This is a genomic window from Hassallia byssoidea VB512170 (assembly GCF_000817785.2).
GTDB classification, from domain to species: Bacteria; Cyanobacteriota; Cyanobacteriia; order Cyanobacteriales; family Nostocaceae; genus Hassallia; species Hassallia carrinoi.
Map to the genome: position 1 here is coordinate 1 of NZ_JTCM02000033.1, position 57,671 is coordinate 57,671.

Genomic DNA, 57,671 nt, shown 5'->3' on the forward strand with positions numbered 1-57,671 from the left:
AAAAATGGCACTCATAGTTCGTTTACTAGATCCTCAACACCCCACGACATTTTACAGATGTTGGCTGTCAATGAGTGAAAGAGTGTTTGTGAAACCCTACGAATGACTATTCTGAAACAGGCTTAACATCTTCGTGCAGTACAGCAAACTCGTTCCACAAATCAGGACGCTGCTTGACCTTGATATAACGCGTAGCCAAAATGGTGCAGCCATTGATAGAAGCCATTGTATGAAAGGTGCCTGGTGAGCGAAGTATTAATGATCCGGGCTTGAACGTGACACCATTCTCAATATAATCCCCGGTTAACACTAGTACCATTTCATACCCTATATGTTCATGCAAGGCAACAAATGCACCAGCCTCATATTTAAGAATTGCAGCATCGGGACCTTGCGGGTCTTGGTCTACCAAACTAAAGATTGTGTGAATCTCAACACCTTTTCTCACCTCTGGATGATAGGGCACGAACTCAAGATCAGTAGGCAAGGAAACATTTTCCATACCCAAGAACTTAAATTCCCTGTCGTTGATGGAATTGTATGGGAATGGGTCGAATTTTACTTGACCATTGCTCATCAATTGGCTATTTCTTGGAATAGGACCCTCACCTTTATTTGTGCCGTTGTATCCCAATGGGGGTTCCAAAAAATCAGACAAAACCGGACAGCCTTCTTCTGAAATAGTCGTGGAGTTTTGAGGATCTTTAATACAAGGCTGTCCGGTTTTGTCCAGTTTTAGTGTAGGGGGTCTTTTTGACATTTGGTCGTTCTGTGACATTTGCTTGCTCTTTATTTAGGTTGATTGAATTTTTCTTTGTTCCTGGCTAAGACCGTTGTAACCCCAGCTTTTTCCATCTATTTCCTGAATCGAAATATAGTTGGGGTGGATAGCACTGCCAAGAGCCTCTGTAACGAGTTTCCAGGCTTGTGCTATCCAAAGAGCTTTTTCTTCGTCGGTATTTGTTCCTTTTGTGACAATAATACTCAACTCAAAAATTGCTTCATCATCACTTTTAACAGCACCGCCTACATACCATTGCGCTTGGCGATCGGCGGCTTCAAAACAAACAACAATTAATTTTTTATTTTTGCGAAGAGTTTTCTCAGTTATCAGAGATAAACTTTCAGCAAGCTTACCTCTGATATTCTCAGAAAATATCTTATTAGCCTTTAGTGTTATGAGCGGCATAGCTTGTATTCCTTTTCGCGATTGTTGGTACTGCCACCAATGCTTAAGCCGTAACCGCAATCTACTTGCACTTCGGCTTTAAGCATTTCAAACACCACGTAAGGCGTTTAGGCGGCAAAGAGTATGATTGTCGGCTTGGTTGCGGCTTGACAAAATGCCCTTAAGAATACCGTCATAAACTCCGGCTCTGGCTTCGAGCATCCGCATCGCAGCAGAGAACACCTTTTGCAAGTCTTCACAAGTGTGCATGTAAGGCATTCCCGCAGCGAACCATCCCTCCCCGTGGTCTTCATCAAGTTCGCAGTGAACGACAAAGAATTTCACCATGTCTTCACTCAAACCACGACGACGCAGATGTGCCAAAACTCGGCGCTGTTGCAGGGGAATTGCTAATTCCAAAGCTCCCATCCCACCAATACCGTAATGAAGTCCATCGGCAAACCAGCAGAGGTTAATTTTGGTATTGAGTAGATTACAAGTTTCTGGGTTAATATCCTCTTCCCGCGCTCCACCGAAGTAATCCATTAAGGGTTCAAATAAATTGGGATGAGCCTCAGCGAAATTCCCCTGACCAAACTCGTCATAGAGATTGTGATAAAGTTCTTCGCGCATCTCAAAGGGCACAATCAGGCTGAAGGCGGCAACGTGCAGGTGAAAGCGTTGCATGTTAACTCGGTAATTGGCAAGGAAGTAGCGGACTTCTTCATCGCTCAAATTATCGCTATCAAACAGTTTAAATAATGGATGATGGTTGACACGATGCTGGCTAATCCGCTCTTTCAGCCACGGCATGAAAACTTCAACGCTCGTGACTTCAGGAGGAAGTTGCTCTTGGGGTAAGTATTGCTGCTCAAGCTGCTCAATCAGGTGGCGAAGTTCCCATTCTCTGAAGAAGCGGGGAGTTCCTAACCCAAACCCCTCTCGCATTAAGCGCAAGTTCATGTCAAATAAAAGGAACTGAATTTTTTGCCAAGCAGAACCTCTTTTATTTTGAAAAGCTTCATGTGCCAAATTTTCGACTTGCTCGACGGGGTATACATACTCCTTAAAATACTGCTTAAGTACTTCCCAGGAATTAATCTGTGAATCGTCAGATTTCATGGATACTCTTTCAGAGGAATTTAATTTCAACATTGTCTTTCTTCCTTGGTAAAACTAATTAGAACCTACGCATTAACAAAAAGGTGAAAAAGTTACTCGTTAGCTGTTAGCTATTAAGCTTTTAGCTCAACTGTTTTAACTTTAGAGATAAATCGAGAAGAACTAGGGAAGGTTTGACTTCTCCATTGAGTAGAGTTTTACATCGCCCGTGAGTATTAGTAAAAAGCACTGGCTTGTTAAACTACTGTTTGGTAATCTCTCAGATTTGATGTTCTCTCTGCCTTTCATGTTTTGAACTTTAGATAGCAATCGAGAAGAACTAGGGAGTAAAATGCAATTTGTGAAAATATTTTTTTGCTGAAAAAAGAAGATCCCCGACTTTTTGGATAAGTCGGGGATCTAAAAATTAAAATAATTATTCTAAATGATTCGCTGAAATCTGCTAAATTAATTCACTCAATTAACCACTTGCAAACTAACTTACCATTTTCAATCTCCCATTTTCCACTTAAACGACTTTTTTTGAAAGAATCTATGGACGAGTTGAGATAGTTGTTTGTTATCTGCTCAATTACAGATGAAGATTGAATCTCTTTTGTGGATAAAGAATTAGCTTTGAAGAATAATTTTTGTTTGTTGAGTAGCATAGTTGAGTATTTCCTTGTTTGAATGTTTACTAGTTTTTACATCGAGAATAGGAGAGTAGGATTTCTTCAATAAGTAGATTATTAAGAAGCACTGACTCGTTGAGTGGCTTGCTGTGTGGTAATCTCGCTCTTGTTTGATGCCGTCTCTGCCTTCGATACTTTTAACTTTAGAGAGGGATCGAGAAGAACTAGAGAAGAGCGATCGCCATTTTTAAAAAAACTTTGAGAAGTTCTGTCAGCCATATTATTTTGCCGAGCAAAGATAAAGCCCATACCTAGAACTTTCCAGGCATGGGCTGAATTTTATGTCTACTACCAATAATTAGTTAACGGAATAATCGCTCTAAAAGTGATGCTTAACAGACATAAGTTTTGCTCCGTAAACATAAATTAACTAAGTTGAATTGCTATTTGATGGGAATAACTGCTAAATTTTGTACTATCGTTGGCGAAGATAAATTCGCTGTAGTTTGCCAGGTCATCGAGTCCAACCAAATTTAGGATGACTTCAGTTATTAGCCAAAATGCGAGGTCGAATAACACCTTTTTGTAATGAACTTGCATATGGTTTCATCTCCTTGATAAGAAGAAAATTTGCACCTAAAGCTACATACCTGCTTAGTCTCTCAAGTCTTGAGTTAGACTCAATCGTTCTATATTTTTAAATTTAGAGAGTGATCGAGAAGAACTAGGGAAGAGCAAATCTTTTTTTTGAAACACGGGAGCGATCGCACATCTTATGAGAAGATTGTCAAAGGTAAGTACGCATAAATGCCATGCGAATTTTGTTGATTGAAGATGACGAAGTTTTGCTTGAGGTGCTGTTGCAATCTCTTACCAGTCAGCACTATATCGTCGATGCAGTTCAGGATGGTCAAAGCGGTTGGGAATATGCCCAAAGTGCAAACTATGACCTAATTCTCACGGATGTGGGACTCCCCATACTCGATGGCATTAAGTTATGCCAGCGATTACGCGCTGAGGGTTCCTCCATCCCGATTTTACTGATCACTGCCAAAGATGCCAGTAGCGATCGCATTCGTGGACTAGATGCAGGTGCAGACGACTATCTAATCAAACCTCTAGATTTAGCAGAACTTCACGCACGCTTACGAGTATTGCTGCGACGTGGTGAAGTTTCCCCCACAACCGTCCTACAAGTAGGGAATTTACGTTTAGATCCTCGTAGTTGCGATGTAACTTACAAAGAAAAACCTGTAGCATTAACCCCCAAAGAATATACTCTGTTGGAAATATTTCTGCGAAACCCCTCACGGGTATTCAGTCGCGGACAATTAGTTGAGCATCTGTGGACATTTGACGATCCACCTTTAGAAGAAAGCGTTAAAGCACATATTAAAGGATTGCGGCAGAAGTTGAAAAAAGCCGGCGCCGTAGATTGGATTGAGAACGTCTACGGTTTAGGATATCGGCTGAAGGAAGGAGTAGGAGAGAAGGAGGCAGGGGGCAGGGGGCAGGGGGCAGGGGGACTCCTTGGAGACAAGGAGACAAGGGGACAAGGGGACAATTCTTTCTCCCCCTCTCCCCATCCCCCCCTCTCCCCATCTCCATCCCAATCGCTCGAACAGCAGTTCAACCAAGGAATGAGTAAGCTGTGGCAGCAATATCAAGGGTTGATGATTCAACGCTTAAAGGCTCTGCAAACAGCAGCAACGGCAATACAGACCAAAACGCTTACCCCAGAGTTACGCGAGGATGCAAGGCAAGCAGCGCACAAGCTAGCAGGTGTATTGGGGATGTTTGACCGGGAAGCCGGAACTGTGTTGGCACGAGAAATTGAGGAAATTTTGTTGGAGGATGAAAATTTAGGGCAGAGGAGGGGACAAGGAGACAAGGAGACAAGGGGACAAGGGGGACAAGGAGGACAAGGGGGACTAGGGGGACTAGGGGGACAAGGACTTTCGGTGTGGGAATGTAAGCTGGTGTCTTTGGTGTCAGAATTAACTGATTTGCTGAATTTGGGTGAGCCAGAATTTTCTACCGATGCAGAAACATCTCGACTGTTGTTAATTGATTCTGACGCAAATTTATACCGAGATTTACAGGAATTAGCGCATTCGGTGGATTTAACTTGGAAACAAATAGCAAACTTAGAGTTAGCAAAAACCTGGCTTCAGTCTCATTCACCAGATTTAGTAGTGCTGGCAGTGGATGCAGAGGAAAAGCAAGAAGATAGTTTGGCGCTGCTCTCGCAATTAGCAGTTAGGACACCATTTATACCAACAATAGTACTTGCTTCTGCTGATAAGCTGTTGAATCGAGTTACAATAGCTCGTCTTGGAGGACACGGATTTTTAGTTAGACCTGTGACTGCTGCTCAAATTTGGGATATGGCAACGCAATTATTGCAGCGTACTCAGTCCTTAGCTGTAAATATATTAGCAGTCGATGACGATCCGGTATTTCTGGCAGCACTGCGCCCGATGTTGTCACCTTGGGGTATACGGATGACGGGATTGGATGACCCCTTACGTTTTTGGGAAGTGCTGCGGTCTACTGTTCCGGATTTGCTGATTTTAGATATAGATATGCCGCAAGTTAGTGGGATTGAACTTTGTCAAGCAGTTCGTGCTGACCCTCAATGGCAAGGATTGCCGATTTTGTTTCTGACGGCTTCGAGCGATCGCTTTTACATCCAGCAGATATTTACCATTGGTGCAGACGACTACCTCAACAAGCCAGTTGTACCAGCAGAACTACTAACCCGAATCACCAATCGTCTAGAACGTTCTCGCTTACTGCGAAACCTCTCCACCAAAGACGCTTTAACCAAACTGGCGAATCAAGCTCAATCGAGCCGTGACTTAGAACTTCTCATCAAAAGTATAAAGGATGAAGATGCAAATGTTCCTAATTCTTTCTGTTTGGCAATATTCGCTTTAACTGAATTGCCACAAATTAATCTCCAATACGGTCACACTACAGGCAATAATATTTTACAGCGGTGGGGTCATCTGTTCTGTGCAGCTTTTCGGGAAGCAGAAGTGTTGGGATACTGGGGTAACGGCGAGTTTGTCGTAGCGATGCCGATTTTCACCAAACAACCAGCAGACATCGACGCAGAAAAGCTTGCTGTCAAACATCGCTTTTGGGAATTTATGACTACTTTACGGCAGCAAGTCTTCACCGCACCAGATAGCAGCCGTTTTCAAGTTAACTTTGATTTTGGTTTAGCTGAGTATCCGACTGACGGAGTAACTCTACAATCTCTATATCAAGTTGCCAATCAGCTCAAGAAAAATCAAACGCTTTAATTGACATGAGCATCCAAAATGTGCAAAATACCCCACAGGCTATAAGCCGCTGGCTCTAAAAACAAAGCCTGCGGAGGCAGGCTATGAAGATTTGAGCCTGCCTCCGCAGGCTTTGTACATGTAGCCACACCCTTCTAGGGTGTTGGGCACTTAGAGTTAAACTTTTGCTAGTTCTGGCGAAGGACGCTTACTGTTGCGAATAGCTTTAATAGCCTCAGCATAATCAGGAGCGTTAAACACAGCTGAACCAGCAACGATCGCATTTGCACCAGCTTCCAAAACCTGCCAAGTATTATTAGCTTTCAGTCCCCCATCCACTTCAATCCACGGGTCTAAACCGCGTTCATCGCACATTGAGCGCAGCTTGCGGATTTTGGGTACGACTCCAGGAATGAAGCTTTGACCGCCAAAGCCTGGGTTAACACTCATAATTAACACTAAATCGCACAATTCCAAGCAATATTCAATTAACTCTAAAGGGCTACCTGGGTTGAGTACAACACCAGCTTTCTTACCAACCTCTTTGATTTGCCCTAAAGTACGGTGCAGGTGAGGGGAAGCATTATGTTCTGCATGAACGTAAATATGATCTGCCCCTGCTTTGGCAAAGTCTTCAACATACTTTTCTGGTTCCACAATCATCAAGTGGACATCCAGAGGCTTTGTCGTCACCGGACGAATCGCCTCCACAACCAGAGGACCTATCGTAATATTAGGTACAAAACGACCGTCCATTACATCAACATGAATCCAATCTGCTCCAGCCGCGTCTACGGCGCGAATTTCGTCTCCTAGACGACTAAAATCGGCTGATAAGATAGATGGGGCAATTACAATCGGCTTTTTAGATAGGTTTTGGGTCATGGCTAGTGGCAAATTTAAGCGTCCTCGTCTTGTGAGCATTGTAACAAAATCTTGACCCAGCGCTCATCGATTTGATGGGGGAGTGGGGAGTGGGGAGTGGGGAGTGGGGGAGTGGGGGGAGTGGGGGACAAGGAGACAAGGGGAGCCAGCGCGTTGCGGTGAGACCAGCGCTGCGGGAGGGTTTCCCTCCGCAGGCGACTGGCGAACCCGAAGGGAGGTTCCCTCCGTTGTAGCGACTGGCGTGGACAAGGGGAAAAAATGCCCCATGCCCCATGCCCAATGCCCCATGCCCAATGACGGCAGGTGCTTCAAGTCTGGCGACCGAACGCACTGCCTCCCCAATGCCCAATGCCCCATTCCCATCAACTAACAAATAACAACTAACAATTGACAATGGTCAAAAAATTTACCTGGATAATTTGGGGATTGAGTGCTTCTTGTTTCGGTGCGCCGGCACTCGCTGCTATAGTTACTTCTATCGGCACTAACGGTATTGATGCTCTTAGGTTACAAAAAGCTCCATATAACTTAACTGGTCGCAAGATTGCGATTGGTCAAGTTGAAATTGGGCGTCCGGGAAAGTTTGGCTGGGATAAAGCGGTGTCTAAAAATACAGCAGTATCGTTAGCAGGAGTATTTTTACGCAATAGACCGGCTAAATCAAATAGTGGTGTTGACCCCCACGCTTACAATGTGGCTGGTGTGATGGTCAGTCGAGACAAAGCTTTACCGGGTATAGCTCCAGGAGCGCGGCTCTATTCATCTGCGGTAGGTTCGACGAAAAACATGGGTCAGCCAGAAGAGTGTTTATCAGCGCAGCACATCGCGATGCAAAATGGTGGTGATGTCCGCGCGATTAACTTCAGTTTTGGTGAACCTCTCACCCGCGATCCGCGACCGGAAGCGACTTTAGATGGTAACGCTTTACTAACATTATGTATTGACTGGTCGAGCCGGGTTCATGATGTTGTGTATGCGATCGCTGGCAACCAAGGTAAAGGGGGCATCCCCATCCCTACAGACAATTTTAATGCAATCAACGTCGCTTTCTCTTCTCGCAAAGGAAACATTTTTAATAAAGTTGATGTTTCCAATTTGGCTGCTGCTAACGAAGGAGTGGCAACTAGGCTAGCAGGAAAGGAGTTTAATCTTGATGGGCGTCCTTCTATTAGCTTAGTTGCTCCTGGGAGTAACATTCCTTTGGTTAATCCAGATGGCAAAGTCAACAAAGTCACGGGTACAAGTTTTGCAGCGCCTCACGTAGCGGGTACTATTGCTTTGTTGCAGGAATTTGGCGACAAACAATTGCGGACAAAACAACCTAACTGGAGCATAGCCTCTCGCCGTCATGAAGTGATGAAAGCTGTATTGCTAAATTCCGCAGACAAAATTCAAGATACTGGTAATGGCTTGCGGTTGGGAATGAGCCGGACGCTAATTGATAAACAAAATCGCGACTGGCTGACATCATTAGCTTATAGCAATCCAAAAATTCCCCTCGATCCGCAAATGGGAGCCGGTCATTTAAATGCATTTCGTGCCTACCAGCAATTTAGTCTTGGTCAATCAAGTCCATCCGCTGCCGTACCTGCAATTGGTTGGGATTATCGGACATTGGATGCTGGGGCATCTGTGGATTATACCATAGCAAAGCCGTTAGTGCAAGGAAGTTTTGTTGCTGTCACTCTCGCCTGGGATCGGTTGGTAGAGCTAGAGGATAAAAATCAAAACAAGTTATTTGATGTCGGTGAGGATTTTCGCGATCGCGGTTTGAACAATCTCGACTTGTATCTAGTCAAAGCCGATGCTAAAGACAATATCGCAGGTGCAGTTTGCTCCTCCATCAGCCCAGTTGATAGCGTAGAACACATCTTCTGCCCTGTTCCGGCTACCGGCAATTACAAAATCCGCGTCCAGTTTCGCCAAAAAGTAAACCAATCTGTTCAGCCTTTCGCTTTAGCTTGGTGGGGTGTATCTGGTAAATAGGGCATTGGGCATTGGGCAATGGGCAATGGGCATAGGGCAATGGGCAATGAACATAGGGCAAAATTTTTCTCCCCCTTGTCCCCCTTGTCCCCCAGCAAGAACTGCCCCCAGCAAGAACTGCCCCCTGCTTTATTTATTACCACTAACAAAAAAACTAGTTTTGTTTTGTCATTTCGTATTTTAAAATACAATTTATAAAAAAGCAGAAAATCGAGAAAAATAAAGCTGATTGAGCATAAATCTGCATTATCGCTTTTATCAGCAATTAACAATTAGCATAACTTACAAGTTGTATTTAATTCCTATTACTTACTTAGCTGTTGCAAAAACTGTAACCGCTCTATATTTTTCTTGTTTTTAATGCGATAGTTAACAATTGACACATAAATAATGGTCAATCTTGACTGACAGCTTACAAAAAATATTTGGCGAGTGAGGTAGAAAAATGCATCGACAAAAATTTAATAGTGTCAAGGAAAATTTCCTCCAAAGACGCTACGGTGTGCGCTTGGGTAGGCGTTATGTTCTGGCAGCAGCAGGAGTTATGCTTATGGGTGTATTAGGATGTTCTCAGGTCAACGACAGTACAAGTGCGCTGGCGAAATCTCCTTTACCGACAGAATCACCATCAACTAAAAAAACAGTCACACCTGATACAAAAGTCGTTGCGGCTAATACAAAATTTAGTTTCAAACTGTTTTCAGAAGTTTTGAAAAAGGATAGCAAAGATAACATTTTTATTTCTCCTTCTAGTGTAGCGATCGCTCTTGCCATGACTTACAATGGTGCGAGTGGTTCTACCCAGCAAGCAATGGCGAAAGCGTTAGAGTTACAAGGCATAAGTTTAGAAGAAATAAACTCCTCTAACGCGGCTTTAAAAATCCTTTTAGAAAATCCTGACCCAAAAGTGCAGCTAACAATTGCTAACTCGCTTTGGGCAAACAAAGATACTAGCTTTAAATCCGAATTTATCCAGAGAAACAAAGATTTTTACAAAGCTAAAGTCACAAATTTGGACTTTAAAGACTCGCGTTCATCAGGTGTAATCAATACTTGGGTAAATGAGAATACACGCGGCAAAATCAACAAAATAGTCGAAACAATTGAACCAGAGCAAGTATTATTTCTAATTAATGCCATCTACTTCAAAGGCAACTGGAGTAACGAATTTGATAAAAACCAAACCGCTGAATATCCTTTTTACATAGCATCTGACAAACAAAAACAACACCTGATGATGTCGCGAACGGGTGACTACAGATATTTAGAAAATGAACAATTTCAAGCAGTGAGTTTACCTTACGGCAAAGATGGTAAAATTAGCTTATATGTTTTCTTGCCGAAAGAGAATAACTCAAAAGCCTTTTATGAAAACTTGAATTCTGACAACTGGGAAAAATGGATGGCTCAATTCAGCAAACAAGAAGGATTTGTTCGCTTGCCCCGTTTTAAAATCAATTATGACATTACTCTCAACGATGCCCTTACCGATTTAGGCATGGGAGAAGCTTTCAGCCGGAGAGCGAATTTTTCGGCTATGGGTAAAAATCTCGCCATCAGCCAAGTTAAACATAAAACCTTTGTTGAGGTAAATGAAGAAGGTACAGAAGCGGCAGCAGCGACTTCTGTGGAGATAGTACCAACATCAGCCGTCGAGAAACCAAAGCCATTTCGGATGATTGTTGACCGTCCGTTTTTCTGTGCGGTAAGGGATAATCAAACAGGTAGCGTTTTATTTATGGGTTCAATTGTCGAGCCACGGTAAAACGATTCACGCATTACTTCTGTCATGCTTGTTCGCCGCAAGGCGTTCGGTGCAGGGTAGATTACCTATTAACGAACCGCAAAGACACGTTCGCGTTCGCCCTTGGCGTTGCCGCAGGCTAGCGTCTCCGTTCGCGTAGCGTCTTTGATAGGAGAAGGAGAAGGACACAAACGAAGAAAAGAAAGAAGAATATAGGTAATTTTGTCGCTCTAAGGGAGTAAGAAAAGAATTTTGAATGACGCTGACTACCTTAAGGCAATGTGGCTTTAGAAACGCTTAGATTTTTTGATTCAGTTTTTGAGCTTTCTTCAGTACCAGCAAGTGCATTTACCTCTTCTGTAGAAGCAACCGTTTCACTATCGCTACCAAGACCAGGACGCAGAGCGCTTAAAGCCGTTTTAATTACAACTGCACTTGGGACTGCTAAAATTACACCTAGCAATCCGCCAACTCTCGCACCGGTCAAAACCGAAACCAGCAGCCAAACCGGATTTAAACCAGTAAAACTCCCCAAAATTCGCGGAGCAATCAAGTTTTCCAGAATTTGTTGTACAATTACGGCTGCAATCAATACTCTTACCCCCATCGAGAAATCTTGTAAAGCTACAAGTAAGGTAGTTAAGGCGATACCCACAGAACCGCCATAGGGAATGAGAGCCATAATGCCAATAGTTAAGCCAAACAGCAAACCAAATGGAACTTTCAGCCACAAAAAAGTCGGTATGAGGGCTGAAGCCATACAAGTCGAGATAATCAACTGAGTGATAAAGAAATTTTGAAAGCTCAGACGTACTGTATCAGAAAAAGGCTCTCGGAATTTGGTAGGCAACCAATCTACCAAACTTTGCCAGAGTTCATCGCCATGCTGCAACAGATAGAAAGTTAAAACCATTGTTAAGAGAAAGTCTAGCAGGCTAGTGAGGGTAACTACAGCTAGATTCAGAACTTGTGAAGCGATCGCCTGTAATTGTCCTTTGACGCGATCGTTGATTTGTGATACCAAAGCTTCCAGATTAATTGGGAAACCAAGAGAATCTGCTTTCTCATTCAATAGCATTAACTGAGAGCGTCCAGAGTCAATTAACTCCGGTATACGCGCAACTAGTTGCTGCGCTTGCGTCAAAGCTAGCGGTATCAGCGTCACACCCAACGCCAACAAAATCGATAAAGCAAGTAAAAAGACTAAAATAGCAACTTGCTCGCGTCTGCCACCTTGACGCTCTATCCAACTCACAGGATAGTTAAGCAGAAAGGCTAAAACTGAGGCTCCGACTAAAATAACTATCAACGAGTGAAAGTAATCAAAAATTGCCGAAATCGCCCAACCATTAAGCACGAGTAGCGGAGCGAACAGCGCGATCGCACCGATTCGCGCTATTGGTGTTAGTGTTTGCCACCAGTTAAGAAGCTTGCGTGTCTGCATATGACAGCCGATTGCGGATAAAACTAAATTAAATCATTCCTTAAAGCTTATTATCTCTGACTGCACGACCGACATACATCTCTCTAGTTTAGGATTGCACTCACCCAAATGAATAATTTACAACCAAATGACTCATCATCTGTGCCAGAAAGCCAAGAAAAATCAGCCTTATTTTTCATCCCCAGTGAGGATGCCAACGTTTCTTCCTTGCCGTTAATTTTATATTTAGTTCCCGTCATCGGATTTTTCCCCTCCTTGTGGACTCTTTATCGTCGTCGAGGCAGTCGGGAACAACTTAATGTTAGTCGTCTGTCAATTACTCTGGCGCTTACCTGGCTTTTGGGGTATATCTTATTAGGAGCCGGAGCGGTTACCGGAGAATTTTTCAGCTTGCGTCTACTGCTCCTCAATAGCTTTCTCACCTCTGGTTACTTTTTGGTTAGCGCCTGGTTAATTGTTCGTACAGTTCAAGGCAAATCTAATCGTATAGCAGGGTTTAGTCGTTTTGCCAACCGAGTTACTAATAAATATTTGTCTTAATTTAGGATGAAAGGCGGTACTCCGTATTTACACGTATCTTTTTCCCAACTACACATTATTTACCAACAGGTCTAGTCAAATCTGGTTTAATCAAGCATACTTCAAGAAAACGTCTCCGGATTTGCCGAAAAGAAGGAGAAATACTGCTATAAGTGTTTTGGTTAACACTAAAGATCGAAAAGTTAGCACTGATAATTAAGGGTTAGCTATTATGGGTTGATTTGTCGGCTTTTAAGTAACAAATTTACCGAGTTTTATCAGTAAGTGTGAGGAAGTCCGTGACCATTCAAACAACTTCGGCGCAAGAAGACCATACAAACCCCCCTAACAATAATTCTAAAAATTCCAAATCAGGACGTTGGCTGTGGTTTTGGGTGGGGATGAGCGGTATTGCGATGGTGTCAGCCACTGCCGGGGCGCTATTGGCTGTGTCTTTAACGAGTACGCCATTGATGCAAGCAGAATTAAGTCCCCAAGAAGCGGCAGTTTTTGATAGCGATCGCATCTCCGGACAAGGACTGCGATTCTCTCAATTAACTCGCCCCGTCAATATATTAGTTATGGGAATGAGCGTACTCCCGCCAGATACTCAAAACGCTCCCGCCGAAACTAAAAATCTCAGGTACTTGCCTCAGGTAAATTCCTTTGATGGTCTTGCGGATGTGATGCTCTTGATCAAATTCGATCCGGAGAAAAAAAAATTAGTTATGCTTTCTGTTCCTAGAGATACCCGTACAGAGATAGAGGGGCATGGTATTAAAAAAATTAATTCGGCAAATACTCATGGCGGTCCAGCTTTAACTGCGAAAACCGTTAGTAATCTCTTGGACGGTGTGGGAATTGATCGCTATATCCGAATTAACGTTTTGGGAGTTGGTAAGCTGATCGATGCCTTAGGAGGCGTTACGGTTTACGTCCCCAAAGATATGAAGTACCAAGATGATTCTCAGCATTTGTACATCAACTTGAAAGCTGGTAAGCAGCATTTAAATGGCGATCAAGCTTTGCAACTGTTGCGCTATCGCCATGATGAAAATGGCGATATAGGTCGGATTCAGCGCCAGCAAATGGTGATGCGGGCATTGATGGATCAAAGCCTCAACCCAACTACACTAGCTCAATTGCCGCAAGTTCTCGACGTAGTTAAAGAGCATATTGACACCAACTTAAGCGTTGAAGAGTTGTTAGCACTAGTAGGTTATGGAGCGCGAACAAATCGCTCGAATATGCAAATGTTGATGGTACCCGGTCGCTTTAGCGATAAGAATGAATACGAGGCTAGCTATTGGTTGCCAAACGGCGATCGCATTGCGGCTATGATGGCTGAAAATTTTGATGTGGATGCCCCACATGAGCAACGATCAACTGACCCAGGTTCATTGCGAATTGCAATTCAGGATAGCACAGGTGGCGATCGCTCAAACCTACGACCTTTAATTAGAAGCCTCGAAAAAGCTGGCTATCGCAACGTTTATGTGTCTAAACCTTGGGGTGAACCTCTAGAAGTGACACACATCGTCGCCCAACAAGGAGACGGTAACAGCGCCGAATCGATTCGCAACTCTTTAGGATTTGGAGAAGTGCGAGTAGAAAGTACTGGTAATCTCGGCTCTGATGTCACTATACAGCTAGGTAAGGATTGGTTGCAACAAACTCCTCCTGTGGAAGTGTCTCCTCAACGTTAAACAAGAAGTCAGAAGTCAGAAAAACTGAATTCACAACCGTATATTAACATCTTGTACCAGGCGATAAAATTCACTTCGCGTTGCAGCTTGGTGCAAGATGTTAATCCAAAATCCTAAATTGGAAATCTCAAATTGCTTGACCAAAAAAGGATGTTCAAAGCAGCGTCTCCAAAGAGAAGGATAAAGGTCTTCAGGATGAAATAGTACGGTTGATAGATGGATACAAAAAAGGAAAAAGGATGAAAAAGGAAAAAAATTGAATTTTTTACTTTCTTACTTTCATACTTCATACTTCATACTTCATACTTCATCCTTAAATTGACATTTTCCCAATCCAATCCTGTATAATCGGATTCACTATCTCCGGTGCTTCATCTTGGGGACAATGCCCAACACCTTCTAAAGGTATAAACTTTAGCACTTGTGGGAAATTAGCTAACTCTTTACTTAACTCAAACGGTTCCCAAGGGTCAGCTGTTCCCCACAAAATAATTGCCGGACAAGGTAGCAGAGGTAAAAGGTCTTCAGGTAGGGGACCTGTAGAATAAGCTGTAAAGGCAAGAAACACAGCTACAGCACCCGGATCGCTTACTGGTGCCATCAAGATATCTACTAACTCGTCTGTCACCGTCTCAGAATTGGCATAAGCTTTGAGGAGAATTGAGCGCACCGTTTTCGGCTGGGCAATTTGATTAAAAAAGAACTTGCCAACAGGTTTGATAGATAGCAGGCGTTGCAGCAAGGGCGCTCCGGCGCTACGATACCAAGGTAGTGTCGCTCGTTTGCGATCGTGTAACAGCCGTAAGGAGCAGTTCAGCAAAGCAACTCCTAATGCCATATCCGGGTTATCCACCGCTGCTTGCATGACCACAATACAGCCTACAGAATTTCCCACAAAAAAAGCGGGTCCTCCCACTACTTCCCGGCAAAAATCAGCGATTTGCTGTCCCCAAGTTTCAAATGTGTAGGCAATTTCTTCACCTGGCTTGGGTTTAGCCGAAGCGCCAAAGCCAATCAAATCAATAGCATAGACACGGCAATTTTCCGCCAGTACAGGGATATTTTTCCGCCAATGCCACCAAGAGGCACCAAAGCCATGTACCAAGACCACAGCAGGTCCAGCGGTTCCTTGGGTTTGATAGCAAATGGGAAAACCTTGCCAAGTCCAGGTTTTTGTTGCTGGCAGTTTGGTTGTCGATTGGATCATAGAAAATTTAAAAGCATAACATATGGACGCAAAACGAAAAGCTGCAAGCGTCATTGTTTTTTATTTTTTAACAAAATATAAAACCTTAAAATAAATAGCGATTCGCATCAGTGCCAAGCTCACAGTTTAATTCAGCATAGGATAGCTCTTACTTTTTGATAGAGATAGTGCATTCATTAGTTAGATTATGTCAGTATTAGGAGTCACGTATTATCTAAACTGAGGAAACTTTTTATCATGTTGGCACAAACTTCTACTTCTGTAATGCCATTTCTTGGCAGTGACGTTGCTGCTAATTATGATACATCTCAAGTAGTAATATTGCCCATTGCTTACGAAGCAACAACCACTTATCGCCGGGGCTGTGAAAATGGTCCAGATTCTATACTGGAAGCTTCTCATCAGGTGGAATATTACGATGAAGAACTGGATAGAGAAACTGGTTGCGAAGTCGGAATTTACACTCATGAAACAATTGCGGACACGCGCTCTGGTGATATTAGCGCCGAGGAAATGCTAAAAGTTACCGAAGAAACGGTTTCTAAGTTAATTGGCGATCGCAAATTCGTGATTGCTTTGGGTGGCGAACACAGTATTACTGCGGCAATTGTCGAAGCATATCGCAAATATTATACAGAACCATTTACGGTAGTGCAAATTGATGCTCACGGTGACTTACGCCACAGTTATGAAGGCTCAATTCACAATCATGCTTGTGTAATGCGGCGAATTGTCGATATGGATTTACCTACCGTGCAAATTGGCATTCGGGCGATTTGTAAAGAAGAAGCCGACTTAATCAAAGAAAAACAGCTAACTGTGTTTCGAGCGCGGGAAATTGCTAACCAGCCAGATTGGATGGAACGAGCAATTTCCGCGATTCAGACAGATAAAGTTTTTCTCACCATTGATTTAGATGGCATCGATCCTACCTTAATTCCTGGCGTTGGTACTCCAGAACCGGGCGGTTTAAATTGGTATGCTTTGATGACGTTCTTGCGGCGCGTTTGTGAAAAACATAATGTCATCGGCTGTGATGTGATGGAATTAGCACCGATAGTAGATTCAGTAGTTTCACAATTTACGGCAGCCAAACTGGTCTATAAAATTATTGGGTATCAAGCATTAGCTAAGGGTTGGTTTGAAGCTGGAACATAACGCTGAATATGACTATATTTTTTGTTTTTAGTTTCTTGGCGCTAAAAGAAGATGAATATACTAGAAACAATTGACACTCCTGTAGGAAGCTACGCACCAGATTTTGAATTGCCAGGAATTGACAAACAAGTACACCATCTTCGGCGTTATCTTGAAAAGTTCCGTGCTGTCGGCGTCATTTCCATGTGCAACCAATGTCCTTATGTCAGGTTGTATATAGATAGGCTAAAAGAAATTCAAGCGGAATTTGCTCAACAAGGTTTTTCGCTGATTGGCATGAATGGCAGTGATGGCAATGAAAATCCGACGGAAAGCTTTGACAATATGCAAGCTTTTGCGCTCATGCATGAGTTGAACTTTCCCTATCTATGGGACTCTACTCAAGATACAAGCCGCAGCTTTGGAGCGCTGGTTACACCAATGGCTTTTTTAATAGATAAAGATGGTGTAGTCCGCTACAAAGGGCAAATTGATAATAACCCGCAAGATCCCCGGTCTGTGAAAGAGCAATATCTAAAAAACGCGCTCGCCTCTTTATTTCAAGGTCAAGAAGTTTACATTACGCAAACTCCACCTGTTGGTACTCGCCTAATCTGGCGGAATTAGAGACAGAAAGTCACGCCCACTGCTATCTTAAATTGGAGGCAATTGCAACTTTTTGATAAAGCGTAACTTCATGGGAACGAATTACCGACGGGTTTTACTTAAACTGAGCGGTGAAGCCTTGATGGGCAACATGGGCTATGGAATTGATCCAGAAGTGGTGAAAGAAATAGCACAAGAGGTAGCAGAGGTGATAGCCACAGGCGTTCAGATCGCCATTGTTGTGGGCGGCGGTAATATTTTTCGTGGTGTGAAAGCGGCATCGGCGGGTATGGACCGGGCAAACGCTGACTACATCGGTATGATTGCCACGGTAATGAATGCCATGACACTGCAAGACTCGCTGGAACGAATAGGGGTACAGACGCGGGTACAAACTGCGATCGCTATGCAAGAAGTAGCCGAACCGTATATTCGTCGTCGTGCCATCCGTCATCTTGAAAAAGGACGGGTGGTAATTTTTGGCGCTGGTTCTGGAAATCCTTTCTTTACCACTGATACAACTGCCGCATTAAGAGCCGCAGAAATTGATGCTGAAGTGATTTTTAAAGCCACCAAGGTAGACGGAGTGTACGATGCTGACCCCCATATCTATCCTGATGCCAAACGCTATCAAAGCCTTACTTACGCGCACGTTTTGGCTCAAGATTTGCGGGTAATGGATAGTACCGCGATTGCTATGTGTAAAGAAAATAACATTCCCATACTTGTATTTGATTTATCGGTGCGAGGTAACATTCAACGAGCAATTATGGGAGAATCTATCGGCACCCTTGTGGGAGGTTCTTGTGAAATTAGATGAAGCTGAGAGTACGATGCAAAAGACCGTTGAGTCAACTCAACGAGCTTTTAACACGATTCGCACTGGTCGCGCCAATGCGAGTTTACTAGATAAGGTGATGGTGGACTACTACGGTTCTCCCACATCGATGAAATCACTGGCAAACATTAGCACGCCGGATTCGACAACGATCGCGATTCAGCCCTACGATCGCAATACCATGAACTTGATCGAAAAGGCAATTTCGATGTCGGATGTGGGTTTAACCCCCAGTAACGACGGTTCGACAATTAGGCTGAATATTCCGCCTTTGACAAGCGATCGGCGTAAAGAATTTGTCAAACTCGCCGCCAAATATGCTGAAGAAGGGCGCGTTGCCATTCGCAACATCCGCCGCGATGCCCTAGACTCAATTCGCAAGCAGGAGAAAGCCTCGGAAATCTCTGAGGATGAAGCCAAAGACCAGCAAGACAAATTGCAAAAACTAACCGACAAGTACACCGCCAAAATCGGCGACTTGTTGGTAGAAAAAGAAAAAGACATCACCACTGTCTAAAGTGTGAAGTATAAAGTATGAAGGCTGAAGGATAATCGATGAATTTTTCAACCTTCATACTTTCTCACATGTTTATTAAAACTTTATGAAATATCGTAGAGCCTTGGCTAAAAATTTGTCATCAGTAGAACTAATGAATTGTAATTTAGTAGCGGTTACACTCATTAAATAATTTAGATGACATCAAAAAAACATTTAAATTGTTTAAAGTTATCAGTGGAATTATCAGAAAAAAAGTATGGTATTGCACTGACAAGCAACCGGAATTAATCAACAGAGAAAATTTATATCCAAATATTTACGGATGAGCATAGTAGCTCTAGAAGAAAGATTTAGATCGGTTACACTGAAGGCTGTGAAAAATTTAGCAGCTAACCCCAAAATCAGTTAAAGTCTGGTCATATCTACTCGTAAAGTACAAATAAAAACGCAAAAATCAACGTTCTTCAGGAGCAAAAATTCAGCCATATGTATGATTGCATCATCGTCGGCGCCGGACCTGCTGGTGGAACAGCCGCTTACCATTTAGCCAAGCAGGGACGTTCAGTATTAGTTTTAGAAAAAGAATCTTTGCCAAGATACAAACCCTGTGGTGGAGGGGTATCGCCTGCGATCGCCCAATGGTTTGACTTTGATTTTAGCCCCGCAATTTCTCTGAAAGTGGACGAACTCCGCTTTACCTGGAAAATGGGCGACCCTGTAGAAACTAAAATAGCCACTATCGAGCCAGTCTGGATGGTGCGACGCGACGTTTTTGACCATTTCTTAATTCAGCAAGCGCAAAAGCAAGGTGCTGAATTAAAAGACTCTACGGAAGTAACTGGAATTGAATTCAAGAGCGACCATTGGCAAGTTAATACAGCTAACGGTCCGGTTACAGGTCGCTATTTAATCGCTGCTGACGGTGCCAAGGGACCGATGGCGAAATGGTTAGGTTTCAAAGAACGCAAACGCCGTTTAGCAGGCGCTTTAGAGGCAGAAGTACCGGCAACTGTGGAGAATAAATCTACAATCCACTTTGAGTTTGGTATGGTCAAAAACGGCTATATCTGGAACTTTCCCAAAGCTGATGGTTATTCGATTGGTGTCGGTACTTTCATCGGTGGCGAACCTCAAGATTTTAAGAAAATTTTGGATGAGTACGGAAAAAGTTTTGGTCTAGATGTTAAAACTAGCAAGCAATACGGTCATCCTATTTGTTTATGGGATGGCAATCAAAAACTGCATACCCAAAATGCGGTTTTGGCAGGAGAAGCTGCTTGTGTCGTCGATCCGATGACAGCAGAAGGTATTCGCCCTTCTATTTTTAGTGGTTTGTTAGCAGCTGGAGCGATTCATCAAGCGCTTTCTGGTGATGCGAACGCTTTAGAAAATTATTCGGAAGCGATCGGCGAACAATGGGGTGCTGATATGGCTTGGGCGCAAAAGTTAGCCGGCGCATTTTACCGCTTTCCCGGCGTTGGTTACAAGGTGGGTGTCAAGCGTCCTTCTGGTAGCCAAATTATGGGTAGAATTTTGTGTGGTGAATTGCGTTATGGCGACGTTGTGAATCGTGCGCTGAAGCGTTTGGTTCCCATTCCTGGTTTTGGCGGGTAATTGAGAGTTAGGAGTTAGGAGTTAGGAGTGATGAGTTATTTACTTTTAACTCCTAACTTCTATTGACTAAGCTGGTGGAATTAAGCTTTTTACTCTAAAGTATTAATTTAATTTGCTTTATTGTGTGGGTTTCTTGCTTTGAGCACTGGAATTAAAGATGCGGAAATGCCTCCTAGGGCAATATCCACACAACCAAATTCATAAGCATCTTCATAGGATCTATCAGCACCAAGGGCATCATAAAACGCCACGGCAAATTCAATCGCCGCCCGATCGCCTATTGCTCGATTCATACCAATCACATAATCAACGTGTTGGGCGATAGCTTCAGCTTGCGCCTCATTATAGCAAGCATTTAACAAGACACATTCTATACTGTCAAATAACTCAAATAGCCCCGCCAGTGCCTTACTTTTGACTAGCTGGATTTGTCCTGAGTTATTCTCCAAAGCTAAACCTTGACTCCCCGCTCCATGTCCGCTAAAATGCACAATCTCAGGTTTGTAATCCAACAAAGCACGCCGCAAATCGTTAGAACGCACTGCCCATTTGCTGATGATTTGAAATCGATCTCGGCTTCTGGAGCGTTCCAACGCTGCCTCAATTTCTCGTACTTCCTCATCCAGACGCAGCTGATTTGTATTCGTGGGGTTTGCTGATAGAATTAGGATTTTTTTGAGACGAGGACTTTGAACTTGGGCTTCTTCCTCAGGTACAGAGTCAAATTTCAGAACAGGAATAGGTTTTTTATAAATAACTGGTTGAAGATGTTCTGGAATACCCTGTAGTTGAATTTCTACACAGCCAAACTTATAAGCGTCTTCAATAGAACGATTTGCCGCTAAAGCCTTATAAAAACCAACTGCAAAAGCGATCGCTGCTTTATCGCCGATAGCGTCATTCATCCCAATTACAAAGGGGATGTGTTGGGCAATTGCTTTTGCCTGTATTTCAGAATAGCAGGCATTCAACACTACACAATTAACTTGCAATGAGAATAACTTGAACATTGCAGCTAAAGCATCAGGTTTAACAGGCTGAACTTTGCCTATTTCATTTTCAAAACATAGTTCACCAGTACTCTTACCATGTCCAGAAAAGTGTAGAATCTGCGGTTGAATATCAAATATCGCCTGTGTGATATCCCCGACGCGGACTGACTATTGCTGCTCTAATTGATACTTATCTGATTTGGCTATTTGCAGCCTTGCTTTGATATCGCGCAACTCTTGAAATAAACGCAACCGAGCTTCGTCACTCGGATCGGCTGCTAAAAACAGGATTTTTATTGGCAAAGAAACTGGAACTTTGGCTGGTTCCTCAAGTACAGAGTCAAATCCCAAGCGATCGCCAAAATCTTGAGTTGATTCGGAATTTTCCTCTATTTGTCTAATTAGCGATTCCGGAATTGATAAGTTGAGTCCCGAAACTTCTAGCTTGTCTCCCGCTTTTGCAACTTGACTTAACTCAGTTACCGCTTTTGTCGTCTTGCCACGAACAAAACTTGCCATACCACGAGTATAAATCAACAGTGGCTCAAACCCAGCCAATGGTTCTGCAAAAGTCTCTACAACAGATGCCATGCGAACCCACTCTGCTTTTTCCTTCAATTTCAACTTGGCAAGAGTAGATGCAATTTCCCGTGCGGCTTCACCAGGTCTTGTATACGCTAAAGCTGTCCAAGTCTGAACTTGAGCAAAATCACGCATATCTGGATCGTGACTCTCAAGCTGTTGTTTTACATAGACAAGCAAAAAATCAGACAATTCATGAATTCGCTTTTCGCCAAAGCGGGGATTAACTTTCAATTCCCTCAGCAGTGCATTTCGCACCTCTGTTTCCATCTCATAGAGTTCATATCCCACTTCATCACAAAGGCTGGAAAGTAACAAATCTGCCACGGCAAGCCAGGGAATTTTCAGTGCTTCACCGTGAATATCGCGTTGAAAATTCGCCCACAAGCGATAAAGCAAATCGGGTGTCAGCGCTAAGGGAAAAGCAGCATGATAAGCGAAATGAAGATGCGCTTCACCAAAGCGTTGGTGAAAAGCTTCTATTCTACGAGTGACGACTTCTGGCTTCATCTGCTTCTCTAAACTAAAGTTTTCGATAAAGAACCCTCAAAGGGTTGCAATAAAATTCCGAGAATCTTATCAACCGCATTAATGTAATATTCGATCGCGTCGATGTACAATATATTTTGTTCTAAAGTCAAAAACTTCCAGCTAGTTCCAGTTGTAACTGCTCCATAAATTACTTTAATATCACTTCCTGTTTGATTAAATATTTGAGCAGCAACCATTGTGGCAGCGCATTGTCCAAGCCCTGCGATTATGTTTTCATTTTTCGCCTCAATCACTGTAACCACTGGAGCGCTGATAAAATATTGCTCATTAGATGCGCTGAGGATAAAGTCACAAAAACCTGATAGTCCTTGAGCGGGATCAACATTAAATTCTGTCCCAGAAAATAACCCAATCCGATAATTCAACTGTCGCCTAACCTCAGATAAAATCGGAGCAATGAGAAACTCAGAACGGGCTTTTTCGCTGTTAATAGCAGTTGCCAAAGTTAGATTTTCAGCCAGCACCCGTTGTAGTAAATCAGATGGCTGTACCCCCGCGACATTCCCAAACAAATTTCGAGTCTCGTCCAGAGTTAAGCCAAATGCATTTCTTGCTTTAACGAGAGTAAAATCACTGTATGCCATAAAAAGAGCGTAGAAGCTTTGCTTCTTGTCGCTAGACATCGCGTTCTATTTTAATTGTGTAGCATCGCTTGCCGTCCTCGCAAAACATCGATCGCACTATCCAACCCCTGACGACTCAATTCAAACATCGGCACTAAACGCGCAATTTCACCCGCTGTTGTCCCAAACCATCGCTCTGTCGCCATCGGATTGACCCATGCTATATAACGAACTCGTTGTTTTAGTTGGTATAAAAACTTTTCTGTCAACTCTAGCCTTTCTAAGCTATAACCACCCCGCGCTGCCCCCGCATCACTAAAAATCAACACAGTCGAGCATTCTGGACGCAACTGAGCCAGAAAATCTGATACGGGTTCAGCTTTTTGGCGGGCAGTGTCTCTGTAAATATACTTTGTTGGGCAGTTGTGAAAGTAATAAATACCAGCTTTTCCCAAACGTCCTCCCCGCACCGCAGTTTCCGCTAACCGCTGCGATAAAGCGTGAAAAGGCACCATTGAGCCTTTTTGGTCAATCAGTAACTGTAATTCTGTGCGATTTACTCGACTGGGAACCATTACAGGTTCTAGCAAAACTCCCTGTTGTCCAATCCGCTCAATTGTTGCTTCTACATCTAATGTGGGCAACCCTTCCCGCACGAAACGCCGTAAATGTCGCCAGCTTTGCTTCATCTGGCGTCGGGTTACGGGAAAATACTCATCATTTTGGGTGAAGCGATTCTCGGCAATTTCATCATAACTGCTAGTAGTAATTTGTACGGCTTCAGCTACTTGCATTTCATCTTCTACTTCGATTAATTCTGATGAAACGGGTACGGAAGCTGCTGTATTTTCGGCTTGTTCGAGTTTGGGTTGAGAACTGGGCTTAATAGTTTTTGTGTCCGAACTGTCGGGTTTTTCCGGTGAGGTGGGAGTAAAAGCGCTGTTGGTGGATACGCTGATTACTTGTTGAAAGTGATAGTTAAACAGGTGTTCTTCGTCCTTCGATTTCACCCACAAAGTACGGCAAAGTTCCGCTAATGCGTCTTGGTTAGTTGTGCCAAAGCCTTTTTGTAAAGCTTCTAGAATCAGGCGATACTCATCAATGCCCAGTGGTAAACCTGCCTCTCGCAGCCGCGTGAAGAGGTCAAGTAGGGGTAATTCTTCTTGGGTAGTGGTAGCTAATTGCACTTGGGCTGCTTCCATTTGTATCGGGTGACAATCGCATTGCATCGGGTGACAATCGCATTGCATCGGGTGACAATCGCATTGCATCGGGATGCAATCGCATTGCATCGGGTGACAATCGCATTGCATCGGGTGACAATCGCATTGCATCGAGTGACAATCGCATTGCATCGGGATGCAATCGCATTGCATCGGGTGACAATCGCATTGCATCGAGTGACAATCGCATTGCATCGAGTGACAATCGCATTGCACTCTTGAGTGCAAAATTTAATTTGCTACGAATTAATGAAATGCTGTACTAAGAATAACTTGCATTTTCTCGTTCCCAGCCTCAAGGCTGGGAACGAGAAATAACACGGTACACACATTAATATAATATTCATTGCGATCGCTCTTCACTATAACGTCGGTAATCATCCCAACTTTTCAGCAACACCCCAGGATACAAAAGTTCTGTTTTCAACTTGCTGAGAATTTCGTCGTCGGAATTGTGCTTGAGTAGCATGTCGATCCAGTCCATCAACTCGCTGGTACTCACCTTTTTGCCTGCGTCTCCTTTGTCTTGTTGCATCTGGTTGCGAAGATTGATGAAGCGATCAATAATTGCATCCAGTAATGCTAAACGCGGATCGGGGAAAGAAAAGCGAGCTTTAATTATCTTTATCAAATCCTCTCGCTGCGGAAATTTGACGTAGTGGAACAAACACCGACGCAAAAAAGCATCGGGCAAGTCTTTCTCGTCGTTACTTGTAATAAAAACTATCGGTGTCACTTTCGCTTGAACTTTCTTGATGGGGCTAGTTTGTTTAACCTCTATTACCTCAAACCGTTTCTCATCAAGCTCTAACAGCAAATCATTGGGAAAGTCGATATCAGCTTTATCAATTTCATCAATCAGTACAACTGTGCGGCGCTCGTTGCGAAAAGCACGTCCTAGCGGTCCCCATTCAACGTAAGCATCAGCATTTTTCGCTTGTTCTGCGGCGTCTTTATCTATCCCAGAAGCAGCAAGTTGTGCATCTCGCAACCTGCCAACTGCATCATAAGTATACAGCCCATCCCGCGCTCGACTGGTAGATTTGACGTACCAAGCTTCATAAGGTAAACCCAACTCGTAAGCGACAGCACGCGCTAACTTTGTTTTGCCAGAACCGGGTTCACCTTTTAATAATAAAGGACGTTCGAGAGCGATCGCTAAATTCACTGCCTCTACCAATTTCTCACCGGGCAAATATGGATACAAAAGTTGCCCCGTCAGCTTATCTTGCTCTTTTGGTTTCGGCTGTTTATCCTTGTCACCAGTGTATTTCAGTCGCTCGTCTACAGCTTTAACCACCTATCCTCTCCTTGTTCCCAACTATAACCACACAAACCAAAAATTTCGGCAAACACCCGTTCCGGAACACCTTCACTGTTCTCTAGAATTACCTGAACTGTGCAGTCAATTTTTTTAGTCACTTTTGTGGGTAGTGCATCAATTGCATTTTCCATCCAGTTAACTAACACTTGGTCAGAAAGACGGTCAATAATCGGCAGTCTTATAGGAGTACAAGGTTCCCAAAATGTTTCAAATTCATCTGCAAACGCGATATTCCAGGTGTTAACACAACCATCCTGGTCAACTAAAAACATCAATAAAAAAAACTCGTTGCTTGAATAAATCGTCTGTTGAGTTGAGTTTACCAGGGGAAGCCAAAATTCGCGGATTAATTCCTCCAAATAGTCTTCCTCAATGCAATCCATATCGTGAAAAACCAGGATGACGTGCTGATTTTTCAACTGAGACATCACATTTCTAGCAATTTCAGACAATGAAAAGTCTTGTACTCCTATCTGACGCCCTAGTTCGCGCCATAATGCTTTAATGTCAGTTCTAAATGCTTTGCGGGAGAGGTGAAATTGAATTGGCGGAGTTACGCAACCATCAGGTATTGCCTGTAACAAACGTCTCAAAAGAAATATTTGCCCGTGTTCTGGCAAACCATGAACCAAAAAAGCCCCGATACGCTTTTCTTCAATAAATTCTCGGAATAAACGCACCTGCTTTACATAATTCAGGCGAAACAGTTCAATGTGTATTCGCTCACTTTCTAGATTATCAATTTGGTTGGCGAGGCGATCGCGTTGTGCTTCAAAACGCTCAATTTCCTTATTTAGCTGAAAAGCTACTAAAGTACCTGCCTCAATTGCCGAATCATTCCGCAAGCGTTTTATCTTCTCGCTCAGTAGATCGTACTGTTGTTGAAGTTCTTCGCGTTTGTGCTGTAAGTGTTGAACTGAGGACATCTCTAAGCTTCTCTTTCCATTCAGAAATTGCCATTATTGAAGTTGGTTTTCTAGCTTCTCAATCTTTTGAGTAAGTTGTTCTATTTCAGCTTCAGTTTGTTCAATGTCCTTTTCCAACTGAAACCGTACAGCAGTACCAGCTTGAATTGCTAAATCCATCTTTAGGCGCTTGAGTTTCTCGCTTAACAGATCGTATTCTTCTTGAAGGTCTTCTAGTTGTTGTAAAGTTCGCCGTCGTTGTCCGGGGGTTAAAGTCGCTACTTTCTCCTTAGATATCACCTGTTGGACAGGAATATTTTTTTTATAAATAACTGGTTTAAGATGTTCTGGAATACCTTGTAGTCGAATTTCTACACAACCAAACTCATAAGCATCTTCAATAGAACGATTTGCCGCTAAAGCCTTATAAAAACCAACTGCAAAAGCGATCGCTGCCTTATCTCCAATCGCATCATTCATCCCAATCACAAACGGGATATGTTGAGCGATCGCTTTAGCCTGAATCTCAGAATAGCAGGCATTCATTACCACACAATTTATGCTTTGTGCAAATAACTTAAACATTGCTGCTAAAGCATCAGGTTTAACAGACTGAACTTTGCCGACTTCATTCTCAAAGCACAATTCACCCGTACTTTTACCATGTCCGGAAAAATGCACAATCTGCGGTTCAACATCAAATATAGCGTCTGTGATATCCCCCACGCGCACTGACTCACGCTGTTCTAGTTGAAACCTTCCTGGTTTACCCAGCCTTGCTTTAATATCGCGCAACTCTTGCCCTAAGCGTAACCGAGATTCGTCACTAGGATCGGCTGTGAGAAATAGAATTTTTATTTTACTATCATTCATTAGATTAGCAACTTAATTAATACGTAACTCTCTCAAACTCTCTCAAACTCTCCCAAACTCTGTGTACTCTGCGTCCTCTGCGGTAGCCTCCGGCAACGCCAAGGGCGAACGTTTTTTTCATATCTACAACGAAAAAAAGCCTCTTTCCCGACTGGGGATGAGCGGTAAACCGCTCACTACGATAAAAAGTAGAGAATTAACCCTGTTAGTAGTAGACAAACAATTCCCGCAGCACCGGCTAGGGGTTTTTTATTTTTACCAGTCAACCACTCAGGGACTTTACCAGTGTAAGTAATTAACTCTGCTGTATCTAGGCAAGCGATCGCCCATACCCATCCCGCGTGCAATCCAATCGCTAAACCTAAATTATTGCGATCGCTAAATCGTGCCAATACTAGCACCATTCCCATTAACCACAGTCCGGGTAATTGCGGTATAGTTTCCCGTCGTTCCCAAACTAAATGTAGTAAAGCAAAAATCAAGCTAGAAATAACTGCTGCTACCCAAACTGAATAATCCCGCGTCAGTTGAGTAAACAAAAAACCGCGAAAAATCAACTCCTCTACACCACCAACAAACAAAGCTACCAAAAAAATAGGTAGCAAGATAGATTGCAATTGCTTTGTCTGGGACTCTTGCCAGCTGCACCACGAAAGCCAAAATTGCCCACCAAATACAACAGCTAAACTCAATACTCCCAAAACAAAACCCAGTCCCAAAGAACCGAGAAGGGAAATATTCACTCTTAAGCCATAATCTGAAAAAGATGTATTAGTGAGCCAATTTATACCCCAGAGAATAAAAGGTGCTAATAAATAAAGCGAAACTAATAAAGGTAATTTTTGTTCTGGCTGCAAAGGTTTGCCCAGTTGCAAATTCAGTGCTAGTGCCGATACTATTGCTACTGGGAACCAGCATACTATCCAGCCAATGAAAAAAGCCATCACTACCACTACCGCTGGTGCATTTTCAAGAAATGACACTAAGGTGTTGATTGATGGCTCAAATGATGCTATAGAAACAGACAAAAACAAATACGACATACTTCTTGCAAACATAGATTTCTTGTTTTTTAATCAAGCTTCTACCAAAATTGGCAATCTCTACAAGATGTCTAATCGTATTTTTTTGACTTGACACAATTGTTAAACAAAAGATGTTAATTTTTCTTACATAGAGAACAAGTTATCAAGCATTTAGCTTGAAATGCCTCCAGATCGAAAAATTTACTCTTCGTCTTCGTCTTCGTCTTCTTCATCTTCGTCTAATTCTAAATCTTCATCTGCCTCGGTCAATTTTTTATCACCTTCACCAACTTGAATCAGGTGAATATGCTTATATCCCAGTTTAATTTCAAACTCATCACCTGACTTTAAGCCCATTGCTTTGGTGTAGGTGGCTCCAATCACAATCTGACCATTTTGATGTACGCTAACACGATAGGTCGGTTCACGCCCACGTCCATCTTTTGGTGCTTCTGGACTGAGAGGAATTCCCCTAGCTGATAGCAAAGCATCGTAGAAATCGGTCAGGTTTACTCGTACCTGACCACCTTTAGTAGTTGTGTAATAGCCACATTGCTTGGCTCTTTCTCGTCGTGGTAAAGTAGAAAGTTCTTTTACCTTAGCAAGCAGTGCTTTTCCAGTTAATGGCGCGGTTGCGGTTTCAGTCATTACGCTCAAATTATCCTTAGTCTCTCCAAACTGATAAACGATATTGTCTCATGCCAGTATTTGGCTTTTTGACACCTGCCCAAACCTACTCAAGACCCTAGGATAAGAGGTGAATTCCTGCTTATAAAAGCCATAAGATCCGAGGGAAAAAGTAGTGTAGATTCTCCCTTTGAGTTTGCGGTGTAGATGTTCTTCACACTCAACTCTTGTTTTCACCATCAACAGACGAACAGCTTGCATCTGCCGTTGGGAGTTATTTCTTTATTGCCGTTCTATTTTGAAGGCACACAATAGATTAGAGGTTATGGTTGTCACAGGCATTAATTTCGGTGAGTGTACGGCATTGTTAAGCATTCTTTGCCATCGAGAGGTGAAATAATTTTCTCTTTTGACGCTAATATGGCGGTGTAATCTTAAGCCACCTTTACAAATTGTGTCGGTTCTACTACTAGAAACAAGTCGCAGACCAATCGAAAATGCAGGCTTTTCAGTTTCAGCGTTAGCCTTTGTTGCTCTTGAGTCGTAAGGTTTTCCTCTTCCTCATCTGAGCGTTTTTTAGAACAGCATAGTATTTGTATACGGTTCTTGTGCATACACCCTTTTATCCTGCCAGTAGAGACGATAAATTTCACCTCTCTACATTACAAAGAAACAAAACTATAATAATAGCCGCAGATCGGACGGCTATTTATACTGGTTTTGTTGCCTCGTAATTTTATATTAAATACTAGCATGGACTAATAATAGCAAAATTGTTGTTTATTTTTGAATTAAAGTTGCGAAGTTACTTTTATTTAAATCCCTCCCCTTGGTCAGCAAAAAACGGTGAGGATTTTCAGGAGCGCTTTATTACCGTCGGGTAAAAATGCTCTTGTTTTTGAGGAAGTTTGCATTTCGGATTTTCGCTATGAGCAAAACTCCGGTTAATGGTGCTTGATTACCAATCATTCGTTATTACCGCACAGCTTTTAGAAAAATTGATTTAATTTACAGGCGGAGTTTTGACAAGTGACGTAGAGGAGCGCCTGAGTCTTGATTTCGCACTCGGCTTCAGCGCAGTTGTCCTTCTTGTTTGCCGCAGTCTGGAAAAAAATTATGCTCAAATGGAGATGTTTATTACAAGCTTTAACAATTCTATATAACTAAAAAAATATCGTTTAGCCATCTTTAGAGGGATTTTTCGATGTAAGGATTGTCTTTGGTGGACATTAACATATATTTATATCTCAATCAGCGCTCTTTGAGGATAGAGGTTGAGGCGATCGCCCTCTTTGAATTCGGCATTTAGAGAACTAAGATTTTTCTGGTTATCCTTGAACTAGAATCAGTAGCTCTTTTATCATCAGTCAATTAACAGCTGGCTTTGAATTAAGGGCAATATGATTATGGGTCAATGAGTGCAAGGAATATGCATGTACTCATGATTTACTAGTCAGGCGAGATAATTTTAAGACTTTGGTTGGTGGAAATGGAAGTTCTTTTTAAGGTCATTCGGCAAACAGAAAATTCATCCCCAGTGGTACAAACTTACCGTTTAGAGGCAGAACCGGGCAATACAATCCTGGATTGTCTCAATCAAATTAAGTGGGAGCAAGATGGAACTTTAGCGTATCGCAAAAATTGTCGCAATACTATTTGTGGTAGCTGCGCTATGCGAATCAATGGACGTTCGGCTTTAGCATGTAAGGAAAATCTCAGAAGTGAAATTGCCCGGTTAGAAAATATCCCAGCGTCGGGAAGTAAGGCATCTTCTATTCCGGAAATGACGATCGCCCCGTTGGGTAATATGCCGGTGATTAAAGATTTAGTTGTGGATATGAGCAGTTTTTGGGATAACCTAGAGGCAGTTGCTCCTTATGTCAGCACGGCAGGGCGACAAGTTCCAGAAAAAGAATTTTTGCAAACACCACAAGAGCGATCGCTTCTCGATCAAACTGGCAATTGCATTATGTGTGGAGCTTGTTACTCTGAATGCAATGCCCGTGAAGTCAACTCAGATTTTGTCGGTCCCCATGCTCTTGCCAAAGCTTACCGCATGGTCGCAGACTCCCGCGACGACGACACTGAAAATCGATTAGAAAATTACAACGAAGATACTAAAGGTGTTTGGGGTTGCACTCGTTGTTTTTACTGCAATAGTGTTTGTCCGATGGATGTAGAGCCACTCGAACAAATTACTAAAATTAAACAAGAAATTCTCCAACACAAACAAGTAGCCGACAGCCGTTCAATTCGTCACCGCAAGGTATTAGTAGATTTGGTGAAAGAAGGTGGCTGGATTGATGAACGTAAATTTGGCTTACATGTAGTCGGTAATTACTTTAAAGACTTAACAGGATTGCTGAGTATTGTACCCTTGGGGATGCGAATGATCGCTAAAGGTAAATTCCCACTATCATTTGAATCTTCAGAAGGAACTCAACAAGTGCGATCGCTTATCGAAGCTGTTCAACAAGAAGAAGGGAGTAGGGAGTAGGGAGTGGGGAGTGGGGGGACAAGGGAGATGGGGGAGACAAGGGGGACAAGGGAGATGGGGGAGATGGGGAAGACAAGGGAGACAAGGGAGATGGGGAAGACAAGGGAGAAATTTTTCCTTATCCCCCTTGTCCCCCTTGTCCCCCTTGTCCCCCTCCCCCACTCCCCACTCCCCACTCCCCACTCCCCACTCCCATTCTTAAGGTATATTCAAACGCTGTCCAGAACGGTCATAGACAAAAATATCCCACTGTCCATTGAGAGTAGACTCAAAGGAGATTCTACTTGCATCAGCGCTGATTGTCGGGTTGCGGACTTCCGCTTGAAGATTAGCAGTTAAATTGCGCGATTGCCGCGTTTCCCGGTCATAAAGAAATATAGCCGATCGCCCTTGACGAGAAGCTGCAAAGACAATAAAACGACCATTATCGTCAACACTAGGATGAGAAGCGATCGCATCCAAAGAATTTAAACCAGGCAAATCAATTAAATTGCCAGTCACTATATCAAACATATACACATCCTGGCTGCCCCGGCGATCGCTAGTAAAAACAATATACCTACCCGAAATTTGCGGATTTAATTCCGAAGCTGAACTGTTAAAACTTCTACCCCCCGGATCAAAAGGGTAATTTAACAGGCGAGGATAGCCAACACAGCCACTCAACAAGCCTGCTAATGCCAACACAGGTATAAAAATAGAGCGTTTCATATATTAGTCAAGAGTTAGGAATTAGGAGTTAGGAGTTAGGAGTTAGGAATTAGGAGTTAGGAGTTAAGAGTTAGGAGTTAAGAGTTAGGAGTTATTCCCCATCTCCCCCTGCTCCCCCTGCTCCCCCTGCTCCCCCTGCTCCCCCTGCTCCCCCTGCTCCCCCTGCTCCCCCTCTCCCCCTCTCCCCTCAAGGTGCAGGTACAGTTGCACCATTAGGAATATCTAACTCAATATTTGGTCCCCGGTCTAGTACTTCAATATCCCACTGACCGCGACTGGCAGTTTCAAATACAACATAACGTCCGTCTGGGCTGAGATGAGGATTTCTCAGCCAGCCGCGATAGATTGGGGTGAGGATTTGTGATTGTTGCGTAGCGCGATCGTAAAGTGCCACAACTGGTCTACCTTGGTCGCTAGTAATGTAAGCAATATAACGCCCTGTGTAGCTCAGACTTGGACTTTCAGCAATTGTATCTGCTCGATTTAAGCGCGGTGTGGGAATAAACTGTTGCTGTTGCAAGTCATACACCAATAGCTGGTGAACACCATTGCGATTTGAGACAAACGCTAAAAAGCGACCATTTCCACTCAAAGTCGGTTGCTCTTCAGTGTAGCGACTGTTGAGGGAATTGGAAGCAAAAGGGATAACGCCGGAATCACAGGATACAAGTAAGCTTGTTAAGCTATAGATAAAACTCCAATAAAACGGTCTTTGGAGCCAATTTTTAGGTGTAAATTTTGTCACCTCAAATGTTTTTCATCGCAATTTTTGCGACATTCACCTAAGCTTTATTAAATATCATCAAATTTAGTCGAATTATCGGATTCATCTGGCTGTTCCAGAGGTTTGTAATCTACGTATTCAGTTGGTGTTGCATCATCTTCGCGTTCTCTACGCACAGGTGAGTCATTAGGCGTTCGCCTTCTTCTTGCTCTGGGAGTTACATCTTCAGTGCTTTCCGGGCGGGAATTACTATTACCACCACGACGCGCAGGTTTTCTCACCTCGCCAGAATTGTCCCAATCATCCACTTGTTGCCGAGAAGAAGAACCCCATTCATCCTCAGTTCTTTCTGGGGTACGATTCACAGTCCGCCGCGAACTAGGACGACGCGGTTTGTCTGTGGTTTCTGGTCTTTCGCGAGTATTACGGCGTTCTGAACGACGTGGTGCTTCATCACTGTAATAATCATCGTTTCTAGAGCGATCGTCCCTACTACCCCGAATCCGAGCGCGTGGGCGTTCCGGCTCATAATCATCATAAGGCAGTGGTTCTAGCTCTGCATCCACCTCAGCCTTATAGCGCCGATTATAAGAATAGTTATCGCTGACATCTCGACCATCATCGACAATTTTCGTATTCCGCTTGGCTTGCTCAGTCGCAATACCCCGCAAGCGAATACTTTCAACTGCAAAAAACACAGTTGTACCAACCAAAAGTAGCTGACCAAATTGCAAAATCGGGTCTAGACGCCATCCTTGGAAGATAAGAATAAAACCGCACAGCAAGCCCACCGCTGCAAAAAAGATATCTTGGTCTCTTGACAGTTCTGGACGCACAGAGCGGAGAAAATACAGAGCTGCCCCAGCCACAGCCAGGAAAATTCCTAGGAAAGTGGCTGGAGTTGCTCCCACATTTACCTGAGCCAGGAAACTGGCTGAGTTCAGCCCAAAATTTATCATTGGTATTTTCCTAATATCACATCTATGTTAGCGATTAAAATCACTACTCTAATCAGAGACAAAATATTAATATAGAGACGCGATTGGGTCACGTCTCTACATTCAGAATATGTATCTGCTAGCTAAGTATACCTTTGACTAGCATTTAAGGAATCAATGTTCCGATTGCAACCAGGTATTTCGCTAACAAATAATTGCTTGTGAGAGCCAAACCGACTCCTGCAAGTGTTCTTAACGCTGGATTTTATCTTTTTGGCTAATAAAAATCAGACCAACAGTCGCCGGAACAACGACAATTACTGTACCCAAGACAAGACTCCAAAGGAAATTTGCTAAAGAAGGCGTCATAGATTTCAACATGAATTTACACTCTTCATCATAATTCTAATGTTGTATCAGTTCCTTGAAAAGCCTCCAAGCGTTAACTCCTAAACTTAGTGACGAAGTTAACAAATAATTAAATCAACTGCGCTTTGCATGTTCGGTTATCTAACCACGCAGACGAGTCAAGGCTTGTGGTTATGGCGCTTTGCATTTAGATAAAATATCATAAACACGACTAACAGCACGCAATCAACTGAGTATCCATTAGGGCTTTATCATTACAAACTCAGAGTGTTTTAGTATAAATACCTCTCAGTGATTGACATCAAATTATAAACAGTGCTTTACAAAGCTTAAATTTTTTCTTTCTGCACGGAGAGTAGTTCAAACCGATGATTGGTGTTAACCTTATTGATTTGATTCTCAGTCTACTATTGGGACTGATGATATTGTTGTTTATTTTCCGGATAATTCTTACCTGGTATCCCCAAGTAGATTTAAATCGTTTGCCCTTTAATCTGGTTGCTTGGCCCACCGAACCGTTCTTAGTGCCATTGCGTCATATTGTACAACCCATCGGCGGAGTAGACATTACCCCGATCATCTGGGTAGGAATTCTCAGTTTGTTGCGAGAAATTCTTCTAGGTCAGCAAGGGTTGCTGACCATGATGTTTCGTGTATAGTCGAAAATTGGGAATAGGTAATTGGTAATTGGTAATTGGGAATAGGTAATTGGTAATTGGGAATAGGTAATTGGAAACGTGGTAACGCTTTTTTTCCCATTCTCCATTACCCATTACCCATTCTCCATTACCCATTCTCCATTACCCATTACCCATTCCCTAACTATTATTCATCTCCTGGATAAAATTGGTATAAACGTTACCTGACAAAAACTGGGGAGTTTCCATAATTTTTTGATGAAAACCGATAGTTGTAGGTAATCCGGTAATTGCACATTCGCGTAATGCGCGTTTCATGCGGTTAATAGCTGTTTGGCGGTCTGGTCCCCAAACAATTAATTTGCCGATGAGCGAATCGTAGTAGGGAGGAATTTGGTAATCGGTGTAAACGTGGGAATCAATGCGAACACCGGGACCTCCAGGGGGGAGATAGCCGCTGATACGTCCGGGGGCTGGGCGAAAGTCATGGTCGGGGTCTTCGGCGTTGATGCGACATTCGATCGCATGACCTCGCAGAACTACTTGCTCTTGATTAATCTTAAGTCTTTCTCCTTGAGCAATGCGAATTTGTTCGCAAACCAAGTCCATGCCGGTAATCATCTCCGTAACCGGATGTTCAACTTGAATCCGGGTGTTCATTTCCATAAAGTAGAATTTACCGGATTTATCCAAGAGAAACTCGATTGTACCTGCTCCAGTGAAATTAATAAACTGGGCAGCTTTGACGGCAGCTTGTCCCATTTTATCTCGCAAATCTGGGTCTAAAGCAGGGCTGGGAGCTTCTTCTAGTAGCTTTTGATTGCGACGCTGAATTGAGCAATCCCGTTCGCCTAGGTGGATGACATTACCGTAATTATCCGCCAAAATTTGAAATTCAATGTGGCGCGGACGTTCGATAAATTTTTCTATATAAACGCCAGAATTACCAAAAGCGGCTCCGGCTTCACCTTGTGCTGCTTTGAAAAGCTTGACAAATTCGCTTTCCTCTTGTACCAAACGCATACCGCGTCCACCACCACCTGCCGTGGCTTTGATCATTACTGGATAGCCGATATCTTTGGCGATCGCTAATCCTTCTTCCTCAGACTCTACCAATCCATCACTTCCCGGTACAGTCGGAACCCCGGCTTTTTGCATGGTTTCTTTTGCCGTTGATTTATCCCCCATTAAGCGAATCGCTTCCGCAGATGGACCAATAAATGCAATATGATGATCTGCACAAATTTCTGCAAACCTGGCATTTTCTGACAAAAAGCCATAACCCGGATGAATCGCAGTAGCATTGCGCGTCAGTGCCGCAGCAATAATATTGGGAATATTCAAATAACTTTTACCGCTGGCAGGTTCGCCAATGCAAACCGCTTCATCGGCAAGTTGGACGTGGAGAGCATTACGATCAACTGTAGAGTGAACTGCAACAGTAGCAATCCCCATTTCCTCACAGGCACGGAGAATGCGAAGTGCAATTTCTCCTCGATTGGCAATTAATATTTTATCAAACTTCATCTTCTAGCTTCGATATCAGTACCAGTAGATTGACATTCTCTCCTATTCAATTTGAAACAACGCTTTCGTGTTATTGCAAATTATGACAAGAGATTCCCAAGCCTCATTCATAGTCAGCGTTGCTTTGAACGATGAGGCTGACTACCTCTACGGGTCTTAACTAGACTAGCAACACGAATGTTATTAATCTATGTCAGTTTGCCGAGTCAAGGCAGTAAAAGCGCTTTTTGTGCGGTTTTGCTTCCCGGTGGAAGCTTCTTGGCAGCACTTCTCTATCGCACCCCATTTAATATCTCTTGTGCAACTGCTAAATTTCTGTCAGTCTGATATCCGCATTCGGAAAATTTTTGAATCCGTACACTTAAATAAATTAAATTTTTGGGAAATTAGCTCTTACTTTACTATATTTGTTTTTTTATGCTATATTCTATCTTCAGACAACTTATGCGGATGTGGCGGAATTGGTATACGCGCACGCTTGAGGTGCGTGTGGGCAATGCCCTTGCGAGTTCGAGTCTCACCATCCGCATTTTTTCATATGAAGTTAGGAGTTAGGAGTTAGGAGTTAGGAGTTAGGAGTTAGGAGTTAGTTGTTAGTTGATGGGTATTGGGCATTTATCCCCCTTGTCCACGCCAGACGCCTCAACAAAGGATGCCTCCGCACAGCGCTGGCTCCCCTTGTCCTCCTTGTCCACGCCAGACGCCTCAAGGTCGGATGCCTCCGCACAGCGCTGGCTCCCCTTGTCCCCCACTCCCCCCACCTCCCCACCAGGGCGGTGGTTTTTTTATGCTTTTGTGTTTTTTATGCTTTTATATAGATAGGTGAAGTTTTGTAAAAACGTTGACTGCTACTTTTAAATCGACAAATAACTTAACAATACCCGCAGGATGGCATCGCCTCTCCCCCATTTGGCAAGGTGACGCACAAGCCATTCAAAAAGGTCTACCTCACACTCAGCTAGCACCAACTTGGCAAATGCTACTTTTGGGTGATGGTTCCCCCACACGGCACTTAGAATTGCTTACAGGTGAGCCAACGGAAGTGGATGTAATTGACATGTCATTAGTTGGCATGGACTTGGATAATGCTCCTGACTTAATTGAAGCTGTCCCAGGACCTAGACTGCGGCGACAAGTTTGGCTGCGTACCGCTTCTGGTCAAAGATTGGCGTATGCTACCTCATGGTGGGAAGCTTCTCATGTAGATGAGTATTTGCAAAACCGTTCATTACCTATTTGGGCTAGTTTGGCTCGTCTCCGCACTGAGTTATATCGCGATGTGCAAGGAGTTTATTACGGTTACTCAGATGCGCTACAGTCAGGTTTTGGTGTCAATGGACCTTTTTGGGGTCGCCACTATTTGTTTTGGCATCACGGACAGCCTCTGACTTTAATTTATGAAGTTTTTTCGCCTTACTTAACAAAATATTTGGGACCGATGCAGGTGACTGCTAATGGTAAGGTTTAGCGCTACGCAGGTGGGGAATTAATAATTAAAAATTATTTTTGCGTCGGCAATTTTTTATTTTCTGGCTAATATTGGCAATATATGATATAATATATGCCTTTAATTAGTGATAAGAAAAGATTTTTGTAGTAAGGACTTCAGTCCTTATCTTAGAAGATGAGGACTGAAGTCCTCACTACGAACTCATCAAAGGTATTTAGGGATTATTTCTGGGAAAATTATTCTACAAGTAATGAATATTTAATTTTTGATGATTTAAAAATAATTACAGCTTCATCAAAAAAATCAGGCTGGTTTGGGACATGCGATCGCTCATACTAAGATATATGAGCAAAAGTCAGTTCAGATTCGCAAAAAGAGAGGAAATCGCTTTTGGTAAATGTAAAGAACTCAAGTCAGAGTGAGTTTTCACAGCTTTTGAACAAAAAGCTTTTCAGACAAGGGTTATAGAAACAGCGCATTATCTACGATTGCTATCTGTGAGACAAAAAATTGAGGTGAAGAGCGATCGAAGAGTGATAAATTTAACGCTAAAAGTCACACTGACTTACAGGTGATTCAACCAGTTGATAACACTGTTTATTTCTTTACATGGTAAAATTTTGTCAGTGATGGTGTAAACGTCAATTAAGAATTTGACTACCTAATAAATTTTTGGGGCACGTATAATATATTATATGCTCTTAAACAATAACGTAGTAAGTGACATACATTAAACTTATGCAAATAAACAACTCAGACAAAAATGACGATTATAAATACTATAGCAATACTCATCTTGAGTATGTAAACAATAATATTAACACTGAATCAAATTATTTTTCTTGTGTCTGGGATGAAATTTTAAAAGATATTAATATTCATAATTTATTAGATATGGGGTGTGGTACAGGTATATTTTCTTGCAATTTAAAGTCGAGAATATCAGGAAAATTAATTGGTGTTGATGGCAGCAATTATGGTTTGGAAAAAGCAAAAGAAAAAGGGTTTGATGAACTATACAGAGTTGAAGACTTTTGTAGCCAGTCATTGCCTTTAGCAAATGAGAGTGTTGATTTTGTGCTGTGTAAAGATGTTTTTGAACATCTTTTAGATCCCCTTCATTTATTATTAGAAATTCAGCGGCTTTTAACGCCTGGAGGGTATCTGTTAACACATGTACCTAATCACTTTCCTATTAATGGTCGTTTGAAATTTATATTTACTAATAAAATAGACACTTTTAACTATTTTCCTGGCTCAAATGCTTGGAATTTTCCTCATATAAGATTTTATAATTATGAAAGTCTTTTAGATTTTTTGGCACAGGCTAACTTTAAATTGGTTGAAAATTATAGTGGATTTTTTCCGAAGCTTCCTATATTAGATAAATTATTGCGGTATGTTATACCAAAATATTTAACAAGAAAGCTGGTAAATAGTAATCCTTCGCAGTTTGCTGAAGGCTTAACGGTACTTGTTAAGAAAGAGTAGGCTTGTCTGCATTACTGAGATTTGTTTGCAATAACTTTCAATAATTCGCAACAAGTAGCCAAGCTAGAAAACGTCGAATTTAGCAGATGTGGCAGCTGGCTTTTCGCTTTTATGTGGAAAACTCAGAGTGGTTCGCGAATAATATCCGCAAACAAAATTACTACTCATCTTTATATTTAGAAGTCTCTTCGACTAAATCTTTTAAACAGTTGATAGTTTCAATTGAAAGGTCTAGCGCTTCGATCTGGCATTCAAGTTAGCTTTACTACCAGCGTTGCCTAAATGCTTATATCGAGAATTGCCATTAGCCTTAGTGGTAAATATTCGTTCGGTAGTTTGTATTTTATAATACCAATAAATAGACCTGTGAGTAAAAGTTATCGCACTTATCAGATAAGTTCCAATACAACCAACAAAAGTTATGTCAAAATAGGGCGTGAGGCAGCTAAACACTAGCAGCTTTGTCAAGTTAGGTATATCTTCACAGTGCTTGACGTGACAAATTTATCGCCCGGACACTTTCTAATGGTTCTCACCGTCCACTTTCCGAGAATCTACCTGTTGTCGGGGTGAAAGCTGCTTTCACGCTTTGTGCGGGGATCGTCGGGGTAAAAAGCGCATACTGTAAAAAAGGGTAACTCGCTACAAAAGCACCACTAATGAAACAGTAGTAATTTGAGAAAACAATGCTTTATGTCGATTACCAAAGTATTAATAACTCTCAGTAAAGAGAAACCAATCTAATTAACTGTCCTGAAGAAGAGTAAACCTTTGAGTTTACTGTACCAATCAAGCAAATAATGAGTTCGCAATTATGAGGTGTTAGGTTTCAATGGCACTACCTGTTGTATCTGTCTTATCAACGCAGAAAAAAAAGAAACCGTCTTTAGTGCTGACGCTTTCATCTGCCGGGTTGTTGATTGGTGTGGGGAGTGCAGCATTCTGGCTTTTAACTCAGGGAAAATTATTTTCCAGAGATTTGCCAGTGGGTGCAAATATTATCCCTCAAGATGCCTTATTTGCGGTTTCTTTAACCACCGATGCCAGTCAATGGCAAAAATTGCGCTCTTTTGGCACAAAAGAAACCCAAGGAGAACTAGATAAGTATTTAGTGGAGTTGCGCGATCGCTTTCTCACTAATAACGGCTACGATTTCCAAAAAGATATCAGTCCTTGGGTAGGCAATGAAGTCACAATTGCCATTCTTGCCCCAGACATGAAAAAAAATGCACCTACTGATGGAATTGCTACCAAAGAGCAATCGATGGTGATGGTTTTGCCAATAAAAAACCCACAAAGTGCTAAAACCATCTTGGCACAACCGAAAATGCTCAAAGGTGGCAAATTAATCGATCGCACCTATCAAGGAATTGCCATCAAACAAACCGAAGGGCAAAGTAAAGAAAACTTTTCCGCTGCCGTACTAGATCAACGTTTCTTAGTCATCACTGATAATTCTAAAGCCACAGAAAGAGCGATTGATGCTTATAAAAATAAAACAACACTCGCTACAACAGGCGGTTTTGCAGATAATTTCCCGAAAATCGCTAACTACCAACCTTTCGCCCAGTTTTATGTAAATGTACCAATAGCTGCTAAAATAGCAGCCGCCTCTCCAAACCGTCCTTTACCCGCTCAAGTTTTGGCTCAACTTCAGAACAACCAAGGTTTAGCGGGGACAATTAGCTTAGAGTCAGAAGGAATACGCTTAAAAGGCGTTTCTTGGCTAAATCCGAATAGTCAACGTACCCTAGCGGTAGAAAACAACGCTGGGAATATGCAAAATCGCTTGCCAGCAGAAACTTTAATGATGCTTTCTGGGGGTAATCTTAAACGGTTGTGGGCAGATTACGTTTTAACATCTCACTCTAATCCAGTTTCGCCCATACCACCAGAAGCACTTAGAAGTGGAGTGAAATCACTCACCAATAATGAACTTGATTTAGATCGGGATTTATTAAGTTGGATGGGTGGTGAGTTTTCGGTTTCAGTGATGCCATCGATTGCGAAAGAAGGTTATAAAGAAGATTTTCGTGCGGCATTTGTATTTATGGTACAAGCAAGCGATCGCGCTTTGGCTGAAGCATCAATAAAACGTCTAGATGACATCATAAAAAATCAATATCAATTCCAAATTCAACAAAACACAATCGCAGGTAAACCTGCTGTCAACTGGATTGCACCTTATGGAACCTTAACTGCTACCCACGGTTGGTTAGATAATGATGTCGCTTACTTAGTTATGGGTGCCCCTGTTACCAATAAAATTGTTCCTAAACCCAACAATACATTAGCTAGTACTTTCCCATTCCAAAAAACAGTTCCCTCAGATCCTAATCCGACAAACGGTCAGTTTTTCTTAGATGTGGAACGCACGGTGAAAAATTTTCCTTTACCGACGTTGTTCCCCAATCAAGAAACTGTCCTAGAAGCAACGCGCTCAATTGGCATAACATCTGCCGTCAGTGACAGTCGTAGTAACCGCTACGACATTTTTCTCGAATTAAAAAAAGGTGATAAGCCGACACCTCTTCCGACTCCGACAATTACACCCACTCCGTAAGGGAAGAGTTCTTGAGAGGGTTTCACAAAAGCTAGACAAAAATGGACAGGCTTGTTTTAAAGATCCTCAACACGATAGCGAGTCACTCGGATGTTCGCGCTTCGCGTCTGGTGAAGGAGAAGCCTGTCCATTTTTGTCCGGGTTCAGTCCAAGGGGGGGAGGGGGGGATGGGGAGACAAGGAGAGGGGGAGACAAGGAGATGGGGAGAAAAAATTGTCCCCTTGTCTCCTTGTCCCCTTGTCCCCTTGTCCCCTTATCCCCCTTGTCTCCTTCTCTCCTTGTCTCTATATTCTTCAGAAACAGATAGGATCAATAAAGTCAAAATCCATTTTTTATTTGAATCCACTGGGGAGAACACTGTATGAATCTGGTTGTACTCCAGAACTGGCTGGACAATGCCTCCTTTGCCGTTTTATTTCTCACAATGCTGGTTTATTGGGCTGGGGCAGCTTTTGGGAATCTGTCCGCAATTGCCGCTTTGGGGACAGCTGGTATGGCGATCGCTAATTTGTGTATAGCCACGCTACTAGGAGCGCGATGGATCGAAGCTGGTTATTTTCCTTTGAGCAATCTTTATGAATCGTTATTTTTCTTAACTTGGGGAATTACTACCGTCCATTTAATTGCGGAAAACACTAGCCGCAGCCGCTTGGTAGGGGTTTTTACAGCACCTGTGGCGATGTGTATCAGTGCTTTTGCTACGCTGACACTGCCTTCAACAATGCAATCAGCCGAACCTCTAGTGCCTGCACTGAAGTCTAATTGGCTGATGATGCACGTTAGTGTGATGATGTTAAGTTATGCGGCTTTGATGGTAGGTTCGCTGTTAGCGATCGCCTTTCTTTTCGTTACTGGCGGTCAAAATATTCAACTACAAGGTAGTTCTGTCGGTACTGGTGGTTATCGCAGCAACGGCTACCGCTTGCATAAAGCTGGTGAACTAGTTTCTGAGCTACCAACACCATCTGCGGAAAATAATGGCTTTGCTCGTAATGAGCGTAATACCAACGGCAACAGCAAAACAGCAGTTTTGGATACAGTATTAGCAACACCAATCCAAAATTCTGAAGAAACCCTTACACCCCAGCGCCTCAGCCTTGCCGAAACCTTAGATAATGTCAGTTATCGCATTATTGGGTTAGGATTTCCCCTGCTAACAATTGGCATTATTGCAGGTGGAGTTTGGGCAAATGAAGCTTGGGGTACTTATTGGAGTTGGGACCCGAAAGAAACTTGGGCGCTAATTACTTGGTTAGTGTTTGCGGCATATCTTCACTCTAGAATTACTCGTGGTTGGCAAGGGCGTCGTCCGGCAATTTTAGCTGCTACTGGCTTTGTTGTTGTTTGGATTTGTTATTTGGGTGTGAATCTTTTGGGTAAGGGTTTGCATTCTTACGGTTGGTTTTTTTAGGAATGTTATTGTTTTTCCCCTCTTATGTAAGAGGGGAAATTTTTAACGAACCGCAGAGAACGCGGAGAACGCGGAGGAAGAGAAGAGAGAGGGAATTTGGGAGTTGTTTTTGAGATTAAGCGTTATCTCTTGGGAATTATAGATTTAGTTCCAGGAGATTGTTATGGGAAATGGATTTGAGGGGCTGAGTCCGGATGATGTTGTGTCTATGACTTATGGGGAAATTCTAATTCCTCACCATACGTTCAAAGTGGGTGAATTCAAAGCAAAAATGAAGGGAGTCTTGCCAGGAAATAATGAACTTAAAGATAAGTGGTTGACTGAAGGACAATCTTGTGAAATCTTAAAACCTGGTGCTAAAGGTTGGCAAAAGGGAAAAGTCCGCATCACTTTAGAATTCTGCCCCGATGAACCTGAATCACCACTTGATGACCTTCGTCAGCAACTCAAACAAATTCAACATCAATAAACCCCGAAGCGAAAATTTCATAACGCCCTGCGCTCCCGCGCACGCTTCTCTACGAGAGGCTCCGCCAACGCGAACAGACTGGAAGTCGCTGGCTCACGAACAGAGCTTACCTGCGTGTGCCAAATGCGTTTTTATGTATAGCAGTTTTTATCAAAGTCCTTTAATTGGCGTTCTTCTTTGCGCCTCTGCGCCTCTGCGTGAGACATAATATCTATATACGAAATCTACAATCTAAAAATTACTTTGATTTAGTCCGCGTAGGCGGACTTCGTTTTTGTAACCGCGATTTTAATCGTCGGGTATTAATCAACAATGAGCCGCTCTTTTTGGACTCCTCTCCATGCAAAAATACATCGCACGATTGGATCGCGTCATCTATTTGAACGCAACCAACGCTTATTAGTTGCGGTTTCCGGTGGGCAAGATTCTCTGTGTTTAATCAAATTACTGTTAGATTTACAACCAAAATGGGGATGGGATTTAGGTATCGCTCACTGCGATCATCGCTGGCGTAGTGACTCTCAAGCTAATGCCAATCATGTAAAAAATTTAGCCGAAAGTTGGAAAATATCCTTTTACTTAGAAACTGCTATCGAAGCTTTAAATAGTGAAGCTGCGGCTCGCAACTGGCGGTATCAAGCCTTAAGTGCGATCGCACTTGAACATAATTACAACTATATCGTTACAGGTCACACAGCAAGCGATCGCGCTGAAACTCTTCTTTACAACTTAATCCGTGGTACTGGTGCTGATGGTTTGCAAGCTTTAACTTGGCAACGCTTATTAACCGATAACATTATCTTAGTGCGTCCACTTTTAGAAATCACTCGCGCCCAAACGAAAGATTTTTGTACAGACTTTCAACTACCAATTTGGGAAGATTCTACCAACGAAGATTTGAAGTACACCCGTAACCGCATCCGCCTAGAATTGTTACCATATTTGCAAGAAAATTTCAACCCCCAAGTTCAATCAGCTTTAGCTCAAACTGCCGAACTTCTGCAAGCCGAAGTGGAATATTTAGAACAAGCAGCCGATCGCTTGCGCGAAGAGGCAATGGGGGAGGGAGATGGGGAGACAAGGAGACAAGGAGACAAGGAGACAAAAAGACAAGAGGAGATACTTCCCTCCCCCTTTGCACTCCCCCTAAAACTCAATCGTCGCATTTTGCAGAAAGCACCATTGGCGTTGCAACGTCGCGTCATGCGTTACTGTTTACAACAAATACTTCCATGTGCCCCTAGTTTTGAGCAAATCGAAAAACTAACAGCTTTAATTACAGCACCAAACCGATCGCAAACCGATCCATTTCCAGGGGGTGCGATCGCCAAAGTAGAAAACGATTGGATCTATTTTAAATAGTTAGTTGTTAGTTGTTAGTTGTTAGTTGTTAGTTGTTGGTTGTTAGTTGTTAGTTGTTGGTTGTTAGTTGTTAGTTGTTGGTTGTTAGTTGTTAGTTGTTGATTAACAGTCAACAGTCAACAGCTATCGACTATCCACTATCTACTATCCACTATCCACTATCCACTATCCACTATCTACTATCCACTATCCACGCTCCTCCGCTCCTCCTAACTTTTAAGAGGCTAACAATTCTGGTTGAATCAAACTTAAAATAGTTTGACGCATCTGGGTAATAGTCTGAAGTTGATAATCACCAGTTTCCTGTACTGTAGCCAAAGATTCAGCTATGCCTTGCAGCTTGTGGCGTAAACCGTCCAAGGAATCCTGAATTGGTTGTAGCGTTTCTTGATAAACATTAACTTTAGCTGAATATTCAGCAGTGGCTATTCGCAACAGTTGCAAATTTTCTGACAACACTTTTAGTTCTTGGTGCTTTTCTTCTTGCTCTTGGATTTGATTATTGAGCGTTTTCTCGGCTAGCTCAATTTGAGAACGTATCTCTTCAATCTCACGTTCTAAGTTTTGTAGTTCCTCCGACTGTTGTTGTTGCTGCGCCTCCATTTGTCGCAAAATTGGTACTAAATCTATTTTTTGATCGTCTTCATTGGCAGATGAATGTCCTTGTCGCCGATGCAATACCGCTTGGTGTTGTTTAAAAGACTCGTGCCGTTCTAACAAACTGCGGCGTTGTCCCACCAATGTTTCATTCAACATTTGGTATAAGTCTTTTTCATCTGCCAATTCCATTTCTAAATTGATATGGTCATTGTCAGATGCTTGATTTAACTTACTTTGCAGTTCGTCTATAGTGTCTTGTTTGAATTTAAGTTCAACTTCTTGCTCGTGGACAAAGCTAGAGTCAATTTGCAACTTTTCGTGCAAGTCCTGCACTGTTTGTTGCAGTTCTTCTAGCGGCATTTTCTCCAAAGCTTCGACATTAACCTGCTCGCCAAGAACTACATCGCCAGAAATAGCCACCAAAAATTGAATTTGCTGGTGTAAATCTTCTTGGTGTTGTAACTGCTGTTTAAGCATTCGAGCGCACTCTTGTTTACTAGCAAGAGATGCTGTATTCATTTTCAAATCTGCTGTTTGCTGCAAGACTGCATTTTGGGTTTGTTGCCATTCAATTTGGCGATCGCACTTTGTTTGCTCTAGCTGGTCAATTTCCTCTTGATGTTGAGTAGCCGCACTTCTTAGAGATTCTAATTGTTGCCAGTGTGGGTTAAGAGTAGCTTGCTGGCTTTCCACCATACCATCGGCAAAATTAAGATGCTCGCGCACTGTTTCAATCGGAGCAACTTGACTTCTTAGGCGATCGAGCAACTCGCTCAACACCCGGCTTTGCTCCTCATCTAAAACATTTGGTTGCTGGAATTCTGCTTGATGTTCCTGCAAGCGGCGTTGCTCACCGCGCAAATGCTCCCAAGCGCCTTGTAGTTCGTGGCGATTGCGTTCAAATTCTTCTCGCAACCGTTCTATTTCCTGTTTTGATGTATCAACTTCTTGCTTTTCGGCTTCCAGACGTTGAAAATCATCATCCATTTGTTGCAGTTGTTCCGCACGCGCTTCCATTTCCATTTCGCGGCGATTTAACTCTTGTGCCTGAAATGTCAGTGACTCTTTCCACTGGTCAATTTCTTCTTCTTTGAGCTTAAATTTTTCTACTTGACGAGAAAAATTTTGCAAAATATTAACTAGCGGACGCCCTGCTTCTTGAATTCTCTGCACTTGACGTTGAGGATTCAATTCAACCAGCACCAGTGCGCCGTCGTTTAATTTGCTACCGTCTTCAGCCGCGATCGCTTCTTCTGAAACATTACTCCAATTTTGGTCTGTCCGTTGACAAGCCAGTAATTTCAGTTCTGTTTTAGAACCACCACCGAGTAAGCCGCCTTTTTGTTTTTGTACTTCTGCTAAATACAGCACACCGCTATTCCTTTTGATGCACTTAACGCCCTGTATTGGGCTATACGTTAAATAATTGCGTAAATTTGTCTGACTTCACCTATATAGGAAAATAAGACAAACAAAACTATTTATAGACGCGAGATTTCGTCTTGATATTTATAAAATCAACTTGTCGCGTCTTTACATTTTGTACTGATGGCAGTTGTGATGACTACCGTGTTATCACTAGCATTGTAAAAGTATATTAAACAAAGTTAAGGTTTGAAGTTAGGGTATCGTTTTCTAATGTGTTCTTTCTATACATGAAGCAGAGTGCGATGTCTTTTGACAAAAAGTCAGCGCATCTACGCCCAAAAACCGAAATTCATGAAAATTTCTCGACCCAGATTAATATAATGCCCGTCTAAATGCTGTGTTAGGACAACACAGGACAAAAGCGCTTCTTTTTTCAGTCTGTTGAGCGGAATGAGCGCAAAAATAATTGTAAGGCACATTATACAGTAGCGGTAATTCATGAATTACCGCTACTTACGACACGGTGTCAGATTGCGTAAGTCCTGTGTTTGAAACATTGAAAAAAAGGGCAAAATTAACATTGAATGTAAATAAAATGACTTGGAGCGCCTTTTAGCTAAATGTACGGAAATTTAAATGAAATTGATATTCGTAGTATTCTCCAATTGATTGAGTTGGGGCAGCGAACAGGGCAATTATTTGTAGAAGCCCGTAGTCACAATAGCAACAAACTTAGTGTAGATGAAGTAATTAGACAGGGTTCTTGGTCTGAGTTTAAACAACAGTCTTGGTACGTATTTTTTCTCAATGGTCAAATTATTTATTGCCAAGATAGCGACAGCAGTTTGACAAGAATTGCCGATTACTTGCGTCATTACCGAGTTCAGACACGACTTGACAAAGTACAACTTGCTTACCTAGAAACCCTAAATGCTCCAGAATACGGCTATCTTTGGACGCTTTTAGAGCGGAATATTATTCAACCAAAAGTGGCGCAAACTATTATCCACCGTTTGGTGCATGAGACATTGTTTGATTTGCTGAGTTTACATCAAGGTAGCTTCATTTTCGATTTGGGTTCGGCATTTGCCCCGCAATTAACTACCTTAGAAATTGCTCCGCTTGTCACCAAAATTATGAAGCAGGTGCAAGAGTGGAAGTTGCTTTATCCGCATATTCAATCTCCCGATCAATTTCCGGTGCTTGCTGATATAACTGAACTACGCTCCTCACTGCCAGCAGCAACGGTGAATAAGTTACAGCAGTGGGTCGATGGTAAAACATCTTTGCGTCAATTGGCTCGGTATCTGAATCGAGACGTTTTGACAGTTGCTAAAGCAATATATCCATACGTGCAACAAGGTTGCGTGCATATAGTATATTCAAGTACATCTACGGATGCACAAATACAAAAGAGTCAACAAGAGTTATTACAAAAGGCACGCATAGTCTGTATTGACGATACGGCTACGATTTGTGAAACTGTAGAGTCTATTTTGAAACCACTTGGTTATGAAGCGATCGCCTTCACCAATCCCCTAGAAGCGATTAGCCGCATTTTTCAAATCAAGCCAAATCTAATTTTATGCGATATAACCATGCCAGAGTTGGATGGTTACGAAATTTGTGGAATGCTGCGACATTCAACAGCATTTCGGCTCGTGCCGATTATCATGCTAAGTAGTAAAAATGCATTTATCGATCGCGTTAGAGCAAGGATGGTTGGGGCATGTGATTATTTAACAAAACCATTTACAGACACAGAATTGCTGATGCTTGTAGAAAAATATCTCAACTATAGTGTTGTTTGGCGACACAACCAAAACGTAAGACTTGTTGATCCCATCCCAGATCGAGTAAAAGATAATATCACATAATCAGCTTGACTGGGGAATGGGGAGATGGGGAGAGTTCTTGGGAGGGGGAGATGGGGAGACAGGGAGACAAGGAGACAAGGGAGACAAGGGAGACAAGGGAGACAAGGGAGACTGGGGACTAGAAAAATAATTACCACCAATTACCAACAACCAACAACTAACAACCAACAACTAACAACTAACAACTAGCTACCAACAATTCTCAGTTAAATTAGTGAAAAATAGAATAAATTTATACACGAAATGCTTGCGGGGAAGTCAGGGAATGCTCCAGATAGGGGAATGTCTACATCAAAAGGTAAATTAGCCATTTATGAGTACAGTTCTGATTGTGGAAGACAGTGTGGCACAAAGGGAGATGATTACAGACCTCCTAAAAGCGAGTGGCTTAACAGTCACCCACGCTAGTGACGGATTAGAAGCGTTAGAAGCCATTCAAACCACAGCTCCCGATCTAGTGGTATTAGATATTGTCATGCCCAGGATGAATGGCTACGAAGTTTGTCGTCGGCTAAAGTCAGATCCAAAAACCCAAAATGTCCCTGTAGTCATGTGTTCTTCCAAAGGTGAAGAATTCGATCGCTACTGGGGGATGAAACAAGGCGCCGATGCCTACATAGCTAAACCGTTTCAGCCAACCGAGTTGGTAGGAACAGTCAAACAACTGCTGCGAGGATAAGGATGGAAAAAACATGGTTAAGTTACCGGACTTTTTAGGAGGCAGCGGTCAAGACCACTTCCGTCCTGAATTTCAAGTAGAAAGTCCTGAAGGTGAGTTACATTTACGGTTTTACATTCCCTCGCATCAGGAGTTTGCACTACCAGCCACAGGCATCCGCGAGGTAATTGAACTAAGTCCCGATAGAATTACTCCAATTCCTAATGCTTCTGGTTTACTTTTGGGTACTCTAAATCTACGAGGTCGAGTAATTTGGGTGGCTGATTTGGGTCAATTTTTAGGAGAAGTAACTCCGTTAAATACCGACAAAGCAGAAATTCCGGTGATTGCTATAGAAGAGCAAGACACAATAGTCGGTTTAGCAGTAGAACAAATTGGTGGCATGGACTGGCTTGACGTGCAGCATCTAATCGCACCAAATAACGTGCCAGATGCTATGGCTCCCTTTTTGCGGGGAGAGTGGTTATTAGATGCTCAAAAAAATCAGTGTCTGCGACTGCTAGATCAAATGGCTATTTTGCGGAGTGCGCGGTGGGCAGGATGAAATTGAGAGGCAGGAAATGGAAGCAAATATAGACGAATACTTAGAAATTTATAAACAAGCTTGTACGGCATACGCGCAACAAAATTATGAAGTTGCCGCGACTTTAGTTGACTCTGTGGTACAAGATTTACCCGATGACGCTAACTGCCATTTGTTGCGGGGTCACGTTTACTATGTTTTGCAACAATACGATGTGGCATCATCAGAATACCAAAAAGTTTTGCAGTTGACGAAGGATGAAGAAATTATTAGTTTTGCTCGTAATGGTCTTGAAAATGTCAATCAATACCAACAGCAAGAAGAACAAATCGCCGAGGTAGATAATGAGCCTCCCAATTATAGCGAGCCTGAGGCTATGATGGGCGCAGGCAATGAAGATAATAACTTTGATTTCAGCTCTGATAGTGAGCATCCGCAAGCTGTGGACGTAATCGAAGAGCTATCTTTTAGCAGTCCATTTGAAATGCCCACAGATAGTACTGTATTTGGTACGTCACTAGAATCTTCGGATAGCGCTGACAGTAATCCTTTTGCCTTGAATGCAGAATCGCAATTAGATTCAAGTAATTGGGACGAGCAATCAAAGTTAGATTTGCCAGCTTTCTGGCAAGAAGATATCTCCCAAGCTAGTGAAGATTCTACTGATAAAAATTACCCAATTAACAGCAATAACAGTAGCGGTTCGCCTTTTGAAGAGTTTGTACCATCAACAGGCAATAGCTTAGAAAAACCTGCTGATTTTTTGATTGAAGTTGAAAATTCCCAAGGATTAATCAGTGAAGAGTTTAAGTCTCAACTAAATAATGTTGAAGATGAAACTTTATTCTTGAGCGAAGTATCCAGCAAAAATGGGTCTAAACCAACAAATAATTCGGGATACAGCAGTCAAGAAAATAATTTGAAAAGTTCATCATTAAATGGGAATTTTGCTTTTGAGGAATCTGAGGATTTAGACTCAACTGACAAAAAGCAAAACGCATTAGAGGATGACGATAGTTTTGACTTTGAAGCTTTTGAGTCTGCCTTTGGCTCAGATGCGTTAACAGATGAGGAAGATACAAACAGTATAATTAGTGGAAATACTTCCAAAAGCAATAACATTGAGTTTTTAGACGATTTTGATGCCTTTGACGATTTAGGAAATATTCCTGGTTTTGATATCACAGGAGGAAATTCTAGTTTCAGCGATGTGTCAATACCTTCTGGTTCATTGGATACCAGTAGTAAAATAGGTAAAAAAGTTTCGCAAGTTCCGCCAACTGTCGAAAATAGCGATCGCGATTCGGAACTCTTCAGTATGACTGGTTCGCAAGAAGCAGTCCCCGTCTTTACCCAAACAGATGTCTCGAAAGTAGAACCTGTTGTTAATGTCGAGCAAGGCTTATTAGCACCATTAGAAAATGCTCCCCTGGAACAAAAACAATGGATTATTGCTGGAACTGTCGGTATTGTTTCGGCTGTAGTCGTCGCTGTAGTTAGTTTCGGTGCGGCTAATTTGTCAGCCCCGCAACAACGGGAAGGAGTGCGAAATACAGGCTGGGCAATGGCTCTAGCTGCCGGACTTGCTAGTTTTGGTACAGCTAGCTTTATGGGAAATCTCACACTAAAACAAATTCGCCGCACAACTAAGGATCTGCAAACTCAGTTTGATGCGGTGCGTCAAGGAAATCTCAATGTTCAAGCCACGGTATACTCAGAAGATCAATTAGGACAATTAGCCGCTGGTTTCAACGAAATGGCTAAGGTAATTTTCACCACCACAAATGAAGCTCAACGCAAAGCTGATGAACAAGAAGAAGCAAAAGAAAATCTCCAACGCCAAGTGATTCGGCTGTTGGACGATGTGGAAGGAGCAGCCAGGGGAGATTTGACGGTACAAGCTGAGGTGACGGCTGACGTATTGGGAGCAGTTGCAGACGCTTTTAACTTAACAATTCAAAATTTGCGGGATATCGTCCAACAAGTGAAAGTGGCAGCGCGGGAAGTGACAAAAGGAGCAACCAATTCAGAAACTTTTGCTAGAGCATTATCTAGTGATGCTTTGCGACAAGCTGAGGAGTTGGCAGTAACTTTAAATTCCGTGCAGGTGATGACAGACTCGATTCAGCGGGTAGCGGAAGCAGCGCGAGAAGCCGAAACTGTCACTCGTGAAGCTAGCGCTTTTGCGCTTAAAGGTGGGGAAGCGGTAGAAAACACCGTGGCGGGGATTTTAGAAATTCGCGAAACAGTAGCAGAAACTACCCGAAAAGTCAAGCGATTGGCGGAATCTTCCCAAGAAATTTCTAAAATTGTCGCGTTGATTTCGCAAATTGCTTCTAGAACGAATCTGTTAGCGCTGAATGCTAGTATTGAAGCAGCCAGAGCCGGAGAAGCTGGAAGAGGATTTGCGATCGTTGCTGATGAAGTGCGTCAGCTTGCAGATAGATCGGCTAAATCTTTGAAAGAAATTGAAGAAATTGTCCGGCAAATTCAGAGCGAAACTAGTTCTGTAATGACGGCAATGGAAGAAGGCACACAACAGGTAATTCAAGGTACGAAATTAGCAGAAGAAGCCAAGCGATCGCTTGAAAATATTATTCAAGTCGCAAATCGCATTGATATTCTTGTGCGTTCTATCACCACTGACACTGTAGAACAAACGGAAACCTCTCGCGCTGTGGCTCAGGTAATGCAGTCTGTGGAACTCACAGCGCAAGAAACCTCCCAAGAAGCACAGCGGGTTTCTGGTGCTTTACAACACTTAGTAGGTGTATCCCGTGATTTAATCTCCTCCGTTGAACGTTTCAAAGTGGAAACACTTGAAACAAGGTAAAAAAGTTATGAGTGATGAGTGATGAGTGATGAGTGATGAGTTATTAATTCCTAACTCCTAACTCCTACTCCTAACTCCTAACTCCTAACTCCTAACTCCTACTCCTAACTCCTAACTCCTAACTTTTAACTTTGTAGTATGCTGCCGGAACAACAACAGCGCATTTTAGGTTACTTTATTGAAGAAGCAAGAGACCACCTGAATACGATTGAGCAGGGGTTGTTAAATCTCCAGAGTACCCTGAACGACCCGGAAATGATTAACGAAGTTTTTCGGGCAGCTCACTCTATCAAAGGGGGAGCGGCGATGCTTGGTCTGAGTAGCATTCAGCACACGGCTCACCGTTTGGAGGACTGTTTCAAAATTCTCAAAGAGCATCCGGTTCAAATTGACCAAAAGTTAGAATCTTTGTTTCTCGGTGTTTCTGATACTTTGAAAGCGCTGTTAGAGCATTTAACTGGACCTTTTGGTTTAACAGAAGATGCTGCTAACACTTTGATGTCAGAAACCGAGCCGGTCTTTGAATGGTTGTACGAGCATTTGTCCATGCTAGTACAACAAAGTAGCAATCAAGCAACAAGTAATACAGAAATAACTGCATCAAATAACAAATTTCAACCGCAGGAAATCTCGACATTACATGTAGCACCGGAAATTAAAAGTGTGGGTGAGTTTCAAACTCAGGTGCTGCAAAAACTACGCGAGATGTTGCAATTATTTAAGCGATCGCCAACACAAGAAACTCGACAACAACTGCAAGATTGCTGTTATGAGTTAGCGAGATTCGGTGAGTCGTTGAATTTTTCAAATTGGTGTGGTTTGTGTCGTGACGCTGGAAATGCGATCGCTAATCCCGAAAACAGCTTTCTAGCTTTAGCAAAAACTGTTATTACCGAAATTAAACAAGCTCTGGAATTAGCTACACAAAACAGAGACTCAGAAATTGCCATCAGTCCGCAACTAAAAGCACTCTTGAGTGTCTTAGAAATTGACTTATTAGAAATAAGTGATAATTTCATTGCCGAACCATCGACAGATAAAAATTTAATAACAGCTAGCACTCTCAGCACTAATAATCTTGATATAGCCGCACCGACAGAAAATAATTTTGCTGATTTCGAGTTGGAGCCACAAGACTCTATAAACAGTTTAACTGAGTTATCGACACCATTAAACTTTAATAGTGAAGACGCTATCAGCAGTTTAACTGAGTTATCGACACCATTAAACTTTGGGAGTGAAGATACTATCAGCAGTTTAAGTGAGTTATCGACACCATTAAACTTTGATAGTCAAGACAGCATCAGCAGTTTAACTGAGTTATCCGCATCTGCGAACCAAGACCAAGATAATTTTGCGGATATATTTTCAAGCGATCGCAACAATAGTCAAGACGACAAACTGCTGAATAATAAAAGCATTGATTTGAATGGACCAGAGGTAGGAATAGCTGAGTTAAATGCTCTTGCGGACTTTTTTGAAGGTGAAACTCCAGACTTGGATGAAACCTGGCAAAAAGTAGAAATTTTAGATGATACTTCAGATAATGAATTGTCAATTGATATCAGCAACGACACTGAAGATGCTGATAACGATTTTGCAGATTTACTTTCCTTTGAAAAAGAACCTAGCAGCAATTACCAAACAAATATTACTGCAACCGAAGATTTAACTCTTTTGCAGTTATTTGACGATAACTTACCAGAACAAGCATCGCTATTTCCAGAAACAGCTATTACAAACCTTGAGTTGAGCGATAATTCTCTTAGTAACAAAATTTTACCAGAACTTGCATCTAGTTCTGATGAGATTGCCTTGAATAATGAACCACCATCAGATGTGGTAGACGATTTCTTGGCATTAACACTCAATGAAAATGAATTATTTTCTCTAGGAGAAGTAACTCAACCAGAAGCTGAGAATATCAATGCAACTTTTACCTCCGCGAAAACTTCCTCTTTGAATGACCTTGATAGCATAGAAGAACTATCCACCGACGAGCAAGATAATAATTTTGAGCAGGTTTTACCAGAAACAGCGAATGCAAATTTTGTAGAGGAAATTACTTTAACTAATCATCTCCCAGAAATTCCTCAAAGCCAAGAAGAAAGCTTTTCTTTAGATAGTCTGTTTGCTGCGGAAGAAGAGACAATACCATCTACGACAAAATCAGAATCAGGCGATTTATTTGATTTTTTAAACTTACCAACAGCCGCAGAAATTTCTCAATCAGAAGAGGATTTAAACGACTTTTGGAGTCAGGAACCCGAAGAAGAACTTCATGACAGATTTAATCCGCAAGTTGAGCAGGATGCAGTTAGAGCGTTAGAAGCAAGTTTATTTGCTGCTGCTGCTTCCGGTGACATTTTTGGTAACAATGAGCAAGCGTCATCAGAAAACTTTGATATCGAAGATATAGATATCAGTTTCTTAGAAGATGATTTGATATTTGCATCAGATGTGGATGATGATTTCTTTGCTCAATTTACATCAACCGAGTCAGAGATTGAACTGTTTAGCGATCGCGAATCTACCCAAGATATTCAAAACCTCCCCCAACAGCATACCACCCAATTGCAGCCAGAAAACTTATCGGACGCGATGCTTCCCGAAGCTGTAGATATCGTTCCCGAATTTACTAAATCATTTGAAGAGGAAACTAATTTATTAGATACTGCTTTTGATGAAAATAACAATGATACGCTAAATATAGAAGATACACCAAAAATTGACACTACAGAAAGTTCTTTAGTAGCACAAGATTTCTTGAAGAGAGAAATCGCAATAGATATCAATGCAGAAACTTCTGAACCACAGCTAGAGACACAAGAAGTTGCACCAAAGGTAAATAATAGCTTCCAAGCTGCCTTGAACTTCACAGAAACACCTTTTTATCAAGATGAAAATTTAGCCGAGTCAGAACTGAATTTAATTAATGATTTATTTTCTGGAGAAAATTTACTGCTACCAAACGAGGAATTTCTTCCAGAAACGGTAATAGAAAGTGATAATAATGATTTATTTGCTAGAGAAAATTTACTGCTACCAAATCAGGAATTTCTTCCAGAAACGGTAGTAGAAAGTGATGATAATAATGTACTTGCTACAGAAAATTTACTTTTAGAGGTAAATCAAGAATTTCTTCCAGAAACGGTAGTAGAAAGTGATGATAATAATGATTTACTGAAGACAGAAAATTTACTTGTATCAAATCAAGAATTTTTCCCAGAAACGGTAGTAGAAAGTGATGATAATAATGATTTACTGAAGACAGAAAATTTACTTTTAGAGGTAAATCAGGAATTTCTCCCAGAACCGACTATTGAAGAAAGTACATCCGAAGCTGTCTTGGAAGTAGCAGACGATGAAGATTTGTTGGAAATACCAGAATCTTCAGATGCTTTTAGCGAGGCAACTTCAGAAGTTGAGATAATCGAGAATGAATCTGCCACATTAGAGTATATCAGAGCAGAAACTAAAGCTTTAGAAGATGCAGATACGGCAAATTCTGCCTCTGTTTTAGATGAATTTGCCGACTTGGAAGCACTACTAGAAGAGGAAGTAACATCTACTCCTGATATAGAGATATCAGACATAGATTTTGCTGACTTGGAAGCGTTGCTGGGTGAGGAAAAAGCATCAACGGTAACACCGACTGTTAATAATGTCACTAGTAAAGCTGTATCCTCCGAACTACCAAATGAATTTGGTGATTTAGAGAAACTACTGAAAGAAGCAGATCAAACGATATCGCATTCACCAACGGTAACATCAAGCACTAGCAAAAATCAACGTCCGCCGCGTCGCGGTGCGAGATTTGAAGAAACAATGCGCGTCCCGGTGAAGCATCTGGACGATATGAGTAACTTAGTTGGAGAGTTGGTAGTAAATCGCAACACCTTAGAAGAGGATCAAGGACGACAGCGACAATCCTTAGACAACTTGTTGCATCAGATACAACAGCTTTCGGATGTGGGAGCGAGGATGCAAGAATTATACGAGCGATCGCTTCTGGAAGCTTCTTTATTAGCTAGTCGCAAATATAAAGAATCTCTTCCCCTAGTTAGTGATTCAAATACCGATAGAGGATTTAGCGAACTAGAAATGGATCGCTTTACTCCTTTCCACACGCTTTCTCAAGAAATGATTGAATTGATCGTGCGTGTGCGAGAGTCAGCGAGTGACATCGACTTTGTTACCGAAGAAACCGAAAGGGTAGCGCGACAGTTTCGACAAGTAACTACTCAATTGCAAGAAGGACTGACAAAAGCGCGAATGGAACCTTTTTCTCAAGCTACCGATGGTTTGCAACGAGGAGTGCGCGACACTGCGATCAAGCATGGCAGACAAGTGGAACTTGTAATTGAAGGTGGAGACACTTTCATCGACAAAATGATTGTAGAGCATTTGAAGACACCTTTAAATCATATGCTCAATAATGCGATCGCTCACGGCATTGAAACCCCAGAAATCCGGCAACAGCAAGGTAAACCACCTGTGGGAACAATTAGCGTCCGTGCTTTCCACCAAGGCAACCAAACGATTATTTCTGTCAAGGATGACGGTGCAGGTATCAACACAGATCAAGTGAAAGCAAAA

At 42.3% G+C, this 57,671-nt stretch carries 51 protein-coding genes and 1 tRNA gene (1 of these 52 running past the window's edge); 27 read left to right on the forward strand and 25 right to left on the reverse strand.

Annotated features, from left to right (window positions below):
* Positions 1-106 precede the first annotated feature (106 nt).
* The 5 genes from PI95_RS15965 to PI95_RS35250 form a co-directional block, all read right to left on the reverse strand.
* A complete protein-coding gene (locus tag PI95_RS15965) occupies positions 107-778 on the reverse strand; it encodes a cupin domain-containing protein (RefSeq protein WP_039747935.1) in 672 nt (223 codons plus the stop codon).
* Between the two features lie 15 nt (positions 779-793).
* Positions 794-1,189: a hypothetical protein gene (locus PI95_RS15970; RefSeq protein ID WP_052325241.1), complete on the reverse strand. Its 396-nt coding sequence runs from the start codon at positions 1,187-1,189 to the stop codon at positions 794-796.
* Between the two features lie 87 nt (positions 1,190-1,276).
* The gene (locus tag PI95_RS15975; protein WP_236117080.1) at positions 1,277-2,290 is read right to left on the reverse strand and encodes an iron-containing redox enzyme family protein; all 1,014 of its coding nucleotides are present in this window, start codon (positions 2,288-2,290) and stop codon (positions 1,277-1,279) included.
* 728 nt (positions 2,291-3,018) lie between these two features.
* Positions 3,019-3,180 carry a hypothetical protein gene (locus PI95_RS15980; protein ID WP_163518933.1) on the reverse strand — a complete coding sequence of 54 codons (162 nt, stop codon included), beginning with the start codon at positions 3,178-3,180 and terminating at the stop codon, positions 3,019-3,021.
* A gap of 147 nt (positions 3,181-3,327) precedes the next feature.
* A complete protein-coding gene (locus tag PI95_RS35250) occupies positions 3,328-3,501 on the reverse strand; it encodes a hypothetical protein (RefSeq protein WP_201280470.1) in 174 nt (57 codons plus the stop codon).
* Positions 3,502-3,713: 212 nt separating this feature from the next.
* Here PI95_RS35250 and PI95_RS15985 point away from each other — a divergent pair, with 212 nt between their 5' ends.
* A complete protein-coding gene (locus PI95_RS15985) occupies positions 3,714-6,212 on the forward strand; it encodes a response regulator (protein WP_039747929.1) in 2,499 nt (832 codons plus the stop codon).
* 156 nt (positions 6,213-6,368) lie between these two features.
* On the opposite strand, the gene rpe is transcribed toward PI95_RS15985, so the two are convergent.
* Both rpe and PI95_RS15995 read right to left on the reverse strand, forming a co-directional pair.
* Positions 6,369-7,076 carry a ribulose-phosphate 3-epimerase gene (gene rpe, locus PI95_RS15990; RefSeq protein ID WP_039747927.1) on the reverse strand — a complete coding sequence of 236 codons (708 nt, stop codon included), beginning with the start codon at positions 7,074-7,076 and terminating at the stop codon, positions 6,369-6,371.
* Entirely contained in the window at positions 7,057-7,425 is a 369-nt protein-coding gene (locus PI95_RS15995; protein ID WP_163518934.1) for a hypothetical protein, read from the reverse strand. Before PI95_RS15995 ends, rpe begins: the two co-directional genes overlap by 20 nt.
* A 44-nt stretch (positions 7,426-7,469) precedes the next feature.
* Between PI95_RS15995 and PI95_RS16000 the strand changes: the two genes are divergently transcribed.
* Complete coding sequence (locus PI95_RS16000) at positions 7,470-9,062, forward strand: S8 family serine peptidase (protein WP_039747926.1); 1,593 nt, start codon at positions 7,470-7,472, stop codon at positions 9,060-9,062.
* Between the two features lie 445 nt (positions 9,063-9,507).
* On the forward strand, positions 9,508-10,827 hold the full coding sequence (locus PI95_RS16005; RefSeq protein ID WP_039747925.1) for a serpin family protein: 1,320 nt from the start codon (positions 9,508-9,510) through the stop codon (positions 10,825-10,827).
* 250 nt (positions 10,828-11,077) lie between these two features.
* On the opposite strand, the gene PI95_RS16010 is transcribed toward PI95_RS16005, so the two are convergent.
* A complete protein-coding gene (locus PI95_RS16010) occupies positions 11,078-12,250 on the reverse strand; it encodes an AI-2E family transporter (protein WP_163518935.1) in 1,173 nt (390 codons plus the stop codon).
* Between the two features lie 108 nt (positions 12,251-12,358).
* On the opposite strand from PI95_RS16010, the gene PI95_RS16015 reads away from it, so the two are divergent.
* Positions 12,359-12,790, forward strand: a complete 432-nt coding sequence (locus tag PI95_RS16015) for a hypothetical protein (RefSeq protein ID WP_039747923.1) — start codon at positions 12,359-12,361, stop codon at positions 12,788-12,790.
* Positions 12,791-13,068: 278 nt separating this feature from the next.
* Positions 13,069-14,475 carry an LCP family glycopolymer transferase gene (locus PI95_RS16020; protein WP_039747922.1) on the forward strand — a complete coding sequence of 469 codons (1,407 nt, stop codon included), beginning with the start codon at positions 13,069-13,071 and terminating at the stop codon, positions 14,473-14,475.
* A gap of 313 nt (positions 14,476-14,788) precedes the next feature.
* Here the strand turns inward: PI95_RS16020 and PI95_RS16025 are convergent, their stop codons facing one another.
* The gene (locus PI95_RS16025; protein WP_039748898.1) at positions 14,789-15,682 is read right to left on the reverse strand and encodes an alpha/beta fold hydrolase; all 894 of its coding nucleotides are present in this window, start codon (positions 15,680-15,682) and stop codon (positions 14,789-14,791) included.
* Between the two features lie 237 nt (positions 15,683-15,919).
* On the opposite strand from PI95_RS16025, the gene speB reads away from it, so the two are divergent.
* From speB to PI95_RS16050, 5 genes are all read left to right on the forward strand, one after another.
* Positions 15,920-16,840 carry an agmatinase gene (speB, locus tag PI95_RS16030; RefSeq protein WP_039747920.1) on the forward strand — a complete coding sequence of 307 codons (921 nt, stop codon included), beginning with the start codon at positions 15,920-15,922 and terminating at the stop codon, positions 16,838-16,840.
* A gap of 51 nt (positions 16,841-16,891) precedes the next feature.
* Positions 16,892-17,446, forward strand: coding sequence for a thioredoxin family protein (locus PI95_RS16035; RefSeq protein ID WP_039747918.1), 555 nt, complete (start codon positions 16,892-16,894; stop codon positions 17,444-17,446).
* A 70-nt stretch (positions 17,447-17,516) separates the two neighbouring features.
* Positions 17,517-18,245 (forward strand): UMP kinase, encoded by a 729-nt coding sequence (gene pyrH, locus PI95_RS16040; protein WP_039747917.1) that lies wholly within the window; start codon positions 17,517-17,519, stop codon positions 18,243-18,245.
* A complete protein-coding gene (gene frr / locus PI95_RS16045) occupies positions 18,232-18,780 on the forward strand; it encodes a ribosome recycling factor (protein WP_039747915.1) in 549 nt (182 codons plus the stop codon). Before pyrH ends, frr begins: the two co-directional genes overlap by 14 nt.
* A gap of 468 nt (positions 18,781-19,248) precedes the next feature.
* Positions 19,249-20,376 (forward strand): geranylgeranyl reductase family protein, encoded by a 1,128-nt coding sequence (locus PI95_RS16050; RefSeq protein WP_039747914.1) that lies wholly within the window; start codon positions 19,249-19,251, stop codon positions 20,374-20,376.
* A gap of 107 nt (positions 20,377-20,483) precedes the next feature.
* Here PI95_RS16050 and PI95_RS16055 read toward each other — a convergent pair whose 3' ends face one another.
* The 4 genes from PI95_RS16055 to PI95_RS16070 are packed head-to-tail and all read right to left on the reverse strand — an operon-like array spanning position 20,484 to position 24,267.
* Entirely contained in the window at positions 20,484-21,518 is a 1,035-nt protein-coding gene (locus tag PI95_RS16055) for a CHAT domain-containing protein (protein WP_336507231.1), read from the reverse strand.
* An 18-nt stretch (positions 21,519-21,536) separates the two neighbouring features.
* Entirely contained in the window at positions 21,537-22,460 is a 924-nt protein-coding gene (locus PI95_RS35975) for a hypothetical protein (protein WP_052325238.1), read from the reverse strand.
* 8 nt (positions 22,461-22,468) lie between these two features.
* A complete protein-coding gene (locus tag PI95_RS16065; protein WP_039748893.1) occupies positions 22,469-23,086 on the reverse strand; it encodes a hypothetical protein in 618 nt (205 codons plus the stop codon).
* 50 nt (positions 23,087-23,136) lie between these two features.
* A complete protein-coding gene (locus tag PI95_RS16070; protein WP_052325237.1) occupies positions 23,137-24,267 on the reverse strand; it encodes a hypothetical protein in 1,131 nt (376 codons plus the stop codon).
* A 62-nt stretch (positions 24,268-24,329) separates the two neighbouring features.
* Between PI95_RS16070 and PI95_RS37505 the strand changes: the two genes are divergently transcribed.
* Complete coding sequence (locus tag PI95_RS37505; RefSeq protein WP_373695710.1) at positions 24,330-24,554, forward strand: hypothetical protein; 225 nt, start codon at positions 24,330-24,332, stop codon at positions 24,552-24,554.
* Positions 24,555-24,631: 77 nt separating this feature from the next.
* Here the strand turns inward: PI95_RS37505 and PI95_RS16080 are convergent, their stop codons facing one another.
* The 5 genes from PI95_RS16080 to PI95_RS16100 form a co-directional block, all read right to left on the reverse strand.
* On the reverse strand, positions 24,632-25,588 hold the full coding sequence (locus PI95_RS16080) for an AAA family ATPase (protein WP_039747912.1): 957 nt from the start codon (positions 25,586-25,588) through the stop codon (positions 24,632-24,634).
* Positions 25,573-26,538, reverse strand: a complete 966-nt coding sequence (locus PI95_RS16085) for a hypothetical protein (RefSeq protein WP_039748890.1) — start codon at positions 26,536-26,538, stop codon at positions 25,573-25,575. The genes PI95_RS16080 and PI95_RS16085 overlap by 16 nt, the downstream gene beginning before the upstream one ends.
* Positions 26,539-26,571: 33 nt before the next feature.
* Complete coding sequence (locus PI95_RS16090) at positions 26,572-27,390, reverse strand: CHAT domain-containing protein (RefSeq protein ID WP_039747909.1); 819 nt, start codon at positions 27,388-27,390, stop codon at positions 26,572-26,574.
* 176 nt (positions 27,391-27,566) lie between these two features.
* Complete coding sequence (locus tag PI95_RS16095) at positions 27,567-28,433, reverse strand: CPBP family intramembrane glutamic endopeptidase (protein ID WP_039747908.1); 867 nt, start codon at positions 28,431-28,433, stop codon at positions 27,567-27,569.
* A 183-nt stretch (positions 28,434-28,616) separates the two neighbouring features.
* Complete coding sequence (locus PI95_RS16100; RefSeq protein WP_039747906.1) at positions 28,617-29,063, reverse strand: AbrB family transcriptional regulator; 447 nt, start codon at positions 29,061-29,063, stop codon at positions 28,617-28,619.
* A gap of 1,468 nt (positions 29,064-30,531) precedes the next feature.
* Between PI95_RS16100 and PI95_RS16105 the strand changes: the two genes are divergently transcribed.
* Together PI95_RS16105 and PI95_RS16110 are read left to right on the forward strand one after the other, a co-directional pair.
* Complete coding sequence (locus tag PI95_RS16105; protein WP_039747905.1) at positions 30,532-31,539, forward strand: succinate dehydrogenase/fumarate reductase iron-sulfur subunit; 1,008 nt, start codon at positions 30,532-30,534, stop codon at positions 31,537-31,539.
* A gap of 10 nt (positions 31,540-31,549) precedes the next feature.
* Positions 31,550-31,741: a hypothetical protein gene (locus PI95_RS16110; protein ID WP_163518937.1), complete on the forward strand. Its 192-nt coding sequence runs from the start codon at positions 31,550-31,552 to the stop codon at positions 31,739-31,741.
* Here the strand turns inward: PI95_RS16110 and PI95_RS16115 are convergent.
* From PI95_RS16115 to psbX, 4 genes are all read right to left on the reverse strand, one after another.
* A complete protein-coding gene (locus tag PI95_RS16115; protein ID WP_039747903.1) occupies positions 31,738-32,250 on the reverse strand; it encodes a TolB family protein in 513 nt (170 codons plus the stop codon). The two genes, PI95_RS16110 and PI95_RS16115, sit on opposite strands and share 4 nt — an antisense overlap.
* A 187-nt stretch (positions 32,251-32,437) precedes the next feature.
* Positions 32,438-32,995, reverse strand: a complete 558-nt coding sequence (locus tag PI95_RS16120) for a TolB family protein (protein WP_039747901.1) — start codon at positions 32,993-32,995, stop codon at positions 32,438-32,440.
* Between the two features lie 47 nt (positions 32,996-33,042).
* Complete coding sequence (locus PI95_RS16125; protein ID WP_039747899.1) at positions 33,043-33,933, reverse strand: Ycf66 family protein; 891 nt, start codon at positions 33,931-33,933, stop codon at positions 33,043-33,045.
* Positions 33,934-34,164: 231 nt separating this feature from the next.
* Positions 34,165-34,281: a photosystem II reaction center X protein gene (psbX, locus tag PI95_RS16130; RefSeq protein WP_039747898.1), complete on the reverse strand. Its 117-nt coding sequence runs from the start codon at positions 34,279-34,281 to the stop codon at positions 34,165-34,167.
* 368 nt (positions 34,282-34,649) lie between these two features.
* Between psbX and PI95_RS16135 the strand changes: the two genes are divergently transcribed.
* Positions 34,650-34,940 carry a YggT family protein gene (locus PI95_RS16135; RefSeq protein WP_039747897.1) on the forward strand — a complete coding sequence of 97 codons (291 nt, stop codon included), beginning with the start codon at positions 34,650-34,652 and terminating at the stop codon, positions 34,938-34,940.
* A 159-nt stretch (positions 34,941-35,099) separates the two neighbouring features.
* Here the strand turns inward: PI95_RS16135 and accC are convergent, their stop codons facing one another.
* Positions 35,100-36,446 (reverse strand): acetyl-CoA carboxylase biotin carboxylase subunit, encoded by a 1,347-nt coding sequence (gene accC, locus PI95_RS16140; RefSeq protein WP_039747896.1) that lies wholly within the window; start codon positions 36,444-36,446, stop codon positions 35,100-35,102.
* A 446-nt stretch (positions 36,447-36,892) separates the two neighbouring features.
* Between accC and PI95_RS16145 the strand changes: the two genes are divergently transcribed.
* Positions 36,893-36,975: transfer RNA gene (locus PI95_RS16145), tRNA-Leu, on the forward strand.
* 57 nt (positions 36,976-37,032) lie between these two features.
* Here PI95_RS16145 and PI95_RS16150 read toward each other — a convergent pair.
* On the reverse strand, positions 37,033-37,215 hold the full coding sequence (locus PI95_RS16150; protein ID WP_163518938.1) for a hypothetical protein: 183 nt from the start codon (positions 37,213-37,215) through the stop codon (positions 37,033-37,035).
* A gap of 72 nt (positions 37,216-37,287) precedes the next feature.
* On the opposite strand from PI95_RS16150, the gene PI95_RS16155 reads away from it, so the two are divergent.
* From PI95_RS16155 to tilS, 6 genes are all read left to right on the forward strand, one after another.
* The gene (locus PI95_RS16155; RefSeq protein WP_039747895.1) at positions 37,288-37,914 is read left to right on the forward strand and encodes a chorismate lyase; all 627 of its coding nucleotides are present in this window, start codon (positions 37,288-37,290) and stop codon (positions 37,912-37,914) included.
* Positions 37,915-38,634: 720 nt separating this feature from the next.
* Complete coding sequence (locus PI95_RS16160; RefSeq protein ID WP_039747894.1) at positions 38,635-39,387, forward strand: class I SAM-dependent methyltransferase; 753 nt, start codon at positions 38,635-38,637, stop codon at positions 39,385-39,387.
* Positions 39,388-40,219: 832 nt separating this feature from the next.
* Positions 40,220-41,950: a DUF3352 domain-containing protein gene (locus tag PI95_RS16165; protein ID WP_039747893.1), complete on the forward strand. Its 1,731-nt coding sequence runs from the start codon at positions 40,220-40,222 to the stop codon at positions 41,948-41,950.
* A gap of 361 nt (positions 41,951-42,311) precedes the next feature.
* On the forward strand, positions 42,312-43,361 hold the full coding sequence (gene ccsB / locus PI95_RS16170; protein WP_039747890.1) for a c-type cytochrome biogenesis protein CcsB: 1,050 nt from the start codon (positions 42,312-42,314) through the stop codon (positions 43,359-43,361).
* Between the two features lie 163 nt (positions 43,362-43,524).
* Positions 43,525-43,830: a KGK domain-containing protein gene (locus PI95_RS16175; RefSeq protein ID WP_039747888.1), complete on the forward strand. Its 306-nt coding sequence runs from the start codon at positions 43,525-43,527 to the stop codon at positions 43,828-43,830.
* A 312-nt stretch (positions 43,831-44,142) separates the two neighbouring features.
* Complete coding sequence (gene tilS, locus PI95_RS16180) at positions 44,143-45,192, forward strand: tRNA lysidine(34) synthetase TilS (protein ID WP_039747886.1); 1,050 nt, start codon at positions 44,143-44,145, stop codon at positions 45,190-45,192.
* Positions 45,193-45,408: 216 nt separating this feature from the next.
* Here the strand turns inward: tilS and hmpF are convergent, their stop codons facing one another.
* Positions 45,409-47,163 (reverse strand): pilus motility taxis protein HmpF, encoded by a 1,755-nt coding sequence (gene hmpF / locus PI95_RS16185; protein WP_039747885.1) that lies wholly within the window; start codon positions 47,161-47,163, stop codon positions 45,409-45,411.
* 617 nt (positions 47,164-47,780) lie between these two features.
* On the opposite strand from hmpF, the gene PI95_RS16190 reads away from it, so the two are divergent.
* The 6 genes from PI95_RS16190 to PI95_RS16215 form a co-directional block, all read left to right on the forward strand.
* Positions 47,781-49,037, forward strand: coding sequence for a response regulator (locus PI95_RS16190; protein WP_039747884.1), 1,257 nt, complete (start codon positions 47,781-47,783; stop codon positions 49,035-49,037).
* Positions 49,038-49,061: 24 nt separating this feature from the next.
* Positions 49,062-49,226, forward strand: a complete 165-nt coding sequence (locus PI95_RS16195; RefSeq protein WP_163518932.1) for a hypothetical protein — start codon at positions 49,062-49,064, stop codon at positions 49,224-49,226.
* A gap of 124 nt (positions 49,227-49,350) precedes the next feature.
* Positions 49,351-49,716: a response regulator transcription factor gene (locus tag PI95_RS16200; RefSeq protein ID WP_029637981.1), complete on the forward strand. Its 366-nt coding sequence runs from the start codon at positions 49,351-49,353 to the stop codon at positions 49,714-49,716.
* Between the two features lie 13 nt (positions 49,717-49,729).
* Complete coding sequence (locus PI95_RS16205; protein WP_039747882.1) at positions 49,730-50,260, forward strand: chemotaxis protein CheW; 531 nt, start codon at positions 49,730-49,732, stop codon at positions 50,258-50,260.
* Positions 50,261-50,276: 16 nt separating this feature from the next.
* Entirely contained in the window at positions 50,277-53,072 is a 2,796-nt protein-coding gene (locus PI95_RS16210; RefSeq protein WP_039748889.1) for a methyl-accepting chemotaxis protein, read from the forward strand.
* Positions 53,073-53,210: 138 nt separating this feature from the next.
* Positions 53,211-57,671 carry the 5' portion of a hybrid sensor histidine kinase/response regulator gene (locus PI95_RS16215; RefSeq protein ID WP_039747880.1) on the forward strand. Its footprint extends 1,149 nt past the window's final position, so 4,461 of the gene's 5,610 nt are visible here — the first part of the coding sequence; its start codon is at positions 53,211-53,213; its stop codon lies off the right edge, out of view.

Excerpts from the sequence above, each read along its gene's own strand:
- PI95_RS16000 (WP_039747926.1), top strand. The coding sequence starts at position 7,470 with ATGGTCAAAAAATTTACCTGGATAATTTGGGGATTGAGTGCTTCTTGT.
- PI95_RS16015 (WP_039747923.1), top strand. The coding sequence starts at position 12,359 with ATGAATAATTTACAACCAAATGACTCATCATCTGTGCCAGAAAGCCAA.
- PI95_RS35975 (WP_052325238.1), bottom strand. The coding sequence starts at position 22,460 with ATGAAGCCAGAAGTCGTCACTCGTAGAATAGAAGCTTTTCACCAACGC.
- PI95_RS16135 (WP_039747897.1), top strand. The coding sequence starts at position 34,650 with ATGATTGGTGTTAACCTTATTGATTTGATTCTCAGTCTACTATTGGGA.
- PI95_RS16050 (WP_039747914.1), top strand. The coding sequence starts at position 19,249 with ATGTATGATTGCATCATCGTCGGCGCCGGACCTGCTGGTGGAACAGCC.
- PI95_RS16005 (WP_039747925.1), top strand. The coding sequence starts at position 9,508 with ATGCATCGACAAAAATTTAATAGTGTCAAGGAAAATTTCCTCCAAAGA.
- PI95_RS15985 (WP_039747929.1), top strand. The coding sequence starts at position 3,714 with ATGCGAATTTTGTTGATTGAAGATGACGAAGTTTTGCTTGAGGTGCTG.
- PI95_RS16095 (WP_039747908.1), bottom strand. The coding sequence starts at position 28,433 with ATGTCGTATTTGTTTTTGTCTGTTTCTATAGCATCATTTGAGCCATCA.
- pyrH (WP_039747917.1), top strand. The coding sequence starts at position 17,517 with ATGGGAACGAATTACCGACGGGTTTTACTTAAACTGAGCGGTGAAGCC.
- PI95_RS16165 (WP_039747893.1), top strand. The coding sequence starts at position 40,220 with ATGGCACTACCTGTTGTATCTGTCTTATCAACGCAGAAAAAAAAGAAA.
- PI95_RS16125 (WP_039747899.1), bottom strand. The coding sequence starts at position 33,933 with ATGATAAATTTTGGGCTGAACTCAGCCAGTTTCCTGGCTCAGGTAAAT.
- PI95_RS16190 (WP_039747884.1), top strand. The coding sequence starts at position 47,781 with ATGTACGGAAATTTAAATGAAATTGATATTCGTAGTATTCTCCAATTG.
- PI95_RS16085 (WP_039748890.1), bottom strand. The coding sequence starts at position 26,538 with ATGTCCTCAGTTCAACACTTACAGCACAAACGCGAAGAACTTCAACAA.
- PI95_RS15965 (WP_039747935.1), bottom strand. The coding sequence starts at position 778 with ATGTCACAGAACGACCAAATGTCAAAAAGACCCCCTACACTAAAACTG.
- PI95_RS16160 (WP_039747894.1), top strand. The coding sequence starts at position 38,635 with ATGCAAATAAACAACTCAGACAAAAATGACGATTATAAATACTATAGC.
- PI95_RS16090 (WP_039747909.1), bottom strand. The coding sequence starts at position 27,390 with ATGAATGATAGTAAAATAAAAATTCTATTTCTCACAGCCGATCCTAGT.
- rpe (WP_039747927.1), bottom strand. The coding sequence starts at position 7,076 with ATGACCCAAAACCTATCTAAAAAGCCGATTGTAATTGCCCCATCTATC.
- PI95_RS16205 (WP_039747882.1), top strand. The coding sequence starts at position 49,730 with ATGGTTAAGTTACCGGACTTTTTAGGAGGCAGCGGTCAAGACCACTTC.
- PI95_RS16100 (WP_039747906.1), bottom strand. The coding sequence starts at position 29,063 with ATGACTGAAACCGCAACCGCGCCATTAACTGGAAAAGCACTGCTTGCT.
- PI95_RS16010 (WP_163518935.1), bottom strand. The coding sequence starts at position 12,250 with ATGCAGACACGCAAGCTTCTTAACTGGTGGCAAACACTAACACCAATA.
- PI95_RS16200 (WP_029637981.1), top strand. The coding sequence starts at position 49,351 with ATGAGTACAGTTCTGATTGTGGAAGACAGTGTGGCACAAAGGGAGATG.
- PI95_RS16210 (WP_039748889.1), top strand. The coding sequence starts at position 50,277 with ATGGAAGCAAATATAGACGAATACTTAGAAATTTATAAACAAGCTTGT.
- PI95_RS35250 (WP_201280470.1), bottom strand. The coding sequence starts at position 3,501 with ATGCAAGTTCATTACAAAAAGGTGTTATTCGACCTCGCATTTTGGCTA.
- PI95_RS16115 (WP_039747903.1), bottom strand. The coding sequence starts at position 32,250 with ATGAAACGCTCTATTTTTATACCTGTGTTGGCATTAGCAGGCTTGTTG.
- PI95_RS15970 (WP_052325241.1), bottom strand. The coding sequence starts at position 1,189 with ATGCCGCTCATAACACTAAAGGCTAATAAGATATTTTCTGAGAATATC.
- accC (WP_039747896.1), bottom strand. The coding sequence starts at position 36,446 with ATGAAGTTTGATAAAATATTAATTGCCAATCGAGGAGAAATTGCACTT.
- PI95_RS15975 (WP_236117080.1), bottom strand. The coding sequence starts at position 2,290 with ATGAAATCTGACGATTCACAGATTAATTCCTGGGAAGTACTTAAGCAG.
- PI95_RS16025 (WP_039748898.1), bottom strand. The coding sequence starts at position 15,682 with ATGATCCAATCGACAACCAAACTGCCAGCAACAAAAACCTGGACTTGG.
- PI95_RS16175 (WP_039747888.1), top strand. The coding sequence starts at position 43,525 with ATGGGAAATGGATTTGAGGGGCTGAGTCCGGATGATGTTGTGTCTATG.
- psbX (WP_039747898.1), bottom strand. The coding sequence starts at position 34,281 with ATGACGCCTTCTTTAGCAAATTTCCTTTGGAGTCTTGTCTTGGGTACA.
- PI95_RS16035 (WP_039747918.1), top strand. The coding sequence starts at position 16,892 with ATGAATATACTAGAAACAATTGACACTCCTGTAGGAAGCTACGCACCA.
- tilS (WP_039747886.1), top strand. The coding sequence starts at position 44,143 with ATGAGCCGCTCTTTTTGGACTCCTCTCCATGCAAAAATACATCGCACG.
- PI95_RS16105 (WP_039747905.1), top strand. The coding sequence starts at position 30,532 with ATGGAAGTTCTTTTTAAGGTCATTCGGCAAACAGAAAATTCATCCCCA.
- speB (WP_039747920.1), top strand. The coding sequence starts at position 15,920 with ATGTTGGCACAAACTTCTACTTCTGTAATGCCATTTCTTGGCAGTGAC.
- PI95_RS15980 (WP_163518933.1), bottom strand. The coding sequence starts at position 3,180 with ATGGCTGACAGAACTTCTCAAAGTTTTTTTAAAAATGGCGATCGCTCT.
- ccsB (WP_039747890.1), top strand. The coding sequence starts at position 42,312 with ATGAATCTGGTTGTACTCCAGAACTGGCTGGACAATGCCTCCTTTGCC.
- PI95_RS16070 (WP_052325237.1), bottom strand. The coding sequence starts at position 24,267 with ATGGAAGCAGCCCAAGTGCAATTAGCTACCACTACCCAAGAAGAATTA.
- PI95_RS16065 (WP_039748893.1), bottom strand. The coding sequence starts at position 23,086 with ATGGCATACAGTGATTTTACTCTCGTTAAAGCAAGAAATGCATTTGGC.
- PI95_RS16195 (WP_163518932.1), top strand. The coding sequence starts at position 49,062 with ATGGGGAGAGTTCTTGGGAGGGGGAGATGGGGAGACAGGGAGACAAGG.